We start from the raw sequence: 57671 nt of genomic DNA on the forward strand, positions 1-57671 counted from the left end.
ATGGTTTGCCGATTGGCGGCGTATTAGCGTGCGAGAATGCCGTCATTCCTTACGCAGTCGGGGTCGACATCGCGTGCCGGATGAAGCTGTCAGTGCTCGACGTGCCGGTGGAATCGCTCGCGGAGCGGCGCGAGCCGTTTCGCGTGGCGATTGAGAAAGGAACGCGGTTCGGAGTGGGTTGCGAGCACAAGCCGAAGCAAGCGCACGAAGTGATGGACGCCGATTGGAGCGTCTCGCGAATCACGCGCGAGCGGAAAGATACCGCGTGGAAACAACTCGGCACGTCGGGCTCGGGAAATCACTTTGTGGAGTTCGGCGTGTTGACGCTGGCCGAGCGCGACGAAGAACTGGGGCTCGATGCGGGCGAGTATGTGGCGCTACTGAGCCACAGCGGAAGCCGTGGCGCCGGGGCGGCCGTTTGCAGCACGTACAGCGCGATCGCGCAATCCCGACTGCCGAGCGAACTGAAACAACTGGGGCGGTTGGCCTGGCTCGATCTTAAGAGCGAGGCGGGCCAAGAGTACTGGGCGGCCATGAATCTCATGGGCGACTACGCGGCAGCGAATCATGCGGTCATTCACCGCATGGTTTCCCACCTGCTAGGGGCGGAGATCGTTGCTGGCGTCGAGAACCACCACAACTTTGCGTGGATCGAACAGCATGGCGGACGCGATGTGGTGGTCCATCGCAAAGGGGCGACTCCGGCTGGGGCGGGCGTACTCGGCGTGATTCCGGGTTCGATGGCGGACCCTGCGTTCATCGTGCGCGGCCGCGGCAACGCCGAGAGTCTCGACTCGGCGTCGCATGGCGCGGGGCGGCAGATGTCGCGGACGAAGGCGAACGATATGTTCCGCTTCTCACAAGTGCGAAAGGAACTGGCCGAGCGCGGCATCGAGGTGCTGTCGGCCGGTTCGGACGAGGCACCGGGCGTTTACAAAAATATCAGACACGTGATGGCAGCACAGCAGGACTTGGTGAAGATCGTGGCGCAGTTCGATCCGAAGATCGTGAAAATGTGCGGCGACGGCAGCCGGGCGGAGGATTGAGGCGGCTTCCGCGGCGGGAAGCTGATACTGACGCCTACCCGCAACCTCCGTAAGAAGTTCTCTGCTTATAATTGAGTGGAGAGAATTCTTACGAAAACGTCAGACACCGCATTCAATCCCGCCCATGCGCTGGCCCCTTCGTCGCCAAATCTTACTCCCGCTCGTAGTGGTCGCGGTCGTTAGCCTAGCGGCGGTCGGCGCCATCAACGCGCGACTGGCGGCGCGACAGACGCGTGAGCAAATCGAGCAGCGGTTGCGCGGCGTCGTCGACGTACTGTCGACGACGAACTTCCCCCTGTCGGACAGTGTGCTGCGGCAGATGCGAGAGCTATCGAGCGCGGAGTTCGTGCTAACAGGCGGCTCTGGGGAGATTCTGGCGAGCAGCATCGAGAATCCGCCTTCGCAGTTTCCCGCGACTCTGGCGACGAGCGCGCCGCTGGATCGACTCGGCGCGCAGATCGCATGGAACGGCGCCGAATATTTTCATCACGCGACGCCCCTCCCGGCACGAGACGTCAATGGTTCCTCGCGCGTGCTCCATGTGTTGTTCCCGGTCAGCGAATACCAGCGGACCTGGCGCGAGGCGGTCGTCCCGCCGCTGATCGTCGGCGTCATTACCATCGGCGCGGTCGCGATAGTGGCGCAGCTTATTGCCGGGAGGTTGAGCCGCGCCGCTGCACAGCTTCAGCAGGAGGTGCTGCGGATTGCCACAGGCGACTTCGCTCCGGCTGCGCTTCCTGAAACAAATGACGAAATCCGCGACTTGTCGCTCGCCGTTAATCAAACGGCGGAGATGTTGGCGGATTACGAACAGCAGGTTCGCCGCACGGAGCAAATGCGCACCGTTGCTCTGTTAGGCGCAGGACTTGCGCATGAAATGCGCAATGCCGCAACCGGTTGCCGCATGGCGCTCGATTTACACGCCGAACTTTGCGACGCTGAAGACAATGAAAGCCTTTTCGTTGCAAAACGGCAGTTGCGTCTAATGGAAAGTCAGCTACAACGGTTTCTAAGAGCAGGGAAACCGCTCGACGATATTGAAAAGCGGGAAGTGAGTTTTTCAGCCTTAGTGGATGACTCGCTCTCGTTGGTCCAACCCTCCGTTCGCCACGCACGGGTAGAACTCGCCTGGAATCCTCCGCCGTTAGATTTCCTGGTCATGGCCGACCCGGAGGCGCTCGGTCAGGTGGTGCTCAACCTCTTGATCAATGCGATCGAAGCCGTTCAGCAGAACGGCGACGGCGTTCCGCGCACCATTGACATATCTTTACAGCAAACAGTTCGCGAGGAGGCGGAGCTATCCGTCCTTGATTCGGGCCCAGGCCCCAAAAACTCTGTAAATCCCGGGTTGTTTGATCCCTTCGTGACCAGTAAGGCCGAGGGGGTCGGGCTCGGATTGGCTGTTGCCAGGCAAATTGTTGAAGCGCACGGTGGGTCAATTGAATGGTCACGCACAGGCGAAATCACCACATTTAGGGTAGTGATTCCGCTTTTCAGGAAAGGCGCAGCCGGTGTCTAAGATTCTGGTGGTAGATGACGAGCCTTCGATCTGCTGGGGACTATCCCGGCTCGCCGAGGGGCTGGGTCATCAGGTGCAAGCCGCTTCGTCGGCAGAGCAGGGAGTCAGCGTCGCCAAAGAATTTCGGCCGGACTTGATTGTTCTTGACGTACGGTTGCCAGGCGTCGACGGCCTGACGGCGATGAAGCTCTTTCGCGGCCTCAATGAGCAGACGCCCATCATTGTGATTACCGCCTTCGGCGATTTGAAGACGGCGGTGACGGCCGTCGAGCAAGGTGCGTTCGAGTACATTCTCAAACCATTCGACCTCCATGAGATCCGCACCGCAATAGAAAGAGCGTTACGGCGAACCCCGCAGTCGGCCGTCGAAGCCGTGCATGAGGCCGCGTCGGAAGGCCTCGAGGGAATGCTGGGCCGCAGCCCGGCGATGCAGGCGGCGTTCAAACGCATCGCACTCGCTGCCGCGTCTGACGCTGCGGTGATGCTGAAGGGAGAGAGCGGCGTCGGCAAGGAGCTCGCCGCGCACGCGATCCACCGCCACAGCCCGCGCGCGAACGGTCCGTTCGTCGCCGTCAACATCGCGGCTCTCGCCCCGGACCACGCCGAGGCCGAATTATTCGGGTATGCCGCAGGCACATTCCCTGGCGCGGCGCACCCCCGTCGCGGCTTGCTGTCGCAAGCAAACGGCGGCACGCTCTTCATCGACGAAGTCGCCGAGATTCCCGCACCGCTCCAGGTAAAATTGCTGCGCGCCCTCGAACAGGGGGAAGTGTTGCCGGTCGGATCCGATCAGCCCGTGAAAATTGAGTTCCGCGTCGTGTCTGCGACGCATCAGGATCTGCATCAGCTAGTCAACTCCGGAGAGTTCCGGCACGATCTCTTTTATCGGCTCTGCACGTTCGAGATTCCATTACCGGCCCTACGCGAACGGACGCAGGACATTCCGCTGCTGGCGAACTACTTCGCCAGCCAGTTCGGCGACGGCCGCGCGGTGCTGGCGACAGAGACCGTCGAAGAACTCGCAAGGCGTCCCTGGCATGGCAATGTCCGCGAATTGCGGAAGGCAATCGAACATGCGCTCGTGCTGGCCCGCAGTGGATCGGTGCTGCCGAGCCACCTCCCCGCGCCCCTTCCTGCATTCCAGCTGAACGGAATCAAATCGAGCCCCGAAGGCCGCCTCAACGAGGCAGTGACCGCGCTGGCGCAAACGCTACTCAAGAATCCCGAACTGAGCGGCGACGTTTACGACAGATTCTTGCAGGTCGTTGAAAAGCCGCTCTTGGCGACGGCCCTCAGCCAAGCCGGCAATCAGTGCGCCCCCGCGGCCCGCGTGCTCGGACTGCATCGCACGACGCTGAAGCGGAAGCTCGACCAGCACGGCATTGCCGAAAACGGCGCAGAGCATTGATCGTAAGACGAACCAATCTACATCGGTTCGCTCCGCGGTCAGTAAGCCGACGTTCAGACGGTCGCCGCGCGTCGTCGTCTCGACTCGCCAGGGACAGCGTTGATTAGGCAGGTACGCACCGTTTACGAACGCTTCATCGCGGCCGCGGTTTCCGCTGGAATGCGAGGAATTGCAGGGGGTTCGAGCATGCGATAGAATGATCGGCTCGATTAAAAGTCTTGTCGCATGAGACAGATTTTAACGAATCGGGCGGCTAGCTCAGTTGGTTAGAGCGCTACGTTCACACCGTAGAGGTCACAGGTTCGAGTCCTGTGCCGCCCACTACTCAGTAACTTCTGCCGAACCAACGTCTTACGATACCTGTCGACGGTCGACAGTGCGGCTTCTAAATCGCTGCCAATCGGGTAGTACTACCCGATCATTGGGCGATAGGAGCGCAGCATGTCCGTCCGCGTCCCCAAGTATCGCCTCCATAAGGCGACCGGTCAGGCCCTCGTCGAGATCCGCGGGCGCCGCACTTACCTCGGCAAGTACGACAGCCCCAGCAGCCACGAACGCTACCGGCAGATCATCGCCGAGTTCATGTCGGCCACGCTGGCGTCGGCCCCGACGCCCCAGAAGAGCGTTAAGCCGCTGCAAGTCGATGAGCTGATCTTGCTCTACTTCCAGTTCGCGAAGAGCTATTACGTGAAGGATGATGAGCCCACGAACGAAATCGTCGCGATTCGTGCTGCGCTGCGCCGGCTGCGGGCGATGTACGGCTCGACTCCGGTAAGCGAGTTCGGTCCGAAGGCGTTCAAGCTCGTCAGAGAGTCCCTCATCCAAGAACGGCTGAGCCGAAAGTACGTCAACGACTCGATGGCCCGCGTCGCACGAATGTTCCGCTGGGCCGTCGCCGAGGAGCTTATCGCTCCAGTTGTATTCCAAGCGCTCGGCAGCGTCCCCGGATTGCGGAAAGGGCGCACCAACGCGAAAGAAACCGCGCCGATCGGGCCCGTGAGCGATGTTATCGTCGAGGCGACGCTCCCATTCCTTCCCGACGTGGTCGCCGATATGGTCCGGCTGCAACGGCTTACCGGAATGAGGCCCGCGGAGGTGTGCATCTTGCGCCCGGGCGATATCGACCGGAGCGGCGAGATATGGACCTACCGACCTTCACGCCATAAGACTGAGCACGCGGGAAAAGATCGAACGATCGCTTTCGGTCCGAAGGCGCAGGAAATTCTTCTACGCTACTTGGCTCGACCGGGAGAAATGCATTGCTTTCGCCCCTGCGACTCTGAACGTAGGCGGCGTTCTCTTCGGCATGCGGCTCGACAAACGCCATTGAGCTGCGGTAACAAGCCTGCCATCGAGACGAATTCACGGTCTAAGCGCCCGCCGGGGGAGTGTTACTCGCCGGCTAGCTACCGCCGCGCGATCCACCGTGCTTGCGACAAAGCGTTTCCACATCCGGTGTTCCATCAGCGTCGCGAACCAACTCTCACCGATGCGGAGCGCCTAGAGCTAGCGGAGTGGGCCCGATCCGTACGCTGGGCGCCGAATCAACTAAGGCATTCCGCTGCAACGGAAATTAGGCGCCGTTTCGGGCTTGAAGCAGCGCAAGTTATTCTCGGCCATTCTGCCGCGAATGTAACTCAGATTTATGCGGAACGGGATAGTCGCCTCGCTGTGACGATCGCAACTGCGATTGGATGACGTCGAAACACCCAGCGCTTGTAGTCACATGCCAGAAATGGATGAGGAAGTTCGCCTAGTTTGGATAGCGCTAACTCAATCGATCCGCTCTACGCGTTTCATGCTTCTAAAACTTGGGGGCGCACTGCACGCGATTCAGTCGCTTGGAGTTCGCTCCAGCGACTTCCGTGCGCTGTCAGTGGATGAGCTTTGGCGCCGGCGAGAAAATCAAGAGCCTCTTCCCGACGTTCCGCGCACGCTGCTAGAAGACTTAGATTCACTGAAAATGTGGTCTGACATTCTCCGCAAATCTCAGCGCGGATTGGGGCGTTGCTCCACCGAGCTGAACAGCGCAGTGACCGCTATGCCAGAAGAGCTCGTCACATTGCTTAGCGGAGTTCGGTGCGCCCCCTGGCGAGCCCATTTCCGCAGGTACTATGCGGATAGGCTCCTTGATTTGCCTAACCTGGTCCTCAAATTCAGAATGGCACATCTCTGCGAAGAAGCGATCCCGCCCGGATACGATGAGTCATCGACTCTAGCTTCATTACCATACTTGCTTGCTCACAGTGAGGTTTGCACACCATTCCCACATTGGAGCCGATTGCTTCGGCGTGCTGACAGCTACGTCGCCGACCTCCACGCAATTGCAGACGACGTAGGCGCCGCGATTCCTGATGGGCCAGTACCGCCGAACCGATGGCGTCGGGATGGGATCGTCACTGCGCAAGGCATGACGCCATTGAGCTGGAAGCTCGTAACGTTTTTATGGGAACGTTATAGGCGAGCCGGGACAATTGAAGAATGCGCGGACGCTGTGTTCGGAGAAGACAGTCGAACAGTCGACAAGACACGTACTGGATCGCACCGGAAAAAGGTGAACGAGTTCTTTCGCAGCAACGGGATTGGTTGGAAAGTCAAAACTGAGGGGGACTATGTCGTAATGGAGCCGGTCGCGCCTTTGGCCTCGCCCCCAACTGACTGATCAGTCACTCAAGTGCGCAGACGCCGGATCACTTCCTCCGCACCCTCAGTTTGCCTTAGCAGTTGCTTTGCCGAAGCCGGTGGGGGCGTAGCCTTCGCGGCGGATCCAGTCGAGCATTGATTTCCAGCGCTTGCGGGTGAAACGTTGCTTGTCGGGATGCCAGCGTTCGAGGATTTCGTGGAGGATGGCGTTGTCGGTCGGTTCGCGGCCCCAGATAAGGAGGTCGTTCCAGGCGGCGTAGGCGGTGGCGAAGAGTTCGCACTTGTCGGTGTCCCAGCGGCGCATCAGTTCGATGAGGCCCTGTATCTGTTGGGCGCGGTCGGGCCATAGGGCGGCGAAGTCGTTCGCGTGGCCGCCCGCTTTGGCGAGCGGTTGGTAGGCATGGCCGAACGATTCGCGCGGGACTTCGGCGTACCACTCGAGCTTCTTCAAGTCGGCTTCAACGGTGTGGATCATCCGACCATCGAGCGGCCCGGCCGCTTGGCGGGAGTAGCGGCCGTCGATTTCTTTAAGCTGGGCGATGTGTTCGCAGAGGTGGAGAATCTTTTGGTGCTTGACGCGGCCGAAGGTTGGTTCGTTGTGTAGCCGGTGGACGACTTCAGCTGAAAGAACGCTCCTTGCTTGGTGGGGAACTAGTGCTTTGTTCGGTGACAGCGTTAGTTCTCGAACGACAGCATCGAGAAGAGCGGCGTGCCGCTTTTCTTGCTCTTTCAGTTGTTCATTCAGTTGATCGCACAACTTCATCAACTCATTCACCTTCGCCACGATTCGTATCTGCTCGGCGAGGGGAGGAAGATCGATCGGCAACTGCTGGAGAACTAAAGTATTGAGCTTACAAGTGCCGTGACTAGCGCGATCAATTGCAGCGAGTACTTTCGGACCAAGCGCTAACAATGAAATAAGTAGATAATCAGTGAGCTCTGCATGCCTTGGAACTAGCGCCTTCATGTCCTGGTTGATTGCAACTTCGCAGCTTGTGACTGCAACAGGGAATGCGCGCGCTAGAATCATGCCTCGCACTACCATTAATAGGCTGCGAGTCGGAATCATGCGCGCCGAGCAACTGTCGAGCGCTTCTCTGCTTATGTGATCTTTGGCTGCACTGATCTCAAGTGACTTCATATCCTTTGGGCTTACCCACGGGATGTCACCACTCCAGAATTCGGCACGCTGTTTAGATGGCGTACCTCCACCTTTAAATTCGCCAAGCTTGCCTAGAGGGATGCGTGACCAAGCGGTGGGAATTCTCTCTTCAGATTCGACCGTGTATGGCGAGAGATCAGGAAAAGTGGTCGTTATTGGAGCGACTAAATCTGCCTGAGATGTTAGGCGGCCAGTGATTGCTCGCTGGAGAATAACTTGCCGCAGTTTCACTACACCTTGCGGCGTGCCTGACAGAATCGGGATCAACTCGGATAGTGAGTAGAAAGCCATCGTTAGGCCTCCGCTCCTGAAGCCAGTGATGCTTCAACGAGCTGACGCTGTATCGCCATTCGCGTGCAGTTTATCTGTTTCAAGAGCTGCTCGTATTCAGGCAGAAGTTTACTAAGATCGCCGGGACCGGAGCCGGCGTTGCGCGGGTTTCTGAGATCAAGATTGAAGTTGCCAGCTTTGATCTGATCAATCGAGACGCGCCACCCGAATTCGTTTTCCTTGCGGCTCTTGAAGCCATCGGACTCGTCACCCCACCAATCTTTCTCCGCCTGAAACTCCTCGATGCGGATCGGCTTCCCCTTGTTGTAGCTCTTGGCGCCGGCGGGGTAGGGGTGTTCGTAGTACCAGACGTGGGCGGTGGGGGCGCCCTTGGTGAAGAAGAGGAGGTTCGTGCGGATGCCGGTGTAGGGATTGAAGACACCGTTGGGGAGGCGGACGATCGTGTGCAGGTTGCACTCGGTGAGGAGCGCCTCCTTGATGCGGGTCTTCACTCCTTCGCCGAAGAGAGTGCCGTCGGGGAGGACGAGGCCGGCACGGCCGCCCGGCTTGAGAAGCTTCATCAGCAGGACGAGAAACAGGTCGGCCGTCTCGCGGGTGCGGAACTCGGCGGGGAAGTTGGCCTCGATACCGTCCTCTTCCATGCCGCCGAAGGGGGGATTGGTGACGATGACATCGACCCGCTCCTTCGGGCTCCAATCACGCAAGGGGCGGGCGAGCGTGTTGTCGTGGCGGACGTTGGCGGGGACGTCGATGCCGTGGAGCAGGAGGTTTGTGATGCAGAGGACGTGGGGGAGGTGCTTTTTCTCGATGCCGGAGAAACAGTCTTGGATCTTGCGTTCGTGGGCGGCCGTCTTTGCCTGGCGGCGGAGGTGCTCGATTGCACAGACGAGGAAGCCGCCAGTGCCACAGGCAGGGTCTAGTACCTTTTCGCCAAGCTGGGGGTTCACTTGCTCGACGATGAACTGCGTGACGGCGCGGGGCGTGTAAAACTCGCCGGCGTTGCCGGCCGACTGGAGATCCTTGAGGAGCTTTTCGTAGATGTCGCCGAAGGTGTGGCGATCGTCCGAGGCGTTGAAGTCGATGGCGTTGATCTTATTGATCACCTGCCGCATCAACGTGCCATTTTTCATATAGTTGTTGGCGTCTTCGAACGTCATTCGAATGAGGCCAGCGATACGGTCGGCGGCCCCGGCGAGCGTCTTGAGCTTTGACAGGAGCGTGTTGTTGACGAAGTCGAGCAGGGCTTCGCCGGTCATCCCTTCGTCGTTAGTCGCCCAGGTGGACCAGCGGAGGTACTTCGGGAGGGGCGATTTGTAGTCGTCGCGAAGGAGGGAGATTTCCTGCTCGCGGTCGTCGAAGATTTTCAGGAAGAACATCCAGCCGAGCTGCTCGAGCCGTTGCGCGTCGCCGTACGTGCCGGCGTCCTTAGCGCATGATGTCCTGGATGGATTTGACGACGCTGGAGACGTTTGACATGGACTAGGCGGCGGTTTGATAGAGCGCGGTTTCCAACTCGCGGATGGCGGCCAGATAGCCGTCTTTACCACCGAAGAGTTTAATGATCTCAACGGGCGTGCCCAGGCCAGAAAGCGGCGACACTTTCAGGATATCGAGCGATTCGACGCTGGTGATGCCGGCGTCGGCATACTTTTGTAGCAGTGCTTCGAGGACTGCGCGGGCTTGATCGCCGTACTTGGCGAAGAGATTTCGCTTTTTCACTTTGTCTGCCCGCTCGCGGCGTGTGAGGGGTGGCTGGTCGAAGGCGACGTGGCAGATTAGATCAAAAGCGTCGTAGTCGCGGCCGACCTGCTCGGCGAGCTCTTCGAGGAACACCCCTTGACCGGCGAGCTCGTCGAGAATTGCCTGCTTGCGCTCTGCGTCGTTCCAGACGGTGAGGAACTCAGAGAGGGACGAGTACGCCTTGAGGACCGTCTTGCGAGAGTAATCGGTGAGGGACTCGGTGATGAGGCGGCCGTTAGCGTCGAGGTATTGGACGCGCTCGGTGGCGACGCGGACTTCGACGTTGTCGACGTAGTACTTTGTGCGCGGCGGGCGGGGCCCTTCGCCATCGTCGAGGGGATCGCCGAAGTCGTCCACGATCACCTCGTCTTCGGCGCCTTCTTCGCCATCCTCGGGTGGAACTGGAGGATCCTCGACGGTCGGCTCGTAGATTTGGACCGGGTCGCCGTCGAAATCGGGATCGGCGAAGAGCGCGGTGGCGCGCTTGAAGTCCATGATCGTGAAAAAGAGCTTGTTGTAGTCCTCGTTGATCCGGGTGCCGCGGCCGATGATTTGCTTGAATTCTGTCATCGAATTGATGCGACGGTCGAGGACGATCAGGTGGCAGGTTTGGGCGTCGACGCCGGTGGTCATCAGCCGGGAGGTGGTGGCCACGACGGGGTAAGCCGACTCGGGGTCGATGAAGTTATCGAGCTGGGCTTTTCCCTCGTCGCTGTCGCCGGTGATGCGCATGACGTACTTGCTGTTGGCGGCGGCAAGGTCCGGATTCGCATTGACCAGTGCTTGCCGCATCCGCTCGGCGTGGTCGATGTTTTCGCAGAAGACGATAGTCTTGGCGAAGCGATCGGTGGCTTTGAGGAACTCGGTCACCTTGCGGGCGACGAGCGCGGTCCGTTTTTCAAGGATCAGGCTGCGGTCGAAATCAAGATCGTTGTACTCGCGGTCCTCAATGACTTGGCCGTACTTATCGGTTTGGCCGACTTCCGGGCGCCAGCCGTCGAGGTCCTTGTCGAGCCCGATACGCACGACCTTGTAGGGGGCGAGAAAGCCGTCGGAGATGCCCTGGCGGAAGGAATAGGTGTAGATCGGTTCGCCAAAGTACTCGATGTTTGAGACTTCCTTTGTTTCCTTCGGGGTGGCGGTGAGGCCGATCTGCGTCGCCGACTCGAAATAGTCGAGCACCTGGCGCCATGCGGCGTCGTCGGCTGCGCTGCCGCGGTGGCATTCATCGACGATGATGAGGTCGAAGAACTCCCAGGAGAACTGCTTGTAGATGTTCTGATCTTCCTCGGTGCCGGTGACGGCTTGGTAGAGGCAGAGGTAGATCTCGAACGCCTTATCGACCGTGCGATTGGTGATTTTGGTCATCGCCGAACCGAACGGCTTGAAGTCGTTGGTTTTTGTTTGGTCGGCCAGGATGTTGCGGTCGACGAGGAAGAGAATCCGCTTCTTGGCGCCCGATTTCCAGAGCCGTCAAATGATCTGAAAGGCGGTATAGGTCTTGCCGGTGCCGGTTGCCATGACGAGCAGGATGCGGTTTTCGCCTCGGGCGATGGCGTCGACCGTTCGGTTGACCGCGACGAGCTGGTAGTAACGGGGGAGCTTTTCCGTACCGTAGTCGTAGTAATCCTGCGACGCGACGGCCGCTTGCTCGTCGGTGTAACCCTTTGATTTGCGGTAGCGGGCCCACAGTTCGGTAGGGGAGGGGAATTGCTCGAGCGTTAGCTCTCGGGTGACTGTGCCCTTGGTGACGGTGCGATCATGCTCCAGGAAGCCGTCGCCGTTCGAGCTGAAGGCGAAGGGAACGTCGAGGATCTCGGCGTATTCGAGGGCCTGCTGCATGCCGTCGCCGACGGCGTGGTTGTTGTCTTTCGCCTCGACGACGGCAATGGGGAGGTTGGGTTTGTAGTAGAGGATGTAGTCGGCCTTCTTCGCTTCGCCCCGTTTCACTGTCTTGCCGCGGACCATTACCCGGCCCTTCGTAAAAAAGCCTCTTCGCGGATCTGAGTGAATAGGTCCTACTTCGGCTGCTCGCTCGTTCCCACAATCGTGGGAGTGATGAATTTTGAGCGGACGTCGGCCTCGGTCAGCGATTTCTTGTCCATAAGTTTTCGGGAGCCGAGTCGGGAAGAAGGCCTTGGGGGAAGGCGCGTAAAGCTATCGAGATAGTGTTTTATTCTAATGGTGGTACGTGGCTGCCGCCACGGCGGTTGCTCGCGCCAGGGAAACCCTGATTCTGCGGATGATTGGCGGCGGGTCTCTGGCTGCTCAAAGCGCCCCCTCACCGTTTAAACGGCGTGAAAACGGCGGCAATTCTTGGTGAGAGGAAAGTTTCTCTCCGCGGGAGTGAGATTCCCGCGTTCCTCCCGCGTTTCTCCCGGAGCGGTTACTAAGCTTTGCAATCGTTGGCGCAAGAATCACAACGGTCGCAGGAGTTCAGTAAATGCTTGTCGACGAACCGCTATTACCGGGGCCTGAGGCCATTACTTGCTCCCGAATGACAAGGGCAACCATCTTTCGAAAATTGCCGAGCTTGAGACGCAGGGTGGCGAGGGCAGGGACGATGTTGCCCCTCTGGAAACTCACAACCTTGACGCGGAATAATACTGACTAGGCTTTACAACTGCTGGGGGCCGCTCATCGTCACGTTAAGCAGCTTGGCAGACGCAACAGTTGTGGAAGGGAATTCATGACGCCCGATAATTTCAGCAAATTAGATTTGTTGGAATTAACGATCGCCGGAAATCGCGATCTGCGGGCTGTAATGTAAACGGAAGTTTGAACTCTCCCTGATCCGAGCACACTCAGGATTAGCCTGAATTGCTTGTACTTTCGTACAGGCTTGCGATACTTGACGGCGCGATTGATCGCTGACGAGCGTGATCGCTAGCGCTGCCGGAATTTGGGCTCTTTGAACGCGACGACCATTTGGTTCGATTTGCGGGTAAGAGAAAATACGAGGCAGTAACTAAATGCCAAGTAGAAGAAAGCGGAAACGAGAACGGCGGAAATCCGCTGAGGCGACCGCCCCTCCCTCCGAATGCCTCGGGGGTTGGGGGCAGGGTCTGCCCGTCAAGGCTGCGGATATGGCTTTGGTACGCCGAGCAGTGCGTGAAGATTGGCAAGTTCCTCCCTTAGTTCGAGCAGTCGTAGTCGAAGAGTCACGCAGATTGCCCTCGCCGACGACTCAGACTTGCGGCGTGTAATAGCTGCCATTCGGGTTCTGATCGATATGGAAGGCGAGAATCAGAAGCGGGAGCACGCGGAGTTGCGGAAACCGCCTTACATGCGCAACTCGTCACCGAGAGTTTGGCCACTCTCATGAGGTGGCTGCGTTGGAATCTCCACGCGCCGATTTGAAGGGCAGGGGGGGGCGCTAGGCAGTCGACCTAGAGGTCGCTCGTCGTCGAGCCCATCCGTAGCGGCCGGTTTTAGGGCATTTTTCGCGACGCGGTTTGGCCGCAGACCGCGACTGGCCGGGTAGTGCTGCTTGTTTCAACCTCCACCCAGTCATTTCTCGCCAAGCTCTGCAGTAACTCACGGGTGCTCTTGGTTTTGGAGAGACACATGGCTGCGGGCGGTTAGAGGCAATCCATGTAGAGGAAATCACTACGGCGGTCCGCAATTTAGGACTTAACCGGCCTCCGCAACCTTGAGAAGGCTGGGCACGAATAGCTCACGTTTGACAGCTTCATCGGTTCAGAACTGTGGGCTGCCACGCCTTATTGCCGTTGCAGGCAGCTATCTTGACGGAGGTAGGCCGCAAGGGGCGCAATCGTGTGGCGTCGTGGGCATGCGTCGACTACGATCCAGTTACGACCTCCGACGAGGCTCTGTTCGCTTCGCACTTCTCCTCAATACGTTCGCCACTACTAGTCCTCGATGTGCAACATATTCAATTTGAGGAGGGATCCCGTAAATCGAGCCGCTGCCGCCACACGGCTCCACCGATTGTCTGGGTTTAGCTGCAAGATTTCAGCGGCATCGACCTGGACTGAGGGCGGGTTTCCTCAATGCCGATGACATCGCCCGAAGCCTCGGTGAGCGCGTCCACGAACGTGAGCCCTCCCGCGAATGAAGCGCCGCCGCTGCGTAGCATTCACACCGACAACTTTCCAGCTATCTTGCAGGAACTAGACGCTTCACTACTCGTTACCACTTACCAAGCCGGCAAGCTGGTAATGCTCCGTCCGCACGGCGGACAACTCAACACGCACTTCCGCAGCTTCAGCAAACCAATGGGCCTCGCTGCTGAGGGTGATCGGCTCGCCATCGGCACGAGCGTGGAGATTTGGGAATATCACAACGCGCCGGCCGTGGCTCGGCAATTGGAGCCTACCGAGACACACGACGCCTGCTTCCTGCCGCGCTCGTCGGTCTGCACCGGCGACATTCAAATCCACGAGATGGCCTGGGGCCACGCCCGCGACGGGGAATTGGGAACTGGGACGGAGCGCGACCCTGAATTGTGGTTTGTGAACACGCGTTTCTCTTGCCTGTGCACGCGGAGCAGGGATCACAGCTTTGTGCCACGCTGGAAGCCTCCGTTTATTTCGGCGCTCGCGCCTGAAGATCGCTGCCATCTGAACGGACTCTGCGTCGCGGAAGGTCGTCCCACGTTCGTCACGGCGCTCGGCGCGACCGATACGCCCGCCGGCTGGCGAGTAGACAAAAAGAGCGGCGGCGTCGTGCTCGAGGTTTCGTCAGGAGAAACGATCGCCTCGGGCCTGTCGATGCCGCACTCGCCGCGCTGGTACGACGGCCGCCTGTGGGTGCTTGAATCGGGGCGCGGCAGCATCGGTTGGATCGATCCTGCTACAGGCCAATACGAGCCGCTTGCCGAGTTGCCCGGATTTACGCGTGGACTCGACTTCTGCGGGCCGCTGGCTTTCATCGGCTTATCGCAGGTGCGGGAAAGTGCCGTCTTCAGCGGCATTCCAATCGCCGAACGGCCATTAGAAGAACGCTGCTGCGGCGTCTGGGTGGTGAACATCCACACGGGGCAAACGATCGCCCGCGTGAAATTTGAAGATGCAGTCCAAGAAATTTTCGCTGTGAGCGTGTTGCCAGGCGTGCGGCGACCCGACGTGATCAACGACGAGCCGAGCCTAATCGCCGATTCGTTTGTCGTGCCAGATGAGGCGTTAGACCAGGTGCCCGGTCCGCTGCGCCATGCGGCCAGACAGAACTAAGACACTTTCATTACCGCAGAGACGCTTCAATGAATTTTCAGCAACGGATGCGCGAATTGTTCGGTTCTTCCACGAAAGCGACGCGCACTGCGCGCCGCGGCAAGGGGCGTCGCCGTGCGGAATTTGGATACAAGCCTGGAGTGATGCAGCTCGAAGACCGGCGGATGCTCGCCAACTTCGTGGTGACCAGCGTCGCTGACAGCGGACCTGGTACCCTCCGCGATGCGATCACGGCGAGCGTTAACAACGGTGCTGGCGCTGACCTCATTCAGTTCTCGACCGAGATCGACGGCGGGACGATCAATCTAACGAGCTTCGTTAATAATGTTTCGGCCGGCTCGACGATGGCCGGTGCGTCGGCCTTCTTCATCAGCGGCAGCACGTCGCTGGTGATCGACGGATTTACGGGGTTGAGCCAGGGAATCACGATCGCGCGGAACAGCGCCAGCGCGTTCCGGGTGTTCGACGTCGCGGCCGGCAGCAGCCTGACGTTGCAAAGCCTGACGCTCAGCAACGGGCTCGCTCAGGGGTTCGCCGGCGGCGGCGCCTACTACGGCGGCGCCGGTGGCGGCAGCGCCGGCTTGGGGGGCGCGATCTTCAACCAGGGCTCGCTGACGATCCTCAACAGCACGCTCTCCGGCAACACAGCTCAGGGGGGCGCCGGCGGAACGTCATTGAGCGGAGCGGTCAGGTACGGCGGCGGCGGGGGCGCTGGGCTGGGGGGCCCCGGCGCAGCGGTGTCCACGCAGAGATACGGCGGGGGGGGCGGCGGACCGAACGGCGGCTCGGGCGGTACGCTGACTACCGGGCAACCCGCTGGCACCGGCGGCTTCGGCGGCGGCGGCGGCGGTGGCGGCGGCACGGGCACTGGCACGACTTACTCCAACTATTACGACGGGGCGCGTGGCGGATTCGGCGGCGGTGGCGGCGGCGCCGGGAGGCTCCGCGGCCGAGGTGGAGTCGGCGGCTTCGGTGGCGGCGGCGGCGCTTCGCCAGCCCAGAATAACCCAATCGCTGGCGGCTACGGCGCCGGCAACGGCGGCCGAAAGGGGCTTGCCGGCGGCGGCGCCGGCATGGGCGGCGCGATCTTCAATAATGAAGGAGGCGTAGTCACGATCACCAACAGCACGATCACCGGCAACGCGGCTACCGGAGGTAACCGCGGGACCAGCGGGTCGCAAGCCTATGGCGCCACAGCCGGTACTGGCCTGGGCGGCGGATTGTTCAACCGCAACGGTACGGTCACGATCACCAACAGCACCTTCTCCTCCAACACGGTGACGAACGGCGACGGCGGCAGCGGCAACGGCCGCGCGGTCTTCAACATCAGCGATGGCGCCGGCAAGACTGGCACGGCCAACATCACCAACACCATCTTGGGCCAGGCGGGAGCGACGGCGGTCGCAGACTTCGACAGCGCCAACAACGGCGGCAACGCCCCAATCAACGCGGGCTCCAATAACCTAATGAGCAACCGCGGCTCGTTCCCCGTCGGCGGCGTTATCGTCGCCACGTACCCGCTGCTCGGCCCGCTGCAGAATAACGGCGGCGTGACCAAGACGATGGCGCCGCTAGGTGGCAGCCCCGTGCTCGACGCAGGCATTCAGGCGGGGGCACCGGCGGCAGATCAACGAGGCCAGCGTCGCGACTCAACGCCTGATATCGGATCTGTAGAGATCAAATTTGTGGGCAACATGGTGGTCAATGTCGCTGCCGACGACATCGTCGCTGATAGCTTTTTATCGCTACGCGAGGCAATTAACTTAGCGACTGGCGTGACCGGCTACGGCGCTCTGTCGGCGGCCGAGAAGGCGCTGGTTACGCGCACCGCGGGCGAGGTTAATACCATCACCTTCGCCAGCAGCGTCGATGGCCAGACCATAGCCCTGTCGAAGTTCGTCAATGACACAGCGGCTGGCTCCACGATGGCCGGACCTTCGGCCTTCTTCATCTACGAAACGTCCCTGGTGATTGATGGGCAAACTGGATTGAGCCAGGGAATTGCCATCGCACGCGACACCAACCCCGCGAGTTATGTAGGCGGGCAAGTGCCGAGCTTCCGACTGTTTGACGTCGACGCCGGCAGCAACCTGACCCTGGAAAGCTTGACTCTCAGCAGCGGTAGAGCCCAGGGATTCGCCGGCGGCAACGGCTTTCTCGGCGGCGGTGGGGGCGGCAGCGCCGGACTGGGGGGCGCTATCTTCAACCGAGGTTCATTGAAGCTCCAAAACAGCACGCTCACGGGCAACGTCGCTCAGGGGGGCGCGGGCGGTGCGAATGACGACAACTCGAGTGGCGAGGGTGGGGCTGGCGGGGCTGGCTTGGGTTCCAAAGGGTCAAACGCAACATCGAACAACGGCGCCATCGGCGGCGGGCCTAATGGCGGAGCCGCAGGCAGCAGCTACGGCGGCGTCGGGGGCTTTGGCGGTGGAGGCGGCGGTGGAGCGAGCGATGGCAGTAGTTCCGGCGGCAAGTCTGGCGGCTACGGCGGCTTTGGCGGCGGTGGTGGCGGCGGCGGCGGCGCAAGCGTCTTCCCTGGCACCGGCGGGGTTGGGGGCTTTGGCGGCGGCGGCGGCGGCACAGGCAGCAGGGCGTCTGCAGGCGCCGGCGGTTTCGGCGGCGGGGCGGGCAACAACTCGTACGCCGGCGGCGGCGGGGCTGGCATGGGGGGAGCTGTCTTCAATGAAGCAGGCGTCGTCGTCATCACCAACAGCACGCTTAACGGGAACGCCGCCATCGGCGGCGGCGGAGGTGGAGAGGCTGGCGCAGGGCTGGGCGGGGCGCTGTTCAATCGCAACGGCACGCTTACCGTCGCTAGTAGCACCATCTCTGGAAACACGGCCGCGCAGGGTGGCCGCGGGATCTTTAATCTTGGCGACTACATCGGTTCCACCACCGAGTCGACGACCGCCACCGCCATCGTCACCAACACGATCATAGGCCAGGGGGCGGATGTCGCCGTTGAGGACTTTACTGGTACGACGAACGTCGGCGGAACGAACTCCACTTCTGGCAGCAACAACTTGATCCGCAGCTCCAGCGGCTTCGCGGGCGGCATCGTCAGCACGGCGGATCCCAAGCTCGGCGTCCTCGCCGACTACGGCGGATTGACCTGGACCATGGAACTCCTACCCGGCAGCCCAGCCATCAATGCGGGAACTCCAGCGTATTCGCCGCCGCCAAACGTTGATCAACGGGGCGTTTCCTTCACGAGAGTTATCGGCGGGAGGATCGATATCGGGGCGTTCGAAGTGCAGCCCATCGCTCCCGCCTCCGCAGACTTCGATGGGGACGGGAGCATTGATGGACGCGACTTCCTCGCCTGGCAACGCGGCTTCGGCATCGTCGCGCCTAATGCGGTGAAAGCTAATGGCGACGCCGACAACGACCGCGACGTGGACGCCGCTGACCTAGCCGTTTGGAAATCCCAGTTTGGTGCACCTCCGACCGTTGTCGCCGTGAGTGTGTCCGCGCAAGCTGGTGCGGCCTCAGAAATATTCACAGACGCCTCGTCGACCTTCGAGGCATTTCCAACATACAGCGAGCCCGCACGAATAGCTGCGCTCGACGCGGTAATCGTACCCGGTAAGGCGTCGCATGCTGCTAGCCTTAACAGCCAGTTGGTCGATGCTGCAATGGCAGAGCGATCAGACGTGTCGCCGCTAACCTCGCAACGCGATGAGTGGTCAGCACAGTTGCGACATCGTAAGCATCACGGCAGCGTTCTGAATCCTGTTCTCCGCACACGGGTGGCAGCTCCAATTACCGCGTTTCCGATGCTTCGAACAGCCACTTTACCGTGGGAAGCTGGGTCGCTTGATGAAGTTTGGTCTGAGCAATGCGACCTAGAGCAACTTGCGGTCGATGCTGATCAGAGCGAGCTTGATGCGATTTCGGCGATCATCTTCGGTGAAGAATCGTAAGACTGCAGCGCAATGAATACCCTATGAGAATCTCGCAAAACATTGAAGCCGTCGGGGATTTGGCAGAACGTGTCTCTCTCTGATCCGCCGTTTCGAACTGATTCTTCTGCTGCTGAGCACACCCTCGGGGCTGGGTTCTGAGCGGACTTGAAGTGAGCCGCTGGTCAACTGCAACTAGTTCTTACTGGTCTTAGGCTGTTCGCCATCCAGTTCAGAACGCCAGCAAAATACCCCGTGCGCTAGGTGTTCGACCTAGGGGTCGGAAGAGAGGCTGAGGGCGCCGTGAGCCGACTATGTGTAGCAGTTCGCTCTAGTAAGCAGCCGACCGCGTCAATCAAACGGGTAGCTTGACCCGCTAGCTACTCTTCAAGAGCCCACCGACAGCTTAAAATTGATGGTCTGTCGATGCCTAAGGGCCCGCTCGCGGCTATTAGGGTCCTGATTAGCTGCCCCTCGAAGGGCACGACCGCACACACTCGGTGGCATATTAGGTTCTGGGGCTGAACGTGCGGATGACCCAATAGCATGGCGTAAGACGATTATTGATCTCGCTCAAGATGGGCCCAAGCGACTTAAGCCGCATCAGCGCGGCCAAGTAGCGAGCGTGGTGTAGCGCTGGTGGCGCCTCGCCGCTGTCTACTGACGCCCGGCGTCGAATCGTCTACATAAAGTCAGAGCGGGGCGAGTGCGCAAAAAACGCCGGAGATCGCGTTCGCGTTCTCCGGCGTCGTCATGCATTACTTCAAAAAGATACGGGCGGCCTTAGCTCACCCGCACGTTCTCGGCGCACTTGCCCTTAGGCCCCATGCCTTCGTTGAATTGCACGGCTTGGCCTTCATAGAGGCTGTCGAAGCCGGCTCCTTCAACCGCAGACGAATGGAAGAAGATATCTCCATTGTCCCCTTGAATGAAGCCAAAGCCTTTGTCAGTCAACTTCTTAATTGTACCTTGCGACACGTCACAAATTCTCCAGCACGCAGTTCTCAAACTGACGCGCAGCCCTCGCACCGTGCAATTACTCGGGCAACGCATGGGCGGACCCGCTAACGGGAGGCCCAAAAGTAAGAAAGCAAACTGATCCACACCGTAGATCAACGTCGCTGGAGGCCGGTATGAAGAACGGCCAAGATGAAGGGCAAAGATCAACGAGAAGATTACTGTATCGCCACGCAATGAGTCACAGAGAACTGACTGATGCGGCGTCTGGCCATGCTTCTCGCAGATGCCTTCGCTGTCTTAGTGGTTTGACTCTACCACAGCATTCGTCGCGGAACTAGTGGATTAAGTTCTTCAGGAAAGGAGTATAACGGCTGTTGACGCCATTTCGACCGCTGCCAGCAGTTCGAGATTGCGACTTTAGTAGGCGAATCTCAACTCTGTTGCGAATTTTGGAGCGAAAGATGGCAAAGAAGAAAAAGAAGGCGGCGACATTGCGAGAGAAGAAAGCCCTCAGCTACGGCGTGATCTTCCTCGACCAAATCTCGCCTCCGATTCCTGTCGAAGGTCGCAAGCCGATCGAGATCGACATGACGATGGACGAAGCCCTCAAACTTCACCTGGGATTGTTGCAGGCGCTAACTGAGCTAAATCGGCTCGATCGGCGTTCGCCGAAGTCCCGAGCACGAGGGATTCGGTTTGCGCTGTATCCAGATCAGCGGCGTATGATGGTTCAACAAGGAAGCGTTAAGGACAACAGCGCGCCGCGATAGCGGTTGTGAGTGAAGCGTTGCTGTTCTGTCAAATTGATTCGCTGCAGTCGAGTATCAGGAGAAGCGCATGAGCAAGCGCCAACGATGTCATCAGCCAAGAGACCGAGTCGCCGCAAGCCGCTGGCCGTCAAACGCCTGCCTGTTACCTTCGCCAGCGACAACCGCCGCGTCATCACTCGCTTCTTCGACCCGGGCAGCAAGGGTCGAATGCAGAACATCGTCGAGCGAATCGCTCGGCTAGAAGACGATGAAGTTGCGAGGTTGCTAGACGAGGTCTTCCAGCGGTTTCGAACGCGACATAGCAACATCGTCGCGGTGCTGGAGCAGAACTTCCGCAATGCCGCGACGTTGCTAGGCGACGCGGGTGACGTTGATCTCAATCGCCGGCTACTACTCGGCTCGTACTTCACGATGGAGTATTCGATCGAATCGGCAGCGCTCTTCAATCCTTCGATCGTGCCGCACCTGAACCAGCGCAATCTCCCCGACGGAGCGGTGCGATTTGTCATGAGTCTGCGGGCCACCGGCGAGGGGCACGTTTCGTCGATCGTCTTTCGGACTGGCATCATTTACTCCGATCAACGGATTCAGGTCGATCCGCTCAGCCGGCATACCAGTCCGATCAGCGTGATGCAGGACAAGCTGTTCGACAAAGCGTTGTTCGCGAGAAAGCTCGGCGACATCGGCGTGTCGCAGCCAGTCGCAGAGGCGGTGATGAATTGCCTGCCCGGTTCATTCACGATGACTGAGTTGGAGCAGGCGATGATTGCGGTTCGCGAGCGCGAGCCGGAGCTGGTTCCCTCTCTGGACTCCATGCAGGGAATTCGTTGGCTGGCAATGTCCAACTACCAGCTGAAACTACCGACCGACGCCGAAGCATCGGAGCTAGTCATCTTCCCGCAGACTATTAACGAGAGCCGCGGCATCGAAGACTTGCGGCTGGTCCGATTCGTTCACGATGACGGCGCGGTGACTTACTTTGGCACCTGCACCGCGTATGACGGCTTCCGGACACTACCGGAACTCATCGAGACGAGCGATTTCCAAACGATCGGCGTCCACACGCTCAACGGCGCCAAGGCGCTGAATAAGGGGCTCGCGCTGTTCCCGCGGAAAATAGACGGCAACTTTGTCATGTGCTCACGGATCGACGGCGAGAATCTCTACATTATGCGGTCGGACAACGTCCATTTCTGGGAAACCGCGGACCTATTGCAAATCCCCAAGCAGCCGTGGGAGTTTGTGCAGATCGGCAACTGCGGGTCGCCGCTAGAGACTTCTGAAGGTTGGATCCTGCTCACTCACGGCGTCGGGCCGATGCGAACCTACTGCATCGGGGCGATGTTGCTCGATCGCGACGATCCGCAACGCATCATTGGCGTGCTCGACGAACCCCTCATCGTGCCGACCGAGAAAGAACGCGACGGATACGTGCCGAACGTCGCCTACACCTGCGGAGCCATGATCCATAGCGATCAGTTGTACATTCCTTTTGCGACGTCGGACACGACAACGCGGTTCGGGATGGTATCGGTGGAACGGTTATTGGACCGCCTCACGAGTTAGATTGCGTCAGCTCGGTTGCAGCATTGCTGCGGCTTCAGCAGCCCGGCGGAATGCTGCGAGCGAGCTTTCCAGCTGCTGTAGCTCGGCGAGCGACAGTAAGAATGCGAGGGTCGATTCAGCGCCTTGATTCTCGTTGACGCGGTCGGCATGCAACCCGTCGTGGCAGCCGCCTGTGCTGGCGTCGTAGACTTCCACGCCCAGATCGTTGCGGCCGAGGAACCATTCAAAAGCTAGTCGCGCTTCATTCAGCCACGATGCTTCTTCCGTCGTGCGGTACGCCTCGACGCATGCTGCGACCGTCGCCCAGGCCTCGATCGGTTGTTGGTCGAAATCAGCGCGTGGACCGCCGCGCTTGTGGAAGCCATCGCTGCCAATGGGGCGGAAATGCCCTCGCGGGGCTCGCTGGACGCCGACGAGCCATTCAAGCGACCGCAGCCCCAACTCTTGAACCGCGACATCTCCCATAGAACACCCGCTGAGGATTAACGCATGCGACAGGGCTGCATTGTCGTAGCTGAGCGTTTCCTCAAACCATGGCCAAGACGTCGTAGAGACTCGTTGGTGGAGGTCGACCAGCCGCTCAACGAGCGTCGCCCGAACTTGCGTTACCGCGCGGTCGCCGTCGAAGCGGCGGAGATACTGGTCGATCCCCATTAGCGTCGACGCCCAGGCCCGGGGGGAGTGAATCTCGACGCTCGCCGGCAATGCTCGATGGAAGACTTCCATCGCCCAGCACTGTAGGCTCCGTTGCTTCGAACGTCCGATGCAAGTCCCCAGAGCGCACATCGCGCGGCCGAAGCAATCGTCGGAGCCGAGGATATCTTCGTGGACCCAGCGGCGGTCGAACGTGAGGAAGTTGCGGAATCGGCGTTGCTCGGGATCGAATGCCGCGTCAACAAATGCCGCGTAACGGGTCGTGGCGCGCTGCATTTCAAGTGTGTCGAGTCCCATCTCTTCGAGCGCCATGGCGAATTGCAGGCCGCGGGCGTTGTCGTCGGTGCAGTACCCCTCAGCGAAATTGGGTAGCGTGTACTTGGCGTGCTGCAAGAGACCGCAGGAGTCTGTCATACGCAGCAGATGCTCCAGACGCCATTTGGGTAGCTCCCACGGGCGCTCGTCGAGCGTCTGAATCGCCAGCGGTTTCACTTGGCGATCGAAGCGAACGCGCCGCGCCTGCTGAAACGAGTTCATGTAGAGATGGGCGACGTGACTCCAGATCATCTCGCGCCCGAGCGTGTACGCTTGGCGTCCCATCGCAACACGCCGCGGATCGTCACGCAGCAGACTGCAGATTTGCTGAGCGATGGCGCTTGAGTCGCGGAATGGCACAAGGGCGCCGCGGTCTTCGGCCAGCAGTTCCTCGGCGTGCCAGTAGGGCGTCGAAACTACTGGCTTGCCGCAACCGAAGGCGTACGCCAACGTGCCTGAGGTGATTTGTGCCGGCTCCAGGTAGGGAGTAAGGTAGATATCGGCGGCAGCGATAAACTCGATTAATTCGTGCCGTTCAACGAAACGGTTGTAGAAAATGACGTTCTTCCGCACGCCGAGATCGCTCGCCATCCGTTCCAGGCTGAGTCGATACGTCTCGCCTTGTTCGCGAACGAGATTCGGGTGAGTGGCGCCGAGGACGATGTATACGACGTTAGGGAACTCACGGATGATCTCCGGCAAAGCCTGGAGTGCGTGCTCGATCCCCTTGTTTGGAGAAAGGAGGCCGAACGTGAGGATGACGTGCTTCCCCTCGACGCCAAATTGCTCTTTTGAAGCGTTGGGATCGACGAACGGCATATCGGGAATACCATGAGCGATGACGTCGATTTTCGCGTCGGGGACGCCGTAAATGTCGAGCAGAAACTCGCGGCCGCGCTGCGACATGACGACAAGTCGCGAAGAGAGATCAGCCAACTCTCGCATCACCCGGCGCTGGTCGTACGAGGGGTTCTTGAGTACGGTGTGGAGCGTCGTGACCACGGGCATTCTGACATCGTGCAGTAGCGCGAGAATATGCCGCCCCGCCTGCCCGCCGAAGATGCCGTACTCGTGCTGAAGCGAGACGACGTCAACATTGCTGAAGTTGAGAAAGTCGGCCGCGCGACGATAGGAGTCGAGATCTTGCTGCTCGAACTCGAATTGCACTTCCCGCGGATAGTCGTATCCCTCGGCGATGTCGTTGACCGGGACGACGCAGCAATCGATCGACGGATACTGCGTCGCCACTGCTCCAAATAGGTCGCTGGTAAAGGTGGCGATGCCGCACTTGCGCGGCAGGTAGTCGCCGACAAAGCCGAGTTTGCGAAAATCCGTATTGCGAACCATAGGGCGCTTATCAAATAAAGGGCGACGGTCCGCGTCGCGGCGTCCGATCGGCGCTCGACCGATCGAAAGAACACGCCCCCGGTTCGACAGTGAAGTCGAATACAGCGGAGGTGTGATGTACTAACAATTTTCGCAGCGTCTAGTGCTGCGGCTTCTTCTCGACAAGGATCATCTGATCGACAATGCGACTAATGCCCGGGACGCTTTGTACGGCTTTCATGATCGGGTTCCGCTGAATCGCGTACTGCAGCGAGCCGGTCAGCGTGACCATCCCTTTTTGAACCGTGGCCGTCACGCGAGTTTGAGAGCCCGAGCCTGAGCGCATCAATCGCTGATTGACGGCCTTCAAAAGATCCTTGTCCGAGACTTGGTTGCGGCCGAGCATGGCATCGCCTTTCCAATAGAAGAAGACGCCGCGATGAGAATACGCGACGCAGGGAAAGGGATCGACCATATGGCCGAGGGCCGGTCAGTGAGAGAGGATCTCCCCTCCAGCATTCATCGTACGCTTGTACGGAGCTTCACGCCACAGCGGAAATGTCGTGCCAGAGCTGTTTTTATGACGCATCGGTCAATTTTTGGCTTGCCGACGGATGTGTAGGGCGGAGTGGCGAACGCTTGCAGGCGGCCATTCCCGTGCTTTAGCGAGTGCATCTCAAGGAATTGCCTCTGGCTGCACCACGTCCGTCCATACGCGAAAATCTGCTAGTCGATTTGCCCCATAAGTCGTCGTGAGGGCCACGTCCGCGGCGTCGCGGCCACGAGCCATCAGAATCCGACCGATGCGAGGGACGTTGTTCCTGGCGTCGAAGGAATGCCATGCCGCCCCGAGATAGACTTCGAACCACGCGCTAAAATCCATCGGCGAGGACTGGCGCGGGACGCCGATATCGCCGAGGTATCCGGTGCAGTAGCGGGCAGGAATATTCAGCGATCGACAGAAAGTGACTGCAAGGTGCATGTAGTCGCGGCAAACGCCGACGCGCTCGCGATAGACTTCCAGTGCAGTGCGATTCGCCCGAGCTTTCAAATAGTCGAAGCGAATATGCCGGTGGACAAAGTCGCACACCGCCTGCACCAACGGCCATCCGGCGGGCAGGTGGCCAAATAGCTTCCATGCAGTGTCGCGTAGCTCGCTATCCACCTCGCAGTAGCGACTGGCGAGAAGGTAATGCAGCACGTCGTCTGGGAGTTCCTGGAGTGCGTGTTGACGAGCCTGCGGCGACTGGAGGTCGGGCAGCCCGTTGTCTTCCACCACCACGTCGGTTCGAAATACGACCCGGCCGGCGGGGGCCGTGGTTCTCACGCACTGATTGCCGTAGAGATCGAAGTAGCCGTTGAGGGCGCCCTGCGGCGTGACCGTCAGTGGCTCGAGGCGGCGTATCGACGCCGTGCGCGTCGGATGGATGTTTCCCACGAGCAACACCGTCGTCGGCGCCACGAAATCGAAAGCGGCTTCAAAACCCGCGTGGATCAACATACTTGTGAGAACTTAACCCGCCAGGATCAACCCTTCGAGCAACAAACTATGAGGACGATGCGTCGTCGGCGATTCAGCAGAAGAAAATTGCACGCCTCAGGAGTGCTGAGGCGGAAGCTCGGCGGCTCGGCTGCCTGAGCGATCAATTGCGGCCTTCACAAGACGCTGGTATTTCCAGATGGAGTAACGCTCACAAGCGTCGCCAATTAGCTCCAGTCGATCGGGTGCGAACCAAGTGTTCGTGACTTGGCGCTCGACGATTAGCTTGGCATCTGCCAGTAGCCGCCGATCTTCTTCCGATTCGCACTTCACGACCGTCCCGGAGACTAGAATCGGAAAAGACTCGTCTTCGCGGACCCAATCTGAACTTGCGTCACAGGCTCTTGTATCAAGTCGAGCATGCGAGGCGGCCGCAGCGATGAGCGTCCCGGTTTCACACTCGCCAATGTGCCGGGAGACAGATGCCGCGGCTTGATCAAGTTCGCGAGCCACCTCCTCGCCTGCACGTTCGCCGCGGATGACGCTATTGGCGATGGCCACTCCGTTCGCAATAAACCGAGCGTCGATTTCTTGGCGACAGGTGTGCCAACGCTCGTCTTCTAGCATAATCTGCCATCCAACGTTCGGAACGTTGCGAATCGAGGGGGCGTTGATGAATCGCATTGGCGCTCCGAGAAGTGATCTGCGCGATAGTCAGCATGACCTAGCACACCTCTCCGTAGTTGCGGATGTCAGCGTTGCAACCATGGAGGTAATCGCATTATTGGCGCGATGCATGAGAAAAGTGCGTTTAATCGCGTTGGAATTCCGCTAATAAACTTCGAGCAGTCAATGCGACTAATACTCAGGAATCACCGTCTTCACGGCAATAGGGACTGCTAATATGAGGGAATGGCAAAGCGAAGATGCGTACTCTATGAATGTTAAATTGTCATCGCAACACGCATCCCAGAGGGGCAAAGCATGACTGTGAGAATCGTCGGTCACGGCGAGCAGGAAGTCCGTCGCGTTACATGTGGACGTTGCAGTGGGGTGCTAGAGTACAGCAAGAACGACGTGCAATCTGAGCCGAGGTACGATAGTTCCGGCAACTATGACGGTGAACGCCGCTGGATCAATTGCCCACAGTGCACCAGCCAAGTCGAAGTGGCAGACTGATACGTGATTCATCCGCACGAATGAAAAGCCTGCTCGCAGAGATGCGGGGCTGCCGGATGTGTGATCGTGTTCGGGCCGATTCTTGGCGCTAGCGGTGTCTCGAAGTGAGCAGGAGACGTGCCGGCGAGAATGAGTTAGGGTGGGTCCATGACTAAAATATCCATGATCACCGGCATTGCAGTCGTCACTGTTCTAGCAGCCGTCAGCATCTCCGCACTCACCAACTCGCCGTTTCCGTCACCAGCCTCGATCATCTGCGGCGTCATCGGGGCGTTCGCAGCGATTACCGTCGAGCAAGCCTAAGTTCGTCGGCGTGTTTGCGACGTCGATTGATCCGGTTGAAGCTACTGACGCCCAACCCTCTCTCAGAGGTCGCTTCGCATGCAGACCGCTCGGCTAGTCTGGAGACTTGGGCACGACGTTGCAGGTCTGAGTTGCAGCATCGAAATCGATGACGACTCGCTGCTGAGCCAACTGCGCTAAGATCTGCTGGACGCGACTTTCCACGTTCGAGTGGTCGGTGCCGTCGCGAGTTACAAATTCAAGCACAACTGATCGCAGTGTCATCGGCAGAAGTTGTGTATGTGGAATGAGCATTTGCGGCAATTGATGCGGGCGGGCAAACAAACTATACCTTTGGATTCTTTCAGTCGGCAGGCGCTAGCCTGGCGCTGCATTTCCACGCCTCTCAATCACCTGATGAATCAGTCTCTGCAGACGCCCTAGCGAGTACATCTGACACGCGTCCTTAATCATCTTTAACCGGCCGATTGATACATCTCGGCATGCAGTCTCGTCTTCGCCGATGGTTTTCGCTGCCAGTAGCAAGCTACGCACCTCGGCAGTGCTGCACTCAATAGTGCGGCCTTCGATGCGAATTTTGGCCATACGAAACTGCGAGGGATCTTCCATGCCCAAAGCTTGACGTTCAGGTCGACAATCTGCAAGGCGATGGCATATCTCGCTAGCATCGCCTGGAAATCATCCAAACAACATAAATGTCAATGCGATGAGAATAGTTCCCGCTGCTTTGATCAACACCACTGTCGAGTTCCAACTATCGAGCGTGGCGAATGCAAGCGGATTGGATTATAGACTGGTTAAGCCACGGTAGGTGCGGCGGAGGCACGCCAAGTAGGAGAATGGCGGGTACGAGACCTGCGGATATTTGTCCCGCTGCAGTCTCCCTCAATCCAGCATCCGATAATTCTCGGAATCTGTTGAGGTCGCGCCGACATCAGTAGGCGCTTGCTTGCCGCACACGGTTACGCAAGATACTGAAAGCTGCATCGACAGCTACCCGCAACTACCCGACTGGCAGCCACCTACCCCTTGTTACTGCAATTCCTCGGCAACTAATAGAAACAAATGCAATCTCGCTGTAGGATACCTATTAACGGCCCACATGCGATTAGCGAGCCGACGTACAGGCTTGGCGATTAGTTCACACCGTAGAGGTCACAGGTTCGAGTGCTGTGCCGCCCACTTGCACAGCCGTACACTAATGCAACAAGTCGTTTAGGCCGGCAATTCTTGAGTCGTCGCGCTTGCCAGACTCTTCGCTGCCATCTGTGATTGCTGCTGACTGCACCGCCGGTGCGGATGCTTTCGCGGCCTTCTCGAAGTCAGCGCCTCTCACTTGCCATTACTTCTCGGGCGCCGGCTTCTTTGGCACGAGCCTAATGTTCGCAAGATCGTCGTGGAGCAGCGATTCGAGCTTGCCCGCCCAAGCCGCCGTCTCGGCGTCCCAGACGGACTCGTTGTGCGGTCGCCAAACTACGGCCGCTGTTCGGGCTGCGTGTACACTCCCTTCTGCGCCGGGCGAAATATGGTGCAAGGGGCGGGTGAAAAAGAGCCCGCCAGTGCGAATGGCGAGCTGGTTTGGTCTGTGATCACCGAGAGGGTAGGTCGTCAGGTTGAGTGCTTTGCTCGCCGCTGGAAAACTGTGATCGGCGGGCATTTGGTCATAGGGCTGCTACAGTGCAGCGATGCGCCGCATGTCAATGAGACCGAACTTCGCTTACAACGCGATTCGTGCTCTTTGCTTCGGCCAGGCAGTGATCAACGGAGTGGCTGCAGCCGTCTGCGCCTACTTCGGTAATTGGCTACTTGCAGCGGGACTGGCGGCGCTGGCTGTACTCTCACTCTCCGCACCCGCGATGATTTGGCGGACTCTTGGTGCGGTGAATCGCCGATATAAATAACGCCTCCGTCTCATTGCGACGAGAATGAAGCACTCAACTCACTGCCCTCAGTACCTTCTCTCAGCGGTCAAGCTACTACATCGGTCGACGTGTAGATCGCCTGAAGCTGCAAGCTGTCTTAAAAATGACGCCGTTAGGAAGTCGCGATATTCCGGAAGGGGTTCTTGCACGCCCTCCAACGCAAGTTCCTCGTCAGCAGCGCCGGAGAAATGCGCCGACACACCTATTGGATGGGAGTTAGAGAACTACTCCCGCGAGTGCAGCGCGTTCTAGTGCATGCCTGACTCGACGGCGCCCAAACCAGGACGGTAGTAGTGGAAGTGCACGTCGGGATGGTCGGCCAACAACGAGATAGGCACTGAGGCATCAGGTAGCTTCTTGGCGATCATTAGCGCCGTCAGACGTTGACCAAAAGGATTGTCGTGGCAACCGGCTTGCCAAATGCTCACTCGATCAGACTTCCAAGTCTCCAACGGGCCGACGGTGCACGCGGAGGTTGGCACGAGCGAGACCTGTCCGCCGCCGCTGGTGCGTGCGTTTTGAATGATCGTCATCGGGTGGAGATCAACGACGCGAGTACCGAGTTTGCGATACTCGGCGGGGCTCGGCGGAGCGTTCTTCCACTTGCCGGTTCTTCGCGGCGGGTCGTTGAAGGCCCAGTGCTTCACTTCGCCTTGCCCGCCTTGCATGACGAGGCAGCGGGCCTCGTCAAAGCTATCGCTGTACGCCTTGAGATCGCCGGTGGGGAAGTGAATGTTCTCGCGCCGCGGGCGCAACTTGCGATCAATGCGATTGAAGCAGAGATCCATGTCGGCCTTCGCAAAGCTCAAGGGATGATCGAAGTCGACGGGTCGGTCATTCTCGACCCACTCGTCCATGCCCCAGAAATGCGCGTCAAGCTTTGCGAGGTTGATTTTCGAGCGAGTTGACGATCCGCGCGACGAGCGGCAGTTGCTCGGTCGGGCCAATGGGGCCGCAGATTCCAGCCGGCGAGTCTGGCGAACTCTGCCGCCACGCCTCAATGTATTCGAGCGCTTCCGCGAGATAGAACTCCGCGAGCGTGTCGTAGAGGTGAACTGTAAAGCCTGGCCGGGTGAGTCCCTTGAGCGTGCGCTCGTTCAACCGGGCCGCATCGGCGAGGATCGTCGGGTCAAGCGTCGTGTAGTCCCACCAATCAGGAGCCACTTTACTTAGCGGGCGAATCGCGCTCGCTGCCGGGGGCGTGTCGCGACGACCCTTTTGAGGGGCAGGGGAGGATGATTGCATGGCGATTCGAAGAGTTGGAGACATTTGACGGGAGGACGCGAGCCAAGCGGTTCAGTGCGGCAGAAGGTAGGAGCGGACCAGTGACTCCTGGAGCAGAAATAGTTCGACCGCGCCACTGGCTTGCTTGCCGCTCCGCCACGCTGATTCTATCGACTGAACGTGCTGAGGGTCAGCGGCGGGGTCGCCAGCGGGCGCGACGAAGTCGGCAAGTTTGCCGGCGTCTTCCGGTGATTGGAGCCGAAGGTGCTGGCCTCGGCCGCTTCTTCTAGGCGGGGGTCGGGAGTCCGGCATTCGTCAAAATCTGAAAAAATTGGCTGTTAAATCTGGCGGCTGATCGCCATGTTCTTGATAGGCAAGGAGTACGCAGCGTACGACGATGCCTTCGAGGCCCCTTTTCTGCGCTTCATTCCGCAAACGGAGCGTGCCGCTTTGGTCGAGAAACCGTCTGCTCAGCCAGATGCTCCCGAGGAAATCGATTGGGCTGCTGAAAGCGCCAATCTGTTTGCGGAACTGCTGCGCGAGAGCCATCGCGACCTGTTCGTGTTCATTTACGCCCTCGTCCAGAACCGGGCTGATGCCGAAGACGTCTACCAGCAAACCACGATGGTGCTCTGGAGCAAGTTTGCGGAATTCAAGCCCGGCACGAATTTTGCCGCCTGGGCGACGCGCGTGGCGCACCTCACGGCACGGCACTTTATTCGATCGCGGCGGCGGCAGCATCTTTACTTCAGCGACGAGATTCTCGACTCTCTACGAGAAGTCTACCGTCCGCAGGGTCCCGAGCACCACGCGACTCGAATGGAAGCATTAGCAATCTGCATGGAAAAACTTCCGCCGCGAGACCGCAGTCTCATCAATCGATGCTACGCGGGGAACAACGACGTTGCAGAAATTGCCGTAACGGAGAGTCGTACTGTCGCCTCAATTTATCAGGCGATCTACCGCATCCGCAAAAATCTATTCGGCTGCGTTCAGCGAACCCTAGCAACGGAGAACCGCTAGATGCCGCTGCCACGCCACGACGCCGATGAGTTATTTCGCCTGCTAAGCCTGCAATGGGACGATGCTTGCCCGCCGGAAGTGCTGGCGAGGATTGAGCAGATTGCACGAACCCACGGCGATTCGGCGATCGAATTGATCCTCGAATACAGCGCCTTGCACGCCGACATCGATGCGGTGGTTGCTTCCTCCCAGGCGTTCGATCGAGCCATCGAGGGAATCGAACAAACGCGGCGCAAGCCGCGCAAGCTGGCTTCGCCGCAGCATGTCGCCGCCGCCCGAGCGGAAAAGCCGCGTGGCGTACAGATTTCGAAATGGCAAGCCGTCTTCGTAATGGCGGCCAGTCTGCTGCTGGCCGTGGGAGGATCGTATTGGCTTGATCCGCACGTGCGGCAAGAGCGGGCCTCGATGGGAATGGGCGGCGTGCCGATGATTTTGCGACCGCCGCAAACCGTCGCCTGCGTGACGCGCCTGACGAACGCTACTTGGGCTCATTCCTTGGTGTTGAAGGAAGGGCAAACGCTCAAGGAGCACCAAAGACTGGAATTGCTCACCGGCGCTGCACAACTCAGCATGGCCTGTGGCGCGGAAATCGTGCTCAAGGCTCCCTGCACGATCAGGCTCCGTTCCGACGACTTCGTCTATCTCGAAGCGGGAGACCTCACCGCCGAAGTTGCGAAGTGGGCGACCGGCTTCGTCGTCGACACGAAGGGACTGCGCATCACCGATCTAGGAACTCGCTTCGCCGTTTCGGCCGGCCCTTCGGGAATCGCCGAAGCGCATGTGCTCGAGGGCGAAGTGCTCGCCGAGCCGATGAAGACGCATCGCCCCAAACAGTCGTCGATGCTGCTCAACGCCGGCGAAGCCATTCGCGTGAGCTTGCAAAAAGCAACCATCGACCAAATTCTCGCGGAGAGCGACCGCTTTGTGAGCCGGCTCAAGCAATTCCGTCCGCTGCGACCGATCCAGCTTCGTAACACGGGAATCTCGCTCAGCGTCGGCCAGGACGATCCGCACTGGACGGTCACGGCGGGAGATCCCGCATACGGTCCATACCCGCATCCGGCAATCATTACGGAAGGCGACCCCAGCTACCTCGACAACATGCCGGACGGTTCTCAGTGGATCTCCGTTAAAAGAGACGTCTGGCCGGGCATCCCGACCTCGTCGACTCACACGTTCGAGACCCGTTTCAACTTGAACGGCTACGATCCAGCAACCGTCTACATCATCGGCTCATTCCTAGTCGACAATTCGATTAGCGAAATACGGATCAACGGCAAGCCGGTAGACTTCAATCGCTGGGTCACCACATGGGACGTCCATGATTTTGAAAGCTTCCATACGATCGAGATCCTCGACGGATTTGTCGCGGGCGAGAATGTCATTGCGGTCGACGTGTTCAACACGCCTTCGCACCCCGATAATCCAGAGTTGCCGAATCCGATGGGGCTGCGGGTCGAGTGGCAAGCGTTTGGCTGCGAAGCCGAGCCGGCGGCGACTCCGGCGCCCAGCGTCGCTGGATTCGAAGTTTTCCTGCGACAAGCGGAAAATCTGTTTGCGGGCGTGAAGATTATGTGAGTATTTCTTAACATTATGCGTTAAGCGAAGCCAGATCTCGTCATGTATTAGGGTAGATGCATCGTGATGAGCTAAGTCGAGAAGCTATGCGTTCAAAAGCGAGCGCAACATCTCGGTAAGCTCTCCGCGATTTGTCGCACATTGAAACAGAGAAGGCAGTTCGTTCGCTGTATTTGTCGATTGGCCATCGTCGGAACATGCCAATCGGTTCTTTCGGTCTCGCCGAAAGAACGCCGCGCTAGATGCGGCGTAGTTGCAGCGGTCCTCCACTTTTTACTTTTCTCCAGCTGCCTCTGATCGGGTGGTCGCCGTCTCGTCGCGCTCATGCGTGGCGCTTCGCTCGTCGAATTGCCATCTCGTCGTTGCACGGCGTTCACATCTTCCATTGAATGGATCGCGATGAAAATGCGCACACACCGGAAGTGTTCAAACTCAGCGTTCACGCTGGTCGAACTGCTAGTCGTGATTGCCATCATTGGCGTCCTCGTCGCGTTGCTATTGCCAGCGGTGCAGGCGGCACGAGAAGCCGCGAGGCGCTCGCAGTGCGTCAACCAGCTGAAGCAATGGGGCCTCTCGATGCAGATGCATCACGATTCAAAATTGCAACTCCCCTACGGCGCCACTTTCCCTGATACGGTTTACAAACGTCCCCGCCAAACCTGGGTCGTGCGACTCTGGCCATTCATCGAACAAGGCAACCTCTCGCGTCAATTCGATTTGAAGACCGACTTCGAGCTGCCGCCGATGACGATCGCCGGCACGCTGAATGGCCTGACGGGGCAGTTCGTCCCACTCTACTACTGCCCGAGCGACGTAACTGGCAGCGACCAGATCCTTGGCAACTACCAGCGGCGACGCGGGAACTACGTAATCAATTGGGGGAACGCGACGTTCGGTGGAGCGTTCCGGGACAACGAGCTCGTTGGATTTCCAGGAATCGCCCCCTTCTCGCATGTGAACGGTCGCATTGCGGAGCCTGTTGATACGTCGTTTGCTCTCATCACCGATGGCACGAGCAACACGCTGCTGATGTCCGAGTATTTGATTCCGACCAGCCCGGAAGACAACGACTGGCGCGCCGACATTCACAACAACGAGGGCGTGCAGCGCTTCCACACCCTCCAGACGCCTAATTCTTCCGCCCCCGACGTGATCGCGAACGGCTGGTTCCAGGACAACGGCGATCCCGCCATGCCGGCGATCGCGGGCACGATCACCCGGCAGCAAAACGCCGCGCGAAGCCGACACAACGGCGGCGTCAACGCGCTGCATTGCGACGGTTCGGTCGCCTTCTACGCCGACGGCATCGCCGCCAATGTATGGCAGGCGCTCGGCACGATGAACGGCGGAGAAGCCGCCTCGCAGAATTGAAAATCGGTCTTATTAGTTCCCCACTCGCACTTCTGGAATCGGGTATGACGTTGACTCGTACGTTTTTCTGGTCAGCTCCGGCAATCGTTCTGGGATGCGCGATCGGCTGCGGAAGCCAAGATCCCAATCGGGGCGAGGTGACGGGAATCGTCACCGTCAACGGCCAGCCTGCCGTTACTGGCGCCGTGGCGTTTAGCCCAGTTGACGGGCAATCGCCGACAAGCGGCGGCAAGATCATCGACGGGAAGTACACGGTGACGGCGTCGACGGGAACCTCGCGCGTTGCGATCCGCGTGCCCAAAGTCGTGGGCAAACGCAAGCTTTACAACACTCCCGATAGCCCCGAGCAGCCTCTGATGGCCGAGACGCTACCGCCGGAATACAACGATCGCACGACGCTCACGCTGGAAGTCAAACCCGGCGACAACGAGCACAACTTCGAACTGCAGACGAAATAGCACGCCTACCATTCGCCTGCACTCGGCTCTTGGGAAATCGAGCCGCCTCTCTTCAACTCCTCACGAATCCACTAACTCGCCCTGGAGGTTGGATCATCATGCCGCAGACTAAGAAAAGCTTCCTTCACATAACCGCCTGCCTCGCGATTGTCGCCACGGCGTCTAGCGGAGCGTTCGGCGCCGTCGTCGCCAATAATGAATTCAACCTCGGTCCGGAAGGCGGGACAGGGCTTTACACGCCGACGTTCCCGTCGGGCGGCTCTTCGATCACCGATCTGCTCAACGGCAAGTTGCCGAGCAACAACGTCGGCAATTTTCAGCAGGAAGGTTCCACCGGCGTCGCCGCGTTGACGAATGGTTCCGTGCAAACGGCGTACGGCAATGGCGGAGCGGAGAGCCCTCACGCCGCCTACGCAACGGCTGGCGCCGGGCAATCGGTAACATACACCCTGGGGGGCGTTTATAACCTCTCGTCGATCGTGATCTACGGCGGCTGGAACGATGGCGGCCGCGATGCTCAGCACTACAACATCTTGACCTCGACCGATGCGGGCTTGAACTACACCCTGCTGACGACCTACGACAACAGCCCGGGTCAAACCACCGCGACGCCAGTGCCCGTCTCGCAGCGAACGGCGTTCACCGAGAACGCTCTGCCGAACCTCGCCGTCAACGTCACGAATATCAAGGTCGAGTTCTTGAGCGTTGAGAACGGCTACACGGGCTACACCGAAATCGACGTCTTCGGCAACCAGCTGTTCGCGCCTGGCGACGCCAATCGCAACGGCGTCGTCGATATCAACGACTTCTTCGTGATCAGCAATAACTTCTCGAAGGTTCCCTCCTCGCCTGGTCTGGACGGCGACATCGTCGTCGACAATCTCGTCGACGTTCTCGACTTCCGGCTGTGGAAGAACAGCGTCCCCGCCGAAGTGGCGGCGCTCGCCGCGAACTTCGGCGTTCCGGAACCATCGTCTCTCGCCCTGGCCGGCGCCGGCTTGGCTCTGCTCGCTGCTCGCCGCCGTCGAGGCTGAGCGTCTCTCTACGCCTGCACGAATCCACTTCTTAAAGATTCTCCCTACAAGGGCGCTCTTCATATGAACTATTGCACACGCATCTCTCTGATCGCATTACTGCTGTGCGTCGGATGGGGCCGCACAGCCATCGGACAAGAAGGCACGGCTAACTCATGGGTTGGAACCAACGGCGATTGGGCCGTCGGCTCGAATTGGTCTGCCGGTGAACTTCCCGACGGCGTCGGCTTCGACGAATACGCGAGCATCAGCAACGGCGGCACGGCCAACGTCACCTCGCCGATCCCCTTTCAACCGGGACAAGTGATCCTCGCGATCGAAGATGGAAGTACGGGGAGCGTCGTCATTGGCAACGGCGGCACACTGACGACCGTTGATCGCCCCGCCACGAGCGGCGAGTTTAACGTCGGCTACGCGGCAACGGGAACCGGAAATCTCACCGTTCAGCCCGGCGGAACGCTGAACATCGCGACGAACCTGTACCTCACCGGCGCGCCGGCGAGCAGCATCACCCTCGGCGGCGCCGGAGCGGGCGTCACGGCAGTGAACATCGGGTTCGCGGCCAACTTCGGCCGCAATCTGCGCGTCATCGGGCCGAACGTCAATCTTTCAGCGCTCTCGGTAAACTTCCAAGCGGAAAGCACGTTTACCGCTCAGATCACCGGCGCCACGCACTCGGCGCTAAAATCGACGAACGTGGCAAATCTTGGCGGTAAGCTGAAACTGGAATTCTCGGGCGTAACGCCGACGCTCGGCAGCAGCTGGAATCTGATTGACGCATCGTCATTCGCCGGTCAGTTCTCGTCGATCGACGCCTCCGCGGCTCCGGCGTTGCCGTTTGGCCAAGTCTACGAGTTCAATACGGTCGCCGGCGGCGGCAGCACGAACGGCATGTATGGCCGCGTCTCGGTGGCTCAGAAGCTTGTGCTGAACGTCAACCGCAGCACGGGCGCCGTGTCGATGGCCACCGGCCCGGGAACGGTTTCGATCGACGGCTACGCAATCAAGTCGGCCCAAGGATCGCTTTCGCCCGCGGGTTGGAACAGCCTGCAAGCCCAGGGCGTCAGCGATTGGCGTCGGTCGCCGCAAGTCGGCACGTCCAAGCAACTCATCGAGTTGAAACCCACGGGCTCGACGGCGATCACCTCCGCGACGCCGCGAGCGCTGGGCAACGCCTTTGCCTACCCTGCAGCGACGCAGTTCGGCGTTGAATGGGAGGATCTGACGTTCGAGTATTACACCCCGGACGGCAAGGTAACGCAGGGGCTGATCAATTACACCGGCACGAAGCGTCACAACAACTTGGTGCTCGTCGTCGATCCGGCGACCGGCAATGCTCAGGTTTTAAATCAGTCGAATCTCTCGGTGAACATCGACGGCTACAAGATCACGTCGACCAGCGGGTCGCTGCTGCCGGCAAACGGGAAGTGGCTGAGCCTGGACGACGACAACCGCCTGGGCGGCGATTGGCGCGAGTCAAACGCGAGCGTCAATCAGCTCGCGGAGCTGAAGCCGACCGGCTCTTCACAAATGGCGGGCGGAGCGACCTTCCTGTCGATGGGCCAGATGTTCAAAACCGTCGGCGCCGGCGGAACGCAAGACCTCGTCTTCGAGTACCTCTTCCCCGGCGAGTCGGCGTTCCGGCAGGGAGTCGTCGTCTATGGAACGCTCACAACGCCCAGCTTGGCTGCCGACTTCAACCACGACAACACGGTCAACGGCCTCGACCTCACTGTATGGAAGGGCGCCTTTGGAACCGGCGCCGGGGGCGACGCCGACGGCGATAACGACAGCGACGGCGCCGACTTCCTGATCTGGCAGCGGCAGTTCGGACAAAGCGTCACGCCGAGTACGACAACCGCCGCGGCGGTTCCTGAACCAGCGACGCTTGCGTTGCTTGGACTGGGAGCAATTGGCTTGGCCGTTTGCTCGCGCCGCAGTGGCGGGGAATCGCATTGAGCAGAGTTCGGCGGCGACGATTGTCGACGCAGACGACGATCACGCTGCAAGTCACTGAAATTGTCATCACTTGAGGGGACGCCTAATGAGTTGGAAATATCTTGTCGGCGCGTGCTGCGTCGTGGGGCTCGCGGGAGTCGCTCGGGCGGGGGTGATCCATACTTCCCACACCGTGTCAGGCATCCCGGCAGGTGCGGTCGGAGACCCGTTCAACCCAGTTCACGCTCCCGGCGGACCGTCAGCGACCGACCTGATCAACGGAATGCTTCCCGTCGCATCAGGCCCTGGCAATTTCCAGCAGGAAGCGGCGGAAGGCCTGCCAGCGCTGACCAACGGATCCATCAGCACGTTCGTCGGTGCGGGCAGCGGTTCCGATAACCATACCGGCTACGCCACGACGGGCGGTGGTTCCGGCGGACAATCGGTGACGTACGCACTCGCCGGCAAGTACAACATCACGCGCGTCGTTTCCTTTGGAGGCTGGGCCGACACCGGCCGCGACGAGCAAAGCTACAACATCTGGGCGTCGAGCGATGGCGTGACGTTCAATCTCGTCGCGTCGCCGCCCGCGGTGAATTCGAACATTCCGCAGCCCGGTTCGGGTGGGAAGATCGCCGTCTCGCACCGCATTGAAACCTTCGACGACTCGCTTCCTTACTTGGCAACGGGCGTGTCGCACATCCGATTTGATTTTTCCGGCGTTGAGAATGGCTTCACTGGAACGACGGAACTCGACGTGTATGGCGTCGCTATCCCTGAGCCGGCGTCCATTGGATTGGCAACCATCGCGGGAACGTGCTGGTTGTGGCAACGTCGCAAGCGTTAGCAAACGCAACTCAATGCGTTGTTGCTGCCAGGGTCAGCCTGTCTTTGGGGGGCGGGCCGTCCCTGGCATTTTTGTCGTTTTAAAGCATTCACCCCCATGATGAGTTACGCTGAGGCAAGACTCGTCCGACGCTCGACTCGACGGAGCAGGGGCCAAGCAACCACCGACCCCATCGACATTCGCATTACACTTTAATTGAGTTCTCACGGAAGCTGGCGGCATGTTTGGCAACGTTTGGAACAGAAGGCAAGAGAGCCGATTCGCAGCCGCAAATCGGGGCAGCCGGCGGTTGCAGTTCGAGCAATTGGAAATTCGCCAGGTTCTCGCGGCGAACGTCTACATCACGGAGCTGCTCGCCTCGAACAGCAACTCGATCAAGGATGGCGACGGCGATTCTTCCGATTGGATCGAGCTCTTCAACAATGGCGCGACTGCCGCCGACGTCAGCGGCTACTATCTCACTGATAAAAGCTCCGACCTGACGCAGTGGGCCTTCCCAGGGGGAACGATCATCGCTCCGAAGTCGACGATTATCGTCTTCGCTTCCGACAAGGCCGCCGCCCATCCGCCGGGCGAACTCCATACAAACTTCAAACTCTCCGCCGACGGCGAGTATCTAGCGCTCGTGGAGCCAAATGGCACGACGATCGTGCAACAGTTCGCCCCGAAGACGCCGTCCCAGCAGACGGATATCTCGTACGGGCTGTCGATGTCGTCGAGTTCGACGACGCTTGTTGACGACACGACGCCGATGCGCTACCTCGCCCCCGTCAATAACAGTGCCGACGCGGTTTGGCGGATGACCGCGTACAACGACAGCGCCTGGTCGTTGGGGACGGCCGGCATCGGCTACGAGGCGTCGCCGGGGAGCGCAAACGAGTTCACGTCGCTCATCGACGTTGCCGTACCGTCGACGACGACCACGGCGTACACGCGTTTTACTTTCAATGTGGCGAACCCAGGCTCGTTCAAGACATTGAATCTCGGCATGATCTACGACGACGGCTTCGTCGCGTATCTCAATGGTACGCTGATCGCTTCTTCGAACGCTCCCGGCTCCCTGGCTTACAACTCGATCGCCACCGGCCAGCGCGGCGACGAGGTCGTACTCGCTGGTTACGTGAACTTCGACGTCAGCAACAAGTTGAGCGAGCTAAAGCAGGGCGCCAACGTGCTCGCGATTCATGCGCTAAATCAATCGGGCAGCAGCGACATGCTGATGATCCCGAAGCTGACCGGCGGCATTGCGGAAGTCGTGACGCCCATCGTGGCCGGATACTTTCAAACGCCGACGCCTGGCGCCGCGAACGGACAGATCTTCACCGGAATCGTGGAAGATACCGCCTTCAGCGTCGACCGCGGCTTCTACTCAACTCCGTTCAACTTGGAGATTTCGACGCCGACCGCCGGCGCCAAGATTGTCTACACGATCAACGGATCGGCGCCGGCCGTCGACGCCAACTTGAATATTATCAATGGCTTCCTCTACACCGGGTCGCTGTTGATCAACAAGACGAGCAACATTCGCGCGGCGGCGTATAAGCTCGGCTATGCGCCGACCAACATCGACACACAAACGTACATCTTCACCAGCGACGTCATTCACCAAACGCAACAGTCAGCGCTCGCCGCTGGCTTTCCTGGCACGTGGGGCAGTCGGGCGGCCGACTACGGCATGGATCCCGACGTCATTGGGCCAAATGATCTATTCGGCGGGGTTTACGCCGCGCTGATTGAAGACAGCCTCAAAGCGATCCCGACGCTGTCGCTGACGCTCGATAACGCTGACTTCTTCGGCCCTAACGGCATCTACTCGAATGTCGGCGGCGAGGGAGTGGCGTGGGAGCGCCCCACCTCCGCGGAACTTATCTACGCCGACGGCACGGAAGGGTTTCAGATCGACGCCGGCCTGCGAATTCACGGCGCCGCATCGCGGTCTCTCTCCAAGAAAAATGCCTTGAGACTGCTGTTCAAGGACGAGTACGGCGCCGGCAAGCTCGAATACCCGCTCTTCGGCGAAGAGGGCGTGACCAAGTTCGACACAATCGTCATCCGGCCGCATTTCAACGATGGTTGGGGGTGGGATGGAGCGCTCGGCGACCCGCTCTACGCTCGCGATCAGTGGTTCCGCGATACGCAAGCGGCGATGGGGAACGCATCAGCGCGCGGAAACGTGGTGCACCTCTACATCAACGGACTCTACTGGGGGCTCTACAATCCGAGTGAACGCCCAGACGATTCCTTCGCCGCGGAGACGTTCGGCGGCGAGAAGGAAGAATACGACGTCGTCAATCACGACGGCTTGGCCGACGGATCGATCGACGCCTACAACGCGATGATTGCGCTGGCTCAGGCGGTGAACGCCGCTTCCGGAACTGCAGCCAAGAACGCCGCCTACCAGAACCTGCAAGGAAATTTCGCGAGCGGCCTCGACAATCCCAGCCAGGAGGATTATCTCGACGTCGCCAACTATATCGACTACATGATCCTCAATCACTACGGCGGGAACAACGACTGGCCCGACCGTAACTGGTATGCGAACCGCCGTCGCGGTCCGGAAAGCGAAGGCTTCAAGTTCTTTGCCTGGGATAACGAGATTTCGCTAGACCTTAGCGACCGCACGAGCATCAACGAGAACAATTTGGGGATGTCGACTGGCGCCGCACAAGCGTACGGCATCTTGCGCAATTACGAAGAGTTCCGCCTGCAATTCGCCGATCGAATTCACGAACATCTATTCAACGGCGGCGCTCTGTACGTCAACCCCGCCAGCCCGACGTACGACCCGAACAATCCCCAAAACAACGTGCCCGCGGCGCGGATGGCGGAGCTTGCCGCTCGCGTGTACGACGCCATGCCGGCTGAGTCGGCGCGGTGGGGCGACCAACATGTCACCGTCCCGCGGACCAGAGACGTCGAGTGGCAGAACCAGCTGAATTACATGCTGGGAACCTACTTCCGCGATCGACACGGCATTGTCCTCAACCAATGGAAAGCCGCCTCGCTCTATCCCAACGCAGTGGCGCCGGAGTTCCTGGTCAACAATCTTCGTCAACATGGCGGCACGATTGCCGCCGGTGGCATCCTCTCCGTGCAAAACGGAAACACCGGTTCCCCGGGAACCATTTACTACACCACCGACGGCAGCGATCCGCGACTTGTAGGCGGCGCCGTCAACGCGGCGAGCGCGCAGGTTTTCTCCGGCAACATTCCGCTGTCGAGCGCAACGCTGGTAAAAGCCCGCATCCTCCGCAACGGCGAGTGGAGCGCGCTGACGGCCGCGACTTTTACTCCAGTCGCTGCATCCGCTGATTTCAATAGCGACGGCATCGTGGACGGCGGCGATTTCCTCGCGTGGCAACGGGGATACGGGCTTGGCTCAACGCGAGCGCAGGGTAATGCCGACGGCGACTCAGACGTCGATCAAGACGACTTGGTCGTATGGAAGACGCAGTTCGGCCAAACGACGGGGACCCCAGCTTCTCCGATGTCGGTTGCCGCGCCCGCCAGTCTGAACTCGTACGTTACGGACGCCTCGTTCATGTCGCCGTCGTCGCTCGAAGTTGCCGACGGCGCCCTAGTCATCGCGGCCGCAACTTCATCGACGCCCGCACTCAACCAAGTCAGCGCAATCCTACAATCACGGGCGTGGAACGCAGACATCGCGGCGAGGCAGACGCAAGACGTCGCTCATCATTCGGCCCGCGATGCGGCGTTCAACGACGACGTGCGTACCCATGCTGTGAACCATCGGCATGAGAGCGTTCTATCCTCTCATTCTCAGGGAGCCTCTAGCAAGCTCTTCAAAGACGTCGAAGAGTCTAGCGCATCCGAAAGAGACGAAGCAAAGCTGGCGGCTTTGAGTGACTTCCTGCTTACAGGCATCGCACCGAAGTTATAATCGAAATGGGCAGGTTAAAAAGTGCGGCCGCACGAGAGCGGCCGGTCGCGCGATCGTTACGCTACGGCGCCGTCGCTTGCTTCTTGTTGCTATCAGACTCACGCTTGCCAGGCCTAATGCGTAGAGTTTGAACTTCGAAAGGATGGAGGTGAGTCGACACTTCCGTGCCTTTCGCTGAGGTCTGGCCGTGCGGATGCATGTGCGGGCTTTCGATGCCGCTCACGACTTCAACCGACGCGATGCCGACTTCCGCAAGCGCAGGGACCGAGAACTTGACGTCTCCATGTTCGCCGTCGACTTCTCGAATACGCACGATATAACCATCTCCGTCTTCGGCTCGCTTGAACGACGACATGCGGATGTTTTCAGAACCGATGTCAACAAAGGCCCTTAAGGCGTTGCAAATCGCCGGCGACCAGCGCGTGGCGCGAAGCGAAGCTTGGCCCAAGGAAGTCTTCCTGCCGAAACTGATGAAGTAGCGGAACTCGAAATCGCCTCCTTGCTGGGCCTGGTAGTTGGTGTGCCAGTAGTTGTTCATTACATACGAATAGATCCTGCCATTCTCGATCGGCAGCGATTCGAGCTTTTTGTGCGTGTTGACGTCCTGAAAGGAGACGAGCGGCGCATCTGGCGAAGACCAGACGACGTCGTCGCCTGTTTTCAGATCTTGCAGCCGCACGAAATCTTGCACGCTGAACCAATCGAGGCATGCCCGCGGCATCCAGTCGCGACCAGCTTGCACCGTGGCGCCGCCAACCTCGTAATCGATTTGCGGCTGCTTGAATGCGAACGGAAAGCTGACATAAACGCCTTCCATCTCGCGAACCGGCCGCTTGCCTTTCATGCGTAGGACGCACTGAATGTCCGGCGAGTCGGCAGCGACGCACACCTCCAACTCGACGATTCCCAAGATCTCATGCTCGTAGCGGGAGACGATCGATCGCACTTTCCGCTGGATATCAATCAGCTTTGGCGTCGAAAGCGTCGATCCCGTCGCGACGTCGCTTCCGCTGGGGGGATAGCCGCGCTGCTTTGCGTAATACAAAACCTGGCCAAACCCAGACGAGTTTGCGGCGTCGACGCTGCCCCCAGCGGGCGAACGCTCGACGAATTCACGGCCGTCGTCTGTGCGGCGGATCGACCTAATCAAACCAGTCGTCTGATCCATGTCGACAGCGAGATAGCCCGAGCGGAAGCTAAGAGCATCAGATTCAGGAGCCACTGAGTTGCGACGATCACGTTCCCAGCTTTCAGTGAACGCGAGCCCCTCGTCGACGATCTTCTGCAGTTGGTCGCAGAGCAGGCGCGATTTCATCGCATAGCCCGCCTTCACGGCAAACAACGTGAGCGTCTGCGGGTCATCGGGAAGCGACACGCTGTGGTGCGCTCCCCAAGTATGTTCGTCGTAAAGAAGTGCGTTCTCCCACGCCTCGTCGATGAGCTTTTTGGGATAGTCGCGAATCTTGCCTTGTGCATGGAGCCCCGCAAGCAACGCTTCGAGCAACACGAGTCGGCGAACGCTGTCGCGATTGAGCTTCGTTTCCGCAGCGCTCGAGCCAGCGCCATCTTCCCAGTAGGCGCCTTGGTCTCCCCTCACGACAGGAGCATGCTGGGCGGCCTCCGTGCGTAGCCGCTCGAAGAAATCAGCGTTCGTGCCGAGAATCAGGCGCGGCCATTCGTATTTGGCGTTCCACTGCTCAACGACGGCGGGCAGGTTCTCATCGAGTTGCACGTTGTCAAAGTAAGCGCCGTGCAGATGGATGACGTTGTAAGGGTAGGGTTCCTTTGCGTCAGGATTGTCAAAGATGTAGGTGAGATAACCCGGAAGCCGTTGCTCGGCGGCCTCCAGAGACATCGTCAGGCCGACCGTCGTCGCCTCGGCGTAGTGTTTGTGGACCATCGTCAGCACTCGAGCGCCGTCCGGGCCTTCCCACCAAACGGGTTGATACGCGCGGTCGGCGCCAAATTTCCAAAAGTCGCTGCGATCAGAATTGCTGCCGATCGAGAGAAACTCGATGCCGCTCCCCGCCAGAATGGTCGGCAGCGACCAGACGTGACTCGGCGAATCGGTGAGCGACGCGGTCTTCAAATCAAGGCGGTGCTCGCGAGCAAAATTGCCCGACCAGTACAGCCAGCGGTGCAGCCCTTCGTCGTTCGGCAGCCCCGTGAGCAGATTCACCCAACCGGCGTCGAGCCCAACGCGGCCGCTACGGACTTGATCGACCAGCCGATCGCGATCTGCGGGATTGGCGTTCTGCCACCAACGTTGCAAGATGTAAGAACTTTCGTTAGTCCACGAAAAGTTTTCATACTTCTCGCCGAATGCCAGCGCTCGAGAGAGGCTATCAACGTTGCGCGCAACCGCCTGGTCGGCCGTGTGCGTGTAACCGTTGTCGAAATGGGCTTGAGGGACAACGTACAGCTCAATCGGACGATACCCTGGCCAGTGTAGATCGTATGATTTCTGAAAGTTGTCCGATCTTATTTCTAACTTCAGATCTTGCGCTTTCTCGTGTGCAGGGATGGAGAGGTCGGCCGTCAGCGGACCGTAAAATCGCTTGTGCCCCGCATCGAGCCCAAGGGTTGCTTCACTCCATACGCCTCCTGCAGCGTCGACGATTTTCAGATTGAGCGGCGTCGACACCCGCCGCAGATCAAGCGTGAGGCGAAATTGCTGTCGCGGTCCATCGGGCGTCCGGTGAACGAGCCGCGCCGGTTCCTTGTGGAAGTCGACGCCCACTTCCGAAGCAAGCGGTGCGTCGATCCAGTCAATCTCGATCCCGTCGTAAACGATCCATGACCCGTCGTCGATCGATTCGATCGCGAGCATCGTTGATTCGTCAATCAGGTCTTGTCCTGCGATGAGATATTCCGCCACGGCAGGAGAGAGGTATTCGAGACGCTCCGTTTGACGCGAAATATCAGCGCCAGACGGGGCCTTTAAAATCCAGCTGGCGGATGGCCCGAAGGTGACTCGCAGTCGCGGAGGCTGGTAGGGGTGCGCACCGAGTACGCCAATGCGAATCCGATAGACCCCGTACCGCCGCGGCGTCGCGACGGGCGTCCTAAGCAGATAGCCGCGCGATCCCGCCCACACGTCGCGAACGCCGGGGTGCAAATGCGGCCATTGTTCCGGACGCAGCGGCTGTTCAAGGTGATCGAAGGCAACGTCGAATCCACTGAGGGGGATGACGTTCAGATCATCAATCGACTGATCGATTGAACCAACGCGCAAGATCGGCGTCCAACCATCGGCACACGCCCGCTCGACTGCGATCAGCAGTAGCAGCGAGCAGAAGCCAAATCTCATGAGAGCGATTGTCATCACATTCAGACTCGATGCTCGCTTGCGGTAAGGGGCGTGTCGGCCGGCAGCATCGGCCACCAGGAGTATCTCAGGACGCAGATCACAACGACGAAAACCACTCCGCATGTCACAGCCTCGACATGCCAGCGGCCAACCAGATACATCGGGAGTAAATAGAGCGCAGTCACTCCACAGATTCCGACGAATAGATTGAAGAGCGTCAGTGCAACGCCTGGTTCTGCAGTACACAAACCCAGGTGCGACTTCCTCGATTCGCGAGCGATTGGTCGCCAAAAACCAAACGGGCGAACCGTTTCGTAAAACGAGACCAACACAACGCGAGGAGTTGCCGCGGTGAGCAGCGATGCAACGACGCTGGCGATCGCCGTGCATGCCGCAATTCCCAAGAAGGCATAATAGTCGCCGGGCGAGGGCGCTAACAGCCAGAGCAGCGACGAGATGCTGCCGGTGAGGACTCCCGCAGCGTAGCCCCAACCATTCAGCCGCCACCAATACCATCGCAGGCAATTGGGAATGACCAAGCCGGAAACGAAACTCATTTGGAGCCAGTTCCAAATCACATCGATTGAACTTGAATAGACTCCGGCGACGGCTCCCAGCACGACAATCGCCAGCGTCGCAGCGCCGCTGACGGCTAACATCGGAGTCCGCGACGTTGCCGATCGCACGAGCGGGATGTAGAGATCCATCGCCAGATAAGCCGCTCCGCTGTTAATCGTCGCCGCCAACGTCGTCATGAACGCCGCGACCAATCCGGCCAGCACGAATCCGCGGACTCCCGCCGGGAGAAAATCTCGTAAGATCGCGGGCATGATTTGCTCTGGATCGTTAGTCGGCGTCCGATTCGTTAGCGCCAGTAGCACGATCCCCATCGTCATCGCCCAGCGCGGCGCTAGGAAGAACGGCCACGCCGCCGCGAGCTTGCACGCATCGCGCGGCGAGCGAGCGGCAAGGTAGCGCTGAAAGTCGTATATCTGCGCGGGGCCGCCGGCGTTCGTCAGAAATCCTTTGCCGACCCAGGCGATGACGAACCAACCGAAAGGAGCGAGGTCGGGGCGTTCCGCGAGCCGCCAGCCCGTGAGCCGCCACATCGGCGTCAGGTCGGCGAAGTCAGTCGGCACGCGCTCGGCCATGAGCTGCGGCGTCGCATGCATGTAAGCGATGACCGCGATGATAAGCGCCGAAGTCGTTAGAACGAGCGCTTGCACCACGTCCGTCGCGACGACGCTGTAGAGGCCGCCGGCAATCACGTAGGCGGCAGTGACGCCGAGCACAGCCAGCGAGACGAAAACCGACGGTGAGATGCCGACGATCGATTCGAGATAACTCCAAGTCGCGGGCGCGATCTCTTCCTTAAAAAAGTAATCGGAGAACTTAATCATTCCCTGCAGGGCGTAAGCGACGGAGCCGGCGGTGAACAGCACGGCGACGGAAGCGTAGGCGTACCGCGCCGCTCGCCCCGCGGCGTCGTCGCCAAAGCGAGTGATCATCCATTCGGCGCCGGTAGTCGCAGCCGACCTGCGCACCCACTTGGCCATGTACGCCAACCCGAACGCCGGCAGCGCCACGCCCCACATCCATTGCTGCCACCACGCCTGAACGCCGAGCGTGTAGAGCACGCTGACGATCCACATCGTCCCCGTCAAATCGAAGTTTGAAATGGCGCCGCTCAGCGCGAGTAACGGCCAAGAAATCCGCCGCTCTCCCAGAAAGTGCGCCTCCAACGTCGCCGCCGTTCGACGACGCTGCCATACCCCGACGCCGACGATGACGACGAAGTAGAGAGCGACGGCGATCCCATCCAGGGGAGTCATGGCGAACCGATGAGTGTGGCGAAGCAGCGAATCGGTGACGAGCGTTCTGAACAAAATCGGCGGCGGCAAGCGAGCCGCGAGTTTTGTCTATCGAGAAGTTGCGACAATCAGAAGAAGGATGCAGGAGCGTTGGGGCCAATGAAGTCGAGCTTAGCCGGTAGTCGACGCGCGAATAGCCAACTCACAGTCGATGATCACCTGACGACGGACGTTCCCGATGCTCTCGACTTGCGGCAACACGGCTTCGAAGGCAGCCTCGGCGAATGGCCGAGCAGGTAGCCGTACGCTGGTAAGCGGCACAGGCAGAAAACTCGCAATTGGATCGTCGTCGAAACCGGCGAGCTTGATATCGTGGCCAATCTTGACTCCCAATGCAGTCAGATGCCGGCCCAGCATCGCCGCGAAGCGGTCCGATTTGCAGACAATGCCGTCAGGACGCCCCAGCTTCAACAGCTGTTTGCAAAAGGCCTCCGTCGGGCTGTCGGTCGACCAGATCAGGTCGGGCGACACGGCGAGACCGTGGTTCTGCAGCGATTCGCTGTATCCCGCCAAGCGATCTTGCACAGCCGTCGATACTTCGGGAATGCCGACGAACGCCACTCGCTTGCACCCGACCTCCAGGAGGTGGTTGGTGACAAGCGTCCCGCCGCGGCGGTTGTCGTAACCAATCCGGACGAACTCGCTGCGCTGCGGGTACGACACGATATCGCGATCAACGAGCACAACGTTGATGCCAGCCTCGCGCAAGCGGTCGACGACGATGCGGTTGCAATCCATATCCTCCTGCGGCAATTCGGCCGGGTAGTAAAGACAACCGGCAATCTTTCTCGCGACCAGCGCATCGGCCGCCAGACGCATCGACTCTCGAATGGTTCTCCCGTTGGCTGGCAGACACTGGACGTGCAGCGTCGCCTGGTGACCGCTAGCGATGTCTGCCAAGTGGCGTTGAATGAGGCCCTCGACGTAACCGAGTTCCGACGATTCCCGCACGAAGAGCGAACAAAAAGCGATCGACCTCAACGATGGCAACGGGATATCGACGGCGTAGGTACCGGAACCCTGGCGGCGTTGCACGAGCCCCGCGCTGGCCAAATCCCGCAGCGCGCGAATCGCCGTCGTCCTCGACGTTCCGTATTTCTTCGAAAGCTGCGACTCCGTTGGCAGACGATCGCCCGGAGCGATCACGCCAGCGCGAAGCGAGCTCTCCAACTCATCGAAAATGTAGCGATGCATCGGTTTACGAGCTTCCTGCCTCGATAGGTCGGCAGGGGAGGACGCTGGTCGTGAAGGAGAAGACATAGGCCAAGCCTGCTGGGAACTTGCGATGAGCGGGCGCGTCGACTGGCGAATGACATCACTAGCCGACGCTGTCCGCGATGCTAGTTGATACATCAACTTTTGTCAAATAAACACTATGAATTATTGACTCACGAGGCTCGTGTTCTTAATTTAGCCCTCACGAGTCGTAATTTCCGGCAAGGCAATGATCTTTTCCAAACGCCTTTGCGTCTCGGCAGCTTGCCAAAAGTTGTTGCATCATCTTTTCCCTTCGAAGTCGATCTCACTCGCCAGCCCCCGCGCAGGCAATTGTTCGCCCTTCTACCTCTCAAACCATTCGTAGATCGCTCGCATCGCCGAGCGGAAAAGGAGCGTTTCGTGAAACGTCGCGGATTTACGTTGGTTGAGCTGCTCGTGGTCATCGCGATCATTGGCGTCCTAGTGGCGCTTCTGCTGCCAGCTGTCCAAGCCGCGCGGGAAGCAGCGCGCCGCTCACAATGCACGAACAATCTCAAACAGCTTGGCCTGGCGCTGTTAAACCACGAGTCGGCGAAGGGACGCTTCCCGCAAAACGAGCAAGTCGTCACGAAGTATTCGAATGGTCGCGAAGAGAAACGCGATCTGGCCTCGCATCTCGTCATGATGGCGCCCTACATCGAAGCCGCCAACCTGACGAACTCAGTCAATCTCGACCCCAAGTCGCCGGTGGTTCCCGGCGACCAGTTGGTAAACGGCGTCAAGCTAAGCCAACTTCCGCTTGCCTCGTTGGCTTGCCCCACAGACCACAAAACGGGCGTGCAAAGCGGCGAGGGTTTACAAGATCTCCTCACGCTTCCCGGCGCAGGCCAGTTGGTGGCCGTCACGTCGTATGCGGGATCGCTTGGCGCTCAGATCATGGGAACGTTCGGCAACTGCAATCTGCACACGAGCAACCTCGTGCCCGATGGCGGCGCCCTCTACGACCTCGACGATGACGGCGAAGATTGGTTTAACACCACCTCGAACATGGTTCCCGCATGCAACGGCTCCGGGAAAGGAAACACTCGCGCTGACTGCTCCGAACCCGCTCACATTTCGGGCCCCTTCGGCCGCGGCAACTGGGCCGCGAAGTTGCGCGAGATTGAGGACGGCACGTCGAACACGATCGCCATGGGCGAAATCATCCCATCCTGGTCGGGCTATCAGTGGGTCAACGGTTGGACTCGTTCCGAGGGACTCTGGTTTGCGACGACGGCGCCGTTGAATCTCAGCACCGATCCCGAGGTCTATAAAGCCGCTTCAGGCGGCGGACGCGGCGGGGGCGGAGGCAGCGCGGTTCCTCAGTGCCGCGATTGGGAGAAAGACTTCAACGCCGCGATGGGCTTCAAATCTCGCCATCCCGGCGGCGTAAACTTCGTCTACTGTGACGGTTCCGCTCACTACCTTAGCGAAGACGTCGACTACGCAACATACCAACGCCTCGGCGCTCGCTCGGACGGCGAAGCCGCCTCGCTTACCAATTAGTCTCCATACCGCGGCTCGCTTCAGCGTGTTCTCATCGACATGGCATTCGCTCTAAATCACATTCGCCTGTTCGCCTGTGCCGGCGTTGTACTTTTCGTCGCCGGCTGCGGCCCGAGAAGCACGGCTCCGGCGACGGTTCCGGTCACCGGCAAAGTCACGCTGGAAGGCGAGCCCGTTGCTTCGGCGATCGTCTCGCTCGCACCAACGAGCGACTCCGCAGGCAGCGTACCCGCGCAAGCAACGACGAACGAATCGGGCGAATTCGAAGTCTCAACGATTTTCGATCAAGGACGCACGACGCAAGCAGGCATGACGCCGGGAACGTACGCGCTCACAGTCACCAAGCTTGAGCAACTCCCCGCGCAAGCGCACATCACGCGAGCGCCGAAGAATTTGCTTCCGAAGAAATATGAATCAACCGACTCATCCGAATTGAAAGCCACGATTAACGCCGATGGCGACAATTTCCTCGCCCTCGACTTGAAGAATTAGATCGTCTGCTCTTTGTCTGCACCCTCATGCAAAGACTCCCCGGCGCCATGCCGACAGTCTCTGCACCGGCAACAATGCCCGACGCCCAGCAGTCGGTTTTTGAGTTGCCGCCACGTTTCGATCACCTTGTCTAACTCACCGGAGATCCCAGCCATGACTTGGCGAGCCAGACCGCGCTCTGTACGTCATTTGCAGCGAGGTTTTGTCGCGCTGTTGCTGTTGGCCGCGTCGCATCGCGCGGCAAACGCAGCGACAGCCGTGCCGCTCTCGAATCCGAGCGGCGGAGCTGCATGGGGCGGCGCCACGACGGTGAGCTTCCCCATCGATCTCTTGAACGATCCGTTCACCTACAACCCGAACGTCAATTTCGTCGACTACGCGAACGTGCCGGCCGGCTTCTTGCCCACTACCGCCTGGAATGGCGCCGACACGCTCTTCATCGCGGCGAACAACGACGCCGATAACTATTGGCGAACAGACGTGACGTTGACCGGGGGACAAACGCTCGATTTCATCGACATCTGGGGGCGCTCGGACTACGCCGGAGCGGAGCAAGGTCGGCATCAAGCGCTCGCGATCAGCTTTTACAACGCTCCCGGCGGATCCGCGGGCGGCGGCACGCTGCTCGGAACCTCGCTTGAGTACTCCGGCGTCACGGCGAAGGCCGCGAACAACGCTAACGGCTCCGCCTATGGTCGCTACGACGTCACCTCGCTGCTCAATCCAACGCAACGAGGGCAAGTGCAGTCGTTCGAGATCACGCACGGCCCCAGCAATCTAAATGACTTCCTGCTGCTGACCGAAGTACGGGCAGGCGCGGGCGGCGCCGCGGCGCCGTTCCCAGTCCTCACGATCAATCGCACGACCGGCAATGCGACGCTTAGCAACAACGTCGGCACGCCGCTGAACTTCATCGCTTACGACATCCAATCCACTCATGGTTCGCTAAACGCCGCCAACTGGATTTCGGTAGCCGACGCCGGCGACGGCAACAGTGGCGGTTCGCTCGACGCGAACATTTGGGTTGAACTCTCCGCTCCCACCGCCTTCGCCAGTCTTAGCGAAGCGGAACTCCCCGGCGGCAACGGCCTGACGCTCGCCAACGGCGGATCGATTAACTTCGGCAACGTTTGGCGGAAGAGCCCCCATGAAGACGTCGCGATCGAAGCGCTCAAGTCCGACGGTACGTTCTACTCGATCGCGGTGGAATACACCGGCAACAGTGGGCAGGCCTACAAAATCGGCGACCTCAACTTCGACGGCGCGATCAATGCGACCGATTGGCCGTTATTCCGCGCCGCCATGGGAAACACCTTCGACGCCGGCTCTTCTTTGACTCTCACCTATCAACAAGGCGATCTCGACGGCGATATGGATACCGACATTGCTGACTTCCGGCTGTTTGAGAAAGCCTTTGACGGCGTCAACGGTCAAGGCGCACTTGCTGCGACCATTGCGGCCGTCCCCGAGCCGAGCACGCTAGTGCTCGCAGCCGGTATCGGCATTGCCGCCTGCTTCACGCGGCGTCGCCGAAAGGTGGCCGGCGCATTGGCGGCGTTAATTGTCGCCAGTTTCGGTGCGATTGGCGGCAGCGAAGCGTCAGCCCAGACGTTCACCTTCGTGCCAGTTCCGGCGAATCCAGCGACGGCGGTCACCGCGAGTTCGGAATTCAACGGCGACTACAAAGCGTCCAATATGTTCACCGACGCAGCGCTCACGCCGGCTGATCTTGGCGTCAAAGCCTACACCGACGCTCAACCCCAGTACGCCGGCGTCGGCGTCGGCCCGATGAACGTCTTCATCGACAACGGCGCGTCGATCAACGCCAACTGGATCGCCTTCGCGCAGCGGTCGGGCTCCATCGCGACGGCCGATCGCATCGGCACGATGGACTTCTGGTTCTCGAACGTCGACTTCGCCGGCGTGCTGCCGGCCACGGCGCCGCAAGCAACGGTGAAATTCGACGATCCGCTCGGTTCGACGATCAAGCAACACCCGCTGATGACGCAACTTTCCGGCCGCTACGTCGCCGTGAAGATGACGATCCACGAGATGTCCGCGTCAGGTTCCGTCAACAACATCGGCGGCCACGAGTTCCGCTTTGTCCAAGGCCCCGCGCCTCTGGTCTTGCAGGTCAACACGTCAACCGGCGCGATCACGCTGAAGAACAATGGCACGGCGGCGCAATCCGTCTCGCTCGATGGCTATCAAATCTCCAGCGCCGCTGGGTCATTGAACTCCGCGTGGACCGGCCTCGGAGGCCAGGCTGGTTTCCCGGAAGGTAACGGCTCAGGAAATGGCTGGGAAGCGGGCGGTGCGTCCGACGCCAACTTGCTCACTGAAGCGTACCTCACCGGCGGATCGGTCGTGAACACCGGCGCCTCGCTCGCGCTAGGCACGGGGTACAAAACCGTCGGCGGCGTCCAAGATCTCAAGTTCCAGTACAGTTTCGACAACGGCATCATGACCGATGGCCTCGTCGAGTACGTCACCGCCCCCGGCTTGCCGGCCGACTTCGACGTCGACGGCGACGTCGATGGCGCCGACTTCCTCCGCTGGCAGCGCGGCTTCGGCATTGCAGCCGGAGCGACGAAAGGGCAGGGGGATGCTGATGGGAATGGAGCGGTAAACGCGGCCGATCTCACGATCTGGAAGGGAAGCTTCGGCACGACTGCTAGCCTCGCAGCCGCGGCCGCCGTCCCTGAACCGTCCGCCTGCGCCCTAGCCGCCGTGGGGGCGGCGGCTTGGGGCGTCGGCATTCGCCGCCGTCGCTAACGCTGCTTGCCCGCGAACGGCCCGTTCGCGCCCTGCGTCGTCAAGCCTTTTCACAACAACGCGTAGCGCAAACTCTTGGGGAGATACTCATCATGACCAACTCATGCTTTAACACATGGAAGTGGCGAGGCGCCGCTCTCGCCTGGATGGCGGCGGCTGGCGTCGCCCTGGAAACGCACGGCTCGACCATCGATCGAGACTATCGCCTTGGCGACAACTCCGCACTCTCGACGGAAAACGGCGTCGCCAACGCCGCCGTCGGCAGCGGAGCGGGCAGCGATCACGGCGGTTTCACGCTCGACCACGCCGGCCTGCTGACGACGCTGCCCACGTTTCAAGACCTCGAACCTTTTGGTGCGCCGATCTACGTCAACGTCGGCGCGGGAGGCCTCGCTCGTCCCGGAGCGGCCGCCGGCTCGCTCGGCGTGCAGTTCGACGGCGTCGACGACAATCTCCGCGGGCTCGGACTCGGCAACCCGACGCAAGGCGACGATCCCTATCAGGACACCATCAGCTACAACACGCTCTTCACCAGAGCAGTGCAAGGCTGGGTGCGCCCCACCGCGGCCGCAGCCGCCGGCCAACGGCAACGCGTCGTTCGCGACACGTTCCGGTTCGGAATCTCCATCGTCGCCGACGCTCAAGGCGCTAATCGTTGGGCGCTGAATACCGACGGCCTGACAGGCGGCCTCGAGGTCGTCTCCTCGGCGGCCGTCCCGTTGAATCAGTGGTCGCACGTGATGCACTACGCGAACGGGGCGACTTCCGCCCTGTACGTCAACGGCATCGCGGTCACGGCGAAAGTCGGCGGCTACTACGGCAACGGAACCACCACCGCCGAAAAAGCGTTCGTCCTGGGCGCCGACGTCACGAGCGACGGCGACACGGTCACGGCAAGCAACTACTTCAAAGGCCAACTCGACGACTTCCAGGTGCTCGTCTCGGGAAACAATGCGTCGCAGACGGCCGGCGCCAACTATGGCGCATTCAACCTAGGCGTCGATAACCAGTTCATCGCGCAGCAAGGTCTCACGATTGGCGACGTCACGGGCGACGGACTCATCATGGGGAACGGAACCGGCGGCGCGAATGACGACGTCAAGAAGTTCATCGCCAACTATCGGTACACGCAGCGCGTCAACGGCGTCGTCGTCGGCGACTTGAATACGCGGACGCAGCATGCCGATCTGAATTTCGACGGCGTCACCGACCTCCGCGATTGGTACATTCTAGCCAAGGCCCACGTCGATGCGGGTTCACTCGACATCGCCGCGCTCTTGGCATCCCAACCTGTCCCCGAACCAAGCACGTTGGCGCTCGCATCCATTGGCGTTGCTGCGGCAGCGAGGATGCGGCGGCGACGAGCCTAGCAAATTGCAATTGCACGCGATTTGATCGTTGCCAGCGTGGGCAAGACCTTCGCCTTGCCCACGCTGGCGTTTTTGTCTCCGCTGTCGTAAAGCCTACAATGGGCCGCGTCGCCTCGCTTCGCCTCTCTTGATCGACTCACAAGTAGTTCGCCGCCTCGCCCAATTGTGTTTATGGAACAGCGTCGCCCACACTTCGTACTCCTCTGTAACTCGCTCGCCTGCCTGGCGATCTTCAGCACAATCGTGCCTACGGCGTACGCCGCGGACGAGCAGTTGGCGCGTCAGGCGCAGCGGCTCCTCAGCGACCGCTGCTTCAAATGCCACGGTCCCGACGAAGCAGCCCGTGAGGGCGGTCTTCGACTCGACCTGCGCGACGCCGCGCGCAGCGAGCTTCCCTCAGGCGCAATCGCGATTGTGCCGAGCGACGAATCGGCCAGCGCACTTATCGAGCGAATCACAGCCCAGGACGAATCACTGAAGATGCCGCCGCCGGAAAGCGGCAAAACGCTGTCGGCGCAGGAAATTGAACTGCTGAGAAAATGGATCGCCCAGGGCGCCCCTCACGTCTCGCATTGGGCGTTCGTGAAACCGGTTCGGCCCGAACTTCCCCTACTCGACGGGAAGAGTTTCCCCAATCCGATCGATGCGTTCGCCCAAGCGCAGCTCGCGAAACACAACCTCTCGCCGGCGCCTGCCGCCAGTCGCGAGCGACTCATCCGCCGCATGACGTTCGATTTAATCGGCCTGCCGCCGACCCAGGCGGAGATCGACGCCTTCGTCGCCGACGAATCGCCCGACGCCGCGCGGCAGCTCTTCACCCGGCTCACGAAGTCGCCCCACTACGGTGAACGCATGGCCGCCGATTGGCTCGATCTTGCCCGCTACGCCGACTCGAATGGCTACCAAAACGATTTCGCGCGCCAGTCGTGGCCCTGGCGCGACTGGGTGATCACTGCCTTTAACGGCAACATGCCGTACGACCAGTTTCTCACGGAACAACTCGCAGGCGACCTACTCCCCAACGCAACGCCCAGCCAAAAGCTGGCCACGGGCTTTAACCGCAATCACCGCACCGTCACCGAGGCCGGCTCGATCGACGAAGAGTGGCGCGTGGAGAACGTGGTCGATCGCGTCGAGACGACCTCGACTGCCGCGCTCGGTTTGACGATGGGCTGCGCCCGCTGCCACGACCACCGTTACGATCCCATCTCGCAGCGCGAGTTCTACCAGTTCTACGCATTCTTCAATAGCGTCGATGAAAAAGGAGTTTACACCGAGCAACGCGGCAACGTGGCGCCCCTGATGACGGTCCAATCCGCAGACGACCAGCGCCGCATCGACGAGTTTGAGCAAACGATCGCGCGGCTGGAAGCGAAGCTCGCTGCGGAACAGCCCGCCATCCAACAAGCCTTCGCGCATTGGAGAGCGACGCTTGAGAAACCTGCCGATGCTCCAGCGGCCAGCGTATCTATTCCGCTGGACGAGAACGCCGTCGCCCGCAAGGCCGACGGCACGTCAATTTCTCCCGTCAATACTGCGGCGCTGCCAGCCTTCAACGCCAACGGGCCTGCACTGGCAGCAACGTTCAAAGGCCAAGAAGTCGCCGAGTACGCCGACCTCGTCGAATTCGATGCGCAGGCGCCGTTCAGCTTCTCGGCCTTCGTAAAACTCACAGGGCAGGGGACGCTCTTCTCGCAGATGGACGATCGAGCCGATTTTCGCGGCGCCGACTTCGTCGTGCTGGAAGATGATCGACTCGCCTGCCATCTCATCCATCGCTGGCCCGACGAATCAATCAAAGTGCTCGCCCGCGAACGGCCGCCGAAGAACAAATGGCTTCATGTCGCCGTCACGTACGACGGCAGCAGCAACGCCTGCGGCGTCAAGCTTTACGTCAACGGCAGGCCAGCGGCGGTCGACGTTGAGCGAGATTCGCTGCGTCATAACTTCGCCGTTGCTCAGCCGCTGCGACTGGGACGCCGACTAGTCGAGCGTCCGCTCGACGGCCAGTTGTGCGGGGCGACGTTCTTCGCAGAGTCGCTCAACGGCCAGTCCGTCAAAGCGACGCTCACCTCGCAATTGGCGGAGCTCAACACGCGCGGCGAATCGCTGGGTGATCACGGCCTCGCGCTGCTGCGAGACGTCTACTTGGGCTCGTCAACGGAAGCGGCCGCCGATCAATTCCAGCAGACCGAGGCAAGCCTCGCCGCCAATCGCGCAGATCGGGACGCATTCAAAAGCAAACTGCCGACCGCGATGATCATGCAAGAACTGGCGACTCCGCGCGCGACGTTCGTGCTAAAACGCGGCGTCTATGATCAACCCGATGCCCAACAGCCAGTCACGCCTGACGTACCGG

The 57671-nt window shown here is 59.9% G+C and carries 35 protein-coding genes, 1 tRNA gene and 1 pseudogene (2 of these 37 cut by a window edge); 23 read left to right on the top strand and 14 right to left on the bottom strand.

The features are described 5' to 3' along the window. The 5 genes from PLANPX_RS14880 to PLANPX_RS14900 all read left to right on the top strand — a co-directional run. A protein-coding gene (locus tag PLANPX_RS14880) for an RtcB family protein (RefSeq protein ID WP_152099496.1) crosses the window boundary here: on the top strand, nt 1–1046 show its 3' portion. 352 nt of this gene lie to the left of the window's left edge; the window shows 1046 of its 1398 coding nt (coding positions 353–1398); its start codon lies beyond the left edge, outside the window; its stop codon occupies nt 1044–1046. A 166-nt stretch (nt 1047–1212) separates the two neighbouring features. Then, nucleotides 1213–2565, top strand: coding sequence for a sensor histidine kinase (locus PLANPX_RS14885; RefSeq protein ID WP_172992079.1), 1353 nt, complete (start codon nt 1213–1215; stop codon nt 2563–2565). Beyond that, entirely contained in the window at nt 2558–3973 is a 1416-nt protein-coding gene (locus PLANPX_RS14890) for a sigma-54-dependent transcriptional regulator (protein WP_152099498.1), read from the top strand. Before PLANPX_RS14885 ends, PLANPX_RS14890 begins: the two co-directional genes overlap by 8 nt. Before the next feature lie 247 nt (nt 3974–4220). Beyond that, nucleotides 4221–4294 (top strand) — tRNA-Val (locus tag PLANPX_RS14895). Between the two features lie 120 nt (nt 4295–4414). Then, complete coding sequence (locus tag PLANPX_RS14900) at nt 4415–5671, top strand: tyrosine-type recombinase/integrase (RefSeq protein ID WP_152099499.1); 1257 nt, start codon at nt 4415–4417, stop codon at nt 5669–5671. 1009 nt (nt 5672–6680) lie between these two features. On the opposite strand, the gene PLANPX_RS14905 is transcribed toward PLANPX_RS14900, so the two are convergent. The 3 genes and pseudogenes from PLANPX_RS14905 to hsdR all read right to left on the bottom strand — a co-directional run bounded on the left by PLANPX_RS14905 (nt 6681) and on the right by hsdR (nt 11914). Next, on the bottom strand, nt 6681–8069 hold the full coding sequence (locus PLANPX_RS14905; protein WP_152099500.1) for a restriction endonuclease subunit S: 1389 nt from the start codon (nt 8067–8069) through the stop codon (nt 6681–6683). 2 nt (nt 8070–8071) lie between these two features. Continuing rightward, on the bottom strand, nt 8072–9445 hold the full coding sequence (locus PLANPX_RS14910; RefSeq protein ID WP_198421733.1) for an N-6 DNA methylase: 1374 nt from the start codon (nt 9443–9445) through the stop codon (nt 8072–8074). 103 nt (nt 9446–9548) lie between these two features. Continuing rightward, a pseudogene (gene hsdR / locus PLANPX_RS28460) lies at nt 9549–11914 on the bottom strand (EcoAI/FtnUII family type I restriction enzme subunit R). A 1908-nt stretch (nt 11915–13822) separates the two neighbouring features. Between hsdR and PLANPX_RS14920 the strand changes: the two are divergent. Together PLANPX_RS14920 and PLANPX_RS27410 are read left to right on the top strand one after the other, a co-directional pair. Next, nucleotides 13823–15001, top strand: a complete 1179-nt coding sequence (locus tag PLANPX_RS14920; RefSeq protein WP_232536126.1) for a TIGR03032 family protein — start codon at nt 13823–13825, stop codon at nt 14999–15001. 29 nt (nt 15002–15030) lie between these two features. Then, the gene (locus PLANPX_RS27410; protein ID WP_172992080.1) at nt 15031–18924 is read left to right on the top strand and encodes a choice-of-anchor Q domain-containing protein; all 3894 of its coding nucleotides are present in this window, start codon (nt 15031–15033) and stop codon (nt 18922–18924) included. A 762-nt stretch (nt 18925–19686) separates the two neighbouring features. Here PLANPX_RS27410 and PLANPX_RS14930 read toward each other — a convergent pair. Continuing rightward, entirely contained in the window at nt 19687–19881 is a 195-nt protein-coding gene (locus PLANPX_RS14930; protein WP_152099501.1) for a cold-shock protein, read from the bottom strand. 443 nt (nt 19882–20324) lie between these two features. On the opposite strand from PLANPX_RS14930, the gene PLANPX_RS14935 reads away from it, so the two are divergent. Together PLANPX_RS14935 and PLANPX_RS14940 are read left to right on the top strand one after the other, a co-directional pair. After that, nucleotides 20325–20633: a hypothetical protein gene (locus PLANPX_RS14935; RefSeq protein ID WP_152099502.1), complete on the top strand. Its 309-nt coding sequence runs from the start codon at nt 20325–20327 to the stop codon at nt 20631–20633. Nucleotides 20634–20717: 84 nt separating this feature from the next. Next, on the top strand, nt 20718–22199 hold the full coding sequence (locus PLANPX_RS14940) for a glycoside hydrolase family 130 protein (RefSeq protein ID WP_152099503.1): 1482 nt from the start codon (nt 20718–20720) through the stop codon (nt 22197–22199). A gap of 6 nt (nt 22200–22205) precedes the next feature. Here the strand turns inward: PLANPX_RS14940 and PLANPX_RS14945 are convergent, their stop codons facing one another. From PLANPX_RS14945 to PLANPX_RS14960, 4 genes are all read right to left on the bottom strand, one after another. Continuing rightward, nucleotides 22206–24515: a glycosyltransferase family 4 protein gene (locus PLANPX_RS14945; RefSeq protein WP_152099504.1), complete on the bottom strand. Its 2310-nt coding sequence runs from the start codon at nt 24513–24515 to the stop codon at nt 22206–22208. A 139-nt stretch (nt 24516–24654) separates the two neighbouring features. Then, nucleotides 24655–24900: a BON domain-containing protein gene (locus tag PLANPX_RS14950; protein ID WP_172992082.1), complete on the bottom strand. Its 246-nt coding sequence runs from the start codon at nt 24898–24900 to the stop codon at nt 24655–24657. A gap of 270 nt (nt 24901–25170) precedes the next feature. After that, nucleotides 25171–25995 (bottom strand): transglutaminase-like domain-containing protein, encoded by an 825-nt coding sequence (locus tag PLANPX_RS14955; protein ID WP_152099506.1) that lies wholly within the window; start codon nt 25993–25995, stop codon nt 25171–25173. 96 nt (nt 25996–26091) lie between these two features. Next, nucleotides 26092–26658 carry a hypothetical protein gene (locus tag PLANPX_RS14960; RefSeq protein ID WP_152099507.1) on the bottom strand — a complete coding sequence of 189 codons (567 nt, stop codon included), beginning with the start codon at nt 26656–26658 and terminating at the stop codon, nt 26092–26094. Between the two features lie 642 nt (nt 26659–27300). Here PLANPX_RS14960 and PLANPX_RS27415 point away from each other — a divergent pair. Then, the gene (locus tag PLANPX_RS27415; protein WP_172992083.1) at nt 27301–27456 is read left to right on the top strand and encodes a hypothetical protein; all 156 of its coding nucleotides are present in this window, start codon (nt 27301–27303) and stop codon (nt 27454–27456) included. Between the two features lie 93 nt (nt 27457–27549). Here PLANPX_RS27415 and PLANPX_RS14965 read toward each other — a convergent pair whose 3' ends face one another. The 3 genes from PLANPX_RS14965 to PLANPX_RS27780 all read right to left on the bottom strand — a co-directional run bounded on the left by PLANPX_RS14965 (nt 27550) and on the right by PLANPX_RS27780 (nt 30623). Beyond that, nucleotides 27550–27750 carry a YheU family protein gene (locus tag PLANPX_RS14965; RefSeq protein WP_261344396.1) on the bottom strand — a complete coding sequence of 67 codons (201 nt, stop codon included), beginning with the start codon at nt 27748–27750 and terminating at the stop codon, nt 27550–27552. A gap of 1876 nt (nt 27751–29626) precedes the next feature. Continuing rightward, on the bottom strand, nt 29627–30235 hold the full coding sequence (locus PLANPX_RS14970) for a hypothetical protein (protein WP_198421736.1): 609 nt from the start codon (nt 30233–30235) through the stop codon (nt 29627–29629). A 16-nt stretch (nt 30236–30251) separates the two neighbouring features. Continuing rightward, on the bottom strand, nt 30252–30623 hold the full coding sequence (locus PLANPX_RS27780) for a hypothetical protein (protein WP_198421737.1): 372 nt from the start codon (nt 30621–30623) through the stop codon (nt 30252–30254). Nucleotides 30624–30962: 339 nt separating this feature from the next. Between PLANPX_RS27780 and PLANPX_RS14975 the strand changes: the two genes are divergently transcribed. The 8 genes from PLANPX_RS14975 (at nt 30963) to PLANPX_RS15010 (ending at nt 42752) form a co-directional block, all read left to right on the top strand. Next, nucleotides 30963–31625 (top strand): sigma-70 family RNA polymerase sigma factor, encoded by a 663-nt coding sequence (locus PLANPX_RS14975; RefSeq protein WP_152099508.1) that lies wholly within the window; start codon nt 30963–30965, stop codon nt 31623–31625. After that, complete coding sequence (locus tag PLANPX_RS14980; RefSeq protein ID WP_152099509.1) at nt 31626–33203, top strand: FecR domain-containing protein; 1578 nt, start codon at nt 31626–31628, stop codon at nt 33201–33203. 399 nt (nt 33204–33602) lie between these two features. Continuing rightward, nucleotides 33603–34574, top strand: a complete 972-nt coding sequence (locus tag PLANPX_RS14985; protein WP_198421738.1) for a DUF1559 domain-containing protein — start codon at nt 33603–33605, stop codon at nt 34572–34574. A gap of 44 nt (nt 34575–34618) precedes the next feature. Continuing rightward, complete coding sequence (locus tag PLANPX_RS14990) at nt 34619–35032, top strand: hypothetical protein (protein WP_152099510.1); 414 nt, start codon at nt 34619–34621, stop codon at nt 35030–35032. Nucleotides 35033–35130: 98 nt separating this feature from the next. Next, on the top strand, nt 35131–36066 hold the full coding sequence (locus PLANPX_RS14995; RefSeq protein ID WP_152099511.1) for a discoidin domain-containing protein: 936 nt from the start codon (nt 35131–35133) through the stop codon (nt 36064–36066). A 63-nt stretch (nt 36067–36129) separates the two neighbouring features. Beyond that, nucleotides 36130–38025: a PEP-CTERM sorting domain-containing protein gene (locus PLANPX_RS15000; RefSeq protein ID WP_152099512.1), complete on the top strand. Its 1896-nt coding sequence runs from the start codon at nt 36130–36132 to the stop codon at nt 38023–38025. A gap of 85 nt (nt 38026–38110) precedes the next feature. Continuing rightward, nucleotides 38111–38851 (top strand): hypothetical protein, encoded by a 741-nt coding sequence (locus tag PLANPX_RS15005; protein ID WP_152099513.1) that lies wholly within the window; start codon nt 38111–38113, stop codon nt 38849–38851. A gap of 220 nt (nt 38852–39071) precedes the next feature. Continuing rightward, the gene (locus tag PLANPX_RS15010; protein WP_152099514.1) at nt 39072–42752 is read left to right on the top strand and encodes a CotH kinase family protein; all 3681 of its coding nucleotides are present in this window, start codon (nt 39072–39074) and stop codon (nt 42750–42752) included. A gap of 61 nt (nt 42753–42813) precedes the next feature. On the opposite strand, the gene PLANPX_RS15015 is transcribed toward PLANPX_RS15010, so the two are convergent. The 3 genes from PLANPX_RS15015 to PLANPX_RS15025 form a co-directional block, all read right to left on the bottom strand. Then, nucleotides 42814–46077 (bottom strand): glycosyl hydrolase-related protein, encoded by a 3264-nt coding sequence (locus PLANPX_RS15015; RefSeq protein ID WP_172992084.1) that lies wholly within the window; start codon nt 46075–46077, stop codon nt 42814–42816. Between the two features lie 5 nt (nt 46078–46082). After that, nucleotides 46083–47894, bottom strand: a complete 1812-nt coding sequence (locus tag PLANPX_RS15020) for a sodium:solute symporter family transporter (RefSeq protein ID WP_152099516.1) — start codon at nt 47892–47894, stop codon at nt 46083–46085. Between the two features lie 150 nt (nt 47895–48044). Beyond that, the gene (locus PLANPX_RS15025; RefSeq protein WP_172992085.1) at nt 48045–49127 is read right to left on the bottom strand and encodes a GntR family transcriptional regulator; all 1083 of its coding nucleotides are present in this window, start codon (nt 49125–49127) and stop codon (nt 48045–48047) included. Nucleotides 49128–49550: 423 nt separating this feature from the next. Between PLANPX_RS15025 and PLANPX_RS15030 the strand changes: the two genes are divergently transcribed. The 5 genes from PLANPX_RS15030 to PLANPX_RS15050 form a co-directional block, all read left to right on the top strand. Further along, nucleotides 49551–50675: a DUF1559 domain-containing protein gene (locus PLANPX_RS15030; RefSeq protein WP_152099518.1), complete on the top strand. Its 1125-nt coding sequence runs from the start codon at nt 49551–49553 to the stop codon at nt 50673–50675. Between the two features lie 39 nt (nt 50676–50714). Further along, nucleotides 50715–51167, top strand: a complete 453-nt coding sequence (locus PLANPX_RS15035) for a carboxypeptidase-like regulatory domain-containing protein (protein ID WP_152099519.1) — start codon at nt 50715–50717, stop codon at nt 51165–51167. A gap of 153 nt (nt 51168–51320) precedes the next feature. Then, entirely contained in the window at nt 51321–53942 is a 2622-nt protein-coding gene (locus PLANPX_RS15040) for a PEP-CTERM sorting domain-containing protein (RefSeq protein WP_152099520.1), read from the top strand. A gap of 92 nt (nt 53943–54034) precedes the next feature. After that, the gene (locus PLANPX_RS15045; RefSeq protein ID WP_152099521.1) at nt 54035–55312 is read left to right on the top strand and encodes a LamG-like jellyroll fold domain-containing protein; all 1278 of its coding nucleotides are present in this window, start codon (nt 54035–54037) and stop codon (nt 55310–55312) included. A gap of 171 nt (nt 55313–55483) precedes the next feature. Further along, a protein-coding gene (locus PLANPX_RS15050; RefSeq protein WP_152099522.1) for a DUF1553 domain-containing protein crosses the window boundary here: on the top strand, nt 55484–57671 show its 5' portion. It continues 980 nt past the right edge of the window; only the first 2188 of its 3168 coding nucleotides appear in the window; its start codon is at nt 55484–55486; its stop codon lies beyond the right edge, outside the window.

The sequence above is a fragment of the Lacipirellula parvula genome, assembly GCF_009177095.1.
GTDB lineage: Bacteria > Planctomycetota > Planctomycetia > Pirellulales > Lacipirellulaceae > Lacipirellula > Lacipirellula parvula.

What these genes read in the sequence shown, in the direction of transcription:
- PLANPX_RS14900 (WP_152099499.1), top strand. Translation starts at nt 4,415, where the DNA reads ATGTCCGTCCGCGTCCCCAAGTATCGCCTCCATAAGGCGACCGGTCAG.
- PLANPX_RS14905 (WP_152099500.1), bottom strand. Translation starts at nt 8,069, where the DNA reads ATGGCTTTCTACTCACTATCCGAGTTGATCCCGATTCTGTCAGGCACG.
- PLANPX_RS14910 (WP_198421733.1), bottom strand. Translation starts at nt 9,445, where the DNA reads ATGTTCTTCCTGAAAATCTTCGACGACCGCGAGCAGGAAATCTCCCTC.
- PLANPX_RS14920 (WP_232536126.1), top strand. Translation starts at nt 13,823, where the DNA reads ATGCCGATGACATCGCCCGAAGCCTCGGTGAGCGCGTCCACGAACGTG.
- PLANPX_RS27410 (WP_172992080.1), top strand. Translation starts at nt 15,031, where the DNA reads ATGAATTTTCAGCAACGGATGCGCGAATTGTTCGGTTCTTCCACGAAA.
- PLANPX_RS14935 (WP_152099502.1), top strand. Translation starts at nt 20,325, where the DNA reads ATGGCAAAGAAGAAAAAGAAGGCGGCGACATTGCGAGAGAAGAAAGCC.
- PLANPX_RS14940 (WP_152099503.1), top strand. Translation starts at nt 20,718, where the DNA reads ATGTCATCAGCCAAGAGACCGAGTCGCCGCAAGCCGCTGGCCGTCAAA.
- PLANPX_RS14945 (WP_152099504.1), bottom strand. Translation starts at nt 24,515, where the DNA reads ATGGTTCGCAATACGGATTTTCGCAAACTCGGCTTTGTCGGCGACTAC.
- PLANPX_RS14950 (WP_172992082.1), bottom strand. Translation starts at nt 24,900, where the DNA reads ATGCTCGGCCGCAACCAAGTCTCGGACAAGGATCTTTTGAAGGCCGTC.
- PLANPX_RS14955 (WP_152099506.1), bottom strand. Translation starts at nt 25,995, where the DNA reads ATGTTGATCCACGCGGGTTTTGAAGCCGCTTTCGATTTCGTGGCGCCG.
- PLANPX_RS14960 (WP_152099507.1), bottom strand. Translation starts at nt 26,658, where the DNA reads ATGCGATTCATCAACGCCCCCTCGATTCGCAACGTTCCGAACGTTGGA.
- PLANPX_RS27415 (WP_172992083.1), top strand. Translation starts at nt 27,301, where the DNA reads ATGACTAAAATATCCATGATCACCGGCATTGCAGTCGTCACTGTTCTA.
- PLANPX_RS14965 (WP_261344396.1), bottom strand. Translation starts at nt 27,750, where the DNA reads ATGCTCATTCCACATACACAACTTCTGCCGATGACACTGCGATCAGTT.
- PLANPX_RS14970 (WP_198421736.1), bottom strand. Translation starts at nt 30,235, where the DNA reads ATGGACGAGTGGGTCGAGAATGACCGACCCGTCGACTTCGATCATCCC.
- PLANPX_RS27780 (WP_198421737.1), bottom strand. Translation starts at nt 30,623, where the DNA reads ATGCAATCATCCTCCCCTGCCCCTCAAAAGGGTCGTCGCGACACGCCC.
- PLANPX_RS14975 (WP_152099508.1), top strand. Translation starts at nt 30,963, where the DNA reads ATGTTCTTGATAGGCAAGGAGTACGCAGCGTACGACGATGCCTTCGAG.
- PLANPX_RS14980 (WP_152099509.1), top strand. Translation starts at nt 31,626, where the DNA reads ATGCCGCTGCCACGCCACGACGCCGATGAGTTATTTCGCCTGCTAAGC.
- PLANPX_RS14985 (WP_198421738.1), top strand. Translation starts at nt 33,603, where the DNA reads ATGAAAATGCGCACACACCGGAAGTGTTCAAACTCAGCGTTCACGCTG.
- PLANPX_RS14990 (WP_152099510.1), top strand. Translation starts at nt 34,619, where the DNA reads ATGACGTTGACTCGTACGTTTTTCTGGTCAGCTCCGGCAATCGTTCTG.
- PLANPX_RS14995 (WP_152099511.1), top strand. Translation starts at nt 35,131, where the DNA reads ATGCCGCAGACTAAGAAAAGCTTCCTTCACATAACCGCCTGCCTCGCG.
- PLANPX_RS15000 (WP_152099512.1), top strand. Translation starts at nt 36,130, where the DNA reads ATGAACTATTGCACACGCATCTCTCTGATCGCATTACTGCTGTGCGTC.
- PLANPX_RS15005 (WP_152099513.1), top strand. Translation starts at nt 38,111, where the DNA reads ATGAGTTGGAAATATCTTGTCGGCGCGTGCTGCGTCGTGGGGCTCGCG.
- PLANPX_RS15010 (WP_152099514.1), top strand. Translation starts at nt 39,072, where the DNA reads ATGTTTGGCAACGTTTGGAACAGAAGGCAAGAGAGCCGATTCGCAGCC.
- PLANPX_RS15015 (WP_172992084.1), bottom strand. Translation starts at nt 46,077, where the DNA reads ATGACAATCGCTCTCATGAGATTTGGCTTCTGCTCGCTGCTACTGCTG.
- PLANPX_RS15020 (WP_152099516.1), bottom strand. Translation starts at nt 47,894, where the DNA reads ATGACTCCCCTGGATGGGATCGCCGTCGCTCTCTACTTCGTCGTCATC.
- PLANPX_RS15025 (WP_172992085.1), bottom strand. Translation starts at nt 49,127, where the DNA reads ATGCATCGCTACATTTTCGATGAGTTGGAGAGCTCGCTTCGCGCTGGC.
- PLANPX_RS15035 (WP_152099519.1), top strand. Translation starts at nt 50,715, where the DNA reads ATGGCATTCGCTCTAAATCACATTCGCCTGTTCGCCTGTGCCGGCGTT.
- PLANPX_RS15040 (WP_152099520.1), top strand. Translation starts at nt 51,321, where the DNA reads ATGACTTGGCGAGCCAGACCGCGCTCTGTACGTCATTTGCAGCGAGGT.
- PLANPX_RS15045 (WP_152099521.1), top strand. Translation starts at nt 54,035, where the DNA reads ATGACCAACTCATGCTTTAACACATGGAAGTGGCGAGGCGCCGCTCTC.